This is a genomic window from Streptomyces sp. NPDC001415, assembly GCF_053597395.1.
The window spans coordinates 167,809-223,274 of the sequence record NZ_JBSFIE010000009.1; the positions used below are offsets into that span (position 1 = coordinate 167,809).

General features: G+C 71.6%; 54 protein-coding genes (2 of these 54 only partly in view). 19 read left to right on the forward strand and 35 right to left on the reverse strand.

All coding sequences use genetic code 11. The annotated features are described in order from the left end of the window. Both ACWC2B_RS15065 and ACWC2B_RS15070 read right to left on the reverse strand, forming a co-directional pair. On the reverse strand, positions 1 to 650 hold the beginning of the coding sequence (locus ACWC2B_RS15065) for an ATP-dependent helicase (protein WP_450716881.1). It extends 2,845 nt beyond the left edge of the window; the window shows 650 of its 3,495 coding nt (coding positions 1-650); the start codon lies at positions 648 to 650; its stop codon lies beyond the left edge, outside the window. 161 nt (positions 651 to 811) lie between these two features. Then, a complete protein-coding gene (locus ACWC2B_RS15070; protein WP_450716991.1) occupies positions 812 to 1,225 on the reverse strand; it encodes an MGMT family protein in 414 nt (137 codons plus the stop codon). A gap of 212 nt (positions 1,226 to 1,437) precedes the next feature. Between ACWC2B_RS15070 and ACWC2B_RS15075 the strand changes: the two genes are divergently transcribed. Continuing rightward, positions 1,438 to 4,449, forward strand: a complete 3,012-nt coding sequence (locus ACWC2B_RS15075; protein WP_450716882.1) for a lysylphosphatidylglycerol synthase domain-containing protein — start codon at positions 1,438 to 1,440, stop codon at positions 4,447 to 4,449. A gap of 202 nt (positions 4,450 to 4,651) precedes the next feature. Then, positions 4,652 to 6,238, forward strand: a complete 1,587-nt coding sequence (locus ACWC2B_RS15080; RefSeq protein WP_450716883.1) for an alpha/beta hydrolase — start codon at positions 4,652 to 4,654, stop codon at positions 6,236 to 6,238. Positions 6,239 to 6,397: 159 nt separating this feature from the next. Here ACWC2B_RS15080 and moeZ read toward each other — a convergent pair whose 3' ends face one another. From moeZ to ACWC2B_RS15140, 12 genes are all read right to left on the reverse strand, one after another. Next, a complete protein-coding gene (gene moeZ, locus ACWC2B_RS15085) occupies positions 6,398 to 7,576 on the reverse strand; it encodes an adenylyltransferase/sulfurtransferase MoeZ (protein ID WP_450716884.1) in 1,179 nt (392 codons plus the stop codon). A gap of 72 nt (positions 7,577 to 7,648) precedes the next feature. Further along, the gene (locus ACWC2B_RS15090; protein WP_450716885.1) at positions 7,649 to 8,425 is read right to left on the reverse strand and encodes a spherulation-specific family 4 protein; all 777 of its coding nucleotides are present in this window, start codon (positions 8,423 to 8,425) and stop codon (positions 7,649 to 7,651) included. Further along, the gene (locus ACWC2B_RS15095; RefSeq protein ID WP_450716886.1) at positions 8,413 to 9,378 is read right to left on the reverse strand and encodes an NAD-dependent epimerase/dehydratase family protein; all 966 of its coding nucleotides are present in this window, start codon (positions 9,376 to 9,378) and stop codon (positions 8,413 to 8,415) included. The genes ACWC2B_RS15090 and ACWC2B_RS15095 overlap by 13 nt, the downstream gene beginning before the upstream one ends. 145 nt (positions 9,379 to 9,523) lie before the next feature. Further along, positions 9,524 to 10,681 carry a hypothetical protein gene (locus ACWC2B_RS15100; RefSeq protein WP_450716887.1) on the reverse strand — a complete coding sequence of 386 codons (1,158 nt, stop codon included), beginning with the start codon at positions 10,679 to 10,681 and terminating at the stop codon, positions 9,524 to 9,526. Continuing rightward, complete coding sequence (locus ACWC2B_RS15105) at positions 10,678 to 12,456, reverse strand: DUF3492 domain-containing protein (protein ID WP_450716888.1); 1,779 nt, start codon at positions 12,454 to 12,456, stop codon at positions 10,678 to 10,680. Before ACWC2B_RS15105 ends, ACWC2B_RS15100 begins: the two co-directional genes overlap by 4 nt. Before the next feature lie 191 nt (positions 12,457 to 12,647). Further along, positions 12,648 to 14,441 carry a dipeptide ABC transporter ATP-binding protein gene (locus ACWC2B_RS15110; protein WP_450716889.1) on the reverse strand — a complete coding sequence of 598 codons (1,794 nt, stop codon included), beginning with the start codon at positions 14,439 to 14,441 and terminating at the stop codon, positions 12,648 to 12,650. Beyond that, positions 14,438 to 15,436 (reverse strand): ABC transporter permease, encoded by a 999-nt coding sequence (locus tag ACWC2B_RS15115; RefSeq protein ID WP_450716890.1) that lies wholly within the window; start codon positions 15,434 to 15,436, stop codon positions 14,438 to 14,440. The genes ACWC2B_RS15110 and ACWC2B_RS15115 overlap by 4 nt, the downstream gene beginning before the upstream one ends. Continuing rightward, entirely contained in the window at positions 15,433 to 16,425 is a 993-nt protein-coding gene (locus ACWC2B_RS15120) for an ABC transporter permease (protein WP_450716891.1), read from the reverse strand. The genes ACWC2B_RS15115 and ACWC2B_RS15120 overlap by 4 nt, the downstream gene beginning before the upstream one ends. A 2-nt stretch (positions 16,426 to 16,427) precedes the next feature. Continuing rightward, on the reverse strand, positions 16,428 to 18,158 hold the full coding sequence (locus ACWC2B_RS15125; RefSeq protein WP_450716892.1) for an ABC transporter substrate-binding protein: 1,731 nt from the start codon (positions 18,156 to 18,158) through the stop codon (positions 16,428 to 16,430). A gap of 167 nt (positions 18,159 to 18,325) precedes the next feature. Further along, on the reverse strand, positions 18,326 to 18,421 hold the full coding sequence (locus tag ACWC2B_RS15130) for an Ms4533A family Cys-rich leader peptide (RefSeq protein WP_317617795.1): 96 nt from the start codon (positions 18,419 to 18,421) through the stop codon (positions 18,326 to 18,328). An 88-nt stretch (positions 18,422 to 18,509) separates the two neighbouring features. Then, positions 18,510 to 19,757, reverse strand: coding sequence for a DUF3152 domain-containing protein (locus ACWC2B_RS15135; RefSeq protein ID WP_450716893.1), 1,248 nt, complete (start codon positions 19,755 to 19,757; stop codon positions 18,510 to 18,512). 8 nt (positions 19,758 to 19,765) lie between these two features. Then, positions 19,766 to 20,761, reverse strand: coding sequence for an alpha/beta fold hydrolase (locus ACWC2B_RS15140; RefSeq protein WP_450716894.1), 996 nt, complete (start codon positions 20,759 to 20,761; stop codon positions 19,766 to 19,768). Positions 20,762 to 20,896: 135 nt separating this feature from the next. On the opposite strand from ACWC2B_RS15140, the gene ACWC2B_RS15145 reads away from it, so the two are divergent. The 3 genes from ACWC2B_RS15145 (at position 20,897) to ACWC2B_RS15155 (ending at position 22,275) form a co-directional block, all read left to right on the forward strand. After that, the gene (locus ACWC2B_RS15145) at positions 20,897 to 21,118 is read left to right on the forward strand and encodes a hypothetical protein (RefSeq protein ID WP_450716895.1); all 222 of its coding nucleotides are present in this window, start codon (positions 20,897 to 20,899) and stop codon (positions 21,116 to 21,118) included. Positions 21,119 to 21,263: 145 nt separating this feature from the next. After that, complete coding sequence (locus ACWC2B_RS15150; RefSeq protein WP_450716896.1) at positions 21,264 to 21,905, forward strand: TetR/AcrR family transcriptional regulator; 642 nt, start codon at positions 21,264 to 21,266, stop codon at positions 21,903 to 21,905. Positions 21,906 to 22,047: 142 nt separating this feature from the next. Continuing rightward, positions 22,048 to 22,275, forward strand: coding sequence for a DUF3107 domain-containing protein (locus ACWC2B_RS15155; protein WP_450716897.1), 228 nt, complete (start codon positions 22,048 to 22,050; stop codon positions 22,273 to 22,275). Positions 22,276 to 22,384: 109 nt separating this feature from the next. Here the strand turns inward: ACWC2B_RS15155 and ACWC2B_RS15160 are convergent, their stop codons facing one another. Beyond that, entirely contained in the window at positions 22,385 to 23,536 is a 1,152-nt protein-coding gene (locus ACWC2B_RS15160) for an acyltransferase family protein (RefSeq protein WP_450716898.1), read from the reverse strand. A 270-nt stretch (positions 23,537 to 23,806) separates the two neighbouring features. On the opposite strand from ACWC2B_RS15160, the gene ACWC2B_RS15165 reads away from it, so the two are divergent. After that, on the forward strand, positions 23,807 to 24,070 hold the full coding sequence (locus ACWC2B_RS15165) for a hypothetical protein (RefSeq protein WP_450716899.1): 264 nt from the start codon (positions 23,807 to 23,809) through the stop codon (positions 24,068 to 24,070). A 43-nt stretch (positions 24,071 to 24,113) separates the two neighbouring features. Here the strand turns inward: ACWC2B_RS15165 and ACWC2B_RS15170 are convergent, their stop codons facing one another. Continuing rightward, positions 24,114 to 24,875: a ferritin-like fold-containing protein gene (locus ACWC2B_RS15170; protein ID WP_450716900.1), complete on the reverse strand. Its 762-nt coding sequence runs from the start codon at positions 24,873 to 24,875 to the stop codon at positions 24,114 to 24,116. A gap of 448 nt (positions 24,876 to 25,323) precedes the next feature. Here ACWC2B_RS15170 and ACWC2B_RS15175 point away from each other — a divergent pair, with 448 nt between their 5' ends. Continuing rightward, on the forward strand, positions 25,324 to 27,597 hold the full coding sequence (locus ACWC2B_RS15175) for a DEAD/DEAH box helicase (RefSeq protein ID WP_450716901.1): 2,274 nt from the start codon (positions 25,324 to 25,326) through the stop codon (positions 27,595 to 27,597). 97 nt (positions 27,598 to 27,694) lie between these two features. Beyond that, positions 27,695 to 28,570: an alpha/beta fold hydrolase gene (locus ACWC2B_RS15180; protein WP_450716902.1), complete on the forward strand. Its 876-nt coding sequence runs from the start codon at positions 27,695 to 27,697 to the stop codon at positions 28,568 to 28,570. Positions 28,571 to 28,741: 171 nt separating this feature from the next. Here ACWC2B_RS15180 and ACWC2B_RS15185 read toward each other — a convergent pair whose 3' ends face one another. Then, complete coding sequence (locus ACWC2B_RS15185; RefSeq protein ID WP_450716903.1) at positions 28,742 to 29,671, reverse strand: NYN domain-containing protein; 930 nt, start codon at positions 29,669 to 29,671, stop codon at positions 28,742 to 28,744. Positions 29,672 to 29,946: 275 nt separating this feature from the next. Here ACWC2B_RS15185 and ACWC2B_RS15190 point away from each other — a divergent pair, with 275 nt between their 5' ends. Further along, on the forward strand, positions 29,947 to 30,099 hold the full coding sequence (locus ACWC2B_RS15190) for a hypothetical protein (RefSeq protein WP_450716904.1): 153 nt from the start codon (positions 29,947 to 29,949) through the stop codon (positions 30,097 to 30,099). 368 nt (positions 30,100 to 30,467) lie between these two features. Here ACWC2B_RS15190 and ACWC2B_RS15195 read toward each other — a convergent pair whose 3' ends face one another. From ACWC2B_RS15195 to ACWC2B_RS15210, 4 genes are all read right to left on the reverse strand, one after another. Continuing rightward, a complete protein-coding gene (locus ACWC2B_RS15195) occupies positions 30,468 to 31,073 on the reverse strand; it encodes a MarC family protein (protein WP_450716905.1) in 606 nt (201 codons plus the stop codon). A 167-nt stretch (positions 31,074 to 31,240) separates the two neighbouring features. Further along, entirely contained in the window at positions 31,241 to 32,110 is an 870-nt protein-coding gene (locus ACWC2B_RS15200) for a PHP domain-containing protein (RefSeq protein WP_450716906.1), read from the reverse strand. Positions 32,111 to 32,260: 150 nt separating this feature from the next. Continuing rightward, positions 32,261 to 32,899 carry a DUF6758 family protein gene (locus ACWC2B_RS15205; RefSeq protein WP_450716907.1) on the reverse strand — a complete coding sequence of 213 codons (639 nt, stop codon included), beginning with the start codon at positions 32,897 to 32,899 and terminating at the stop codon, positions 32,261 to 32,263. A 181-nt stretch (positions 32,900 to 33,080) separates the two neighbouring features. Then, the gene (locus ACWC2B_RS15210; RefSeq protein WP_450716908.1) at positions 33,081 to 33,665 is read right to left on the reverse strand and encodes a suppressor of fused domain protein; all 585 of its coding nucleotides are present in this window, start codon (positions 33,663 to 33,665) and stop codon (positions 33,081 to 33,083) included. Between the two features lie 468 nt (positions 33,666 to 34,133). Here ACWC2B_RS15210 and ACWC2B_RS15215 point away from each other — a divergent pair, with 468 nt between their 5' ends. Continuing rightward, positions 34,134 to 35,258: a magnesium and cobalt transport protein CorA gene (locus ACWC2B_RS15215; RefSeq protein WP_450716909.1), complete on the forward strand. Its 1,125-nt coding sequence runs from the start codon at positions 34,134 to 34,136 to the stop codon at positions 35,256 to 35,258. 4 nt (positions 35,259 to 35,262) lie between these two features. Here the strand turns inward: ACWC2B_RS15215 and ACWC2B_RS15220 are convergent, their stop codons facing one another. Continuing rightward, positions 35,263 to 36,168, reverse strand: a complete 906-nt coding sequence (locus ACWC2B_RS15220; protein ID WP_450716910.1) for a DMT family transporter — start codon at positions 36,166 to 36,168, stop codon at positions 35,263 to 35,265. 68 nt (positions 36,169 to 36,236) lie between these two features. Here ACWC2B_RS15220 and ACWC2B_RS15225 point away from each other — a divergent pair, with 68 nt between their 5' ends. Beyond that, positions 36,237 to 36,746, forward strand: coding sequence for a hypothetical protein (locus ACWC2B_RS15225; RefSeq protein ID WP_450716911.1), 510 nt, complete (start codon positions 36,237 to 36,239; stop codon positions 36,744 to 36,746). A 19-nt stretch (positions 36,747 to 36,765) separates the two neighbouring features. On the opposite strand, the gene ACWC2B_RS15230 is transcribed toward ACWC2B_RS15225, so the two are convergent. Further along, the gene (locus ACWC2B_RS15230; protein WP_450716912.1) at positions 36,766 to 37,518 is read right to left on the reverse strand and encodes a hypothetical protein; all 753 of its coding nucleotides are present in this window, start codon (positions 37,516 to 37,518) and stop codon (positions 36,766 to 36,768) included. A gap of 194 nt (positions 37,519 to 37,712) precedes the next feature. Here ACWC2B_RS15230 and ACWC2B_RS15235 point away from each other — a divergent pair, with 194 nt between their 5' ends. The 3 genes from ACWC2B_RS15235 to ACWC2B_RS15245 are packed head-to-tail and all read left to right on the forward strand — an operon-like array spanning position 37,713 to position 40,730. Continuing rightward, on the forward strand, positions 37,713 to 38,990 hold the full coding sequence (locus tag ACWC2B_RS15235; protein ID WP_398876311.1) for a magnesium transporter MgtE N-terminal domain-containing protein: 1,278 nt from the start codon (positions 37,713 to 37,715) through the stop codon (positions 38,988 to 38,990). Beyond that, a complete protein-coding gene (locus ACWC2B_RS15240) occupies positions 38,977 to 39,552 on the forward strand; it encodes a DUF1003 domain-containing protein (protein WP_450716913.1) in 576 nt (191 codons plus the stop codon). The genes ACWC2B_RS15235 and ACWC2B_RS15240 overlap by 14 nt, the downstream gene beginning before the upstream one ends. 44 nt (positions 39,553 to 39,596) lie before the next feature. Next, on the forward strand, positions 39,597 to 40,730 hold the full coding sequence (locus ACWC2B_RS15245) for an Mrp/NBP35 family ATP-binding protein (protein WP_450716914.1): 1,134 nt from the start codon (positions 39,597 to 39,599) through the stop codon (positions 40,728 to 40,730). A 122-nt stretch (positions 40,731 to 40,852) separates the two neighbouring features. Here ACWC2B_RS15245 and ACWC2B_RS15250 read toward each other — a convergent pair whose 3' ends face one another. The 5 genes from ACWC2B_RS15250 to sigE form a co-directional block, all read right to left on the reverse strand. Further along, entirely contained in the window at positions 40,853 to 41,539 is a 687-nt protein-coding gene (locus ACWC2B_RS15250) for a hypothetical protein (RefSeq protein WP_450716992.1), read from the reverse strand. Between the two features lie 131 nt (positions 41,540 to 41,670). Then, positions 41,671 to 42,123, reverse strand: a complete 453-nt coding sequence (locus tag ACWC2B_RS15255; RefSeq protein WP_450716915.1) for a sec-independent translocase — start codon at positions 42,121 to 42,123, stop codon at positions 41,671 to 41,673. Between the two features lie 189 nt (positions 42,124 to 42,312). Next, positions 42,313 to 44,091 carry a S1C family serine protease gene (locus ACWC2B_RS15260; protein ID WP_450716916.1) on the reverse strand — a complete coding sequence of 593 codons (1,779 nt, stop codon included), beginning with the start codon at positions 44,089 to 44,091 and terminating at the stop codon, positions 42,313 to 42,315. 90 nt (positions 44,092 to 44,181) lie between these two features. Then, positions 44,182 to 45,165 (reverse strand): anti-sigma factor family protein, encoded by a 984-nt coding sequence (locus ACWC2B_RS15265; protein ID WP_450716917.1) that lies wholly within the window; start codon positions 45,163 to 45,165, stop codon positions 44,182 to 44,184. After that, positions 45,162 to 45,938: an RNA polymerase sigma factor SigE gene (gene sigE / locus ACWC2B_RS15270; RefSeq protein ID WP_382598511.1), complete on the reverse strand. Its 777-nt coding sequence runs from the start codon at positions 45,936 to 45,938 to the stop codon at positions 45,162 to 45,164. Before sigE ends, ACWC2B_RS15265 begins: the two co-directional genes overlap by 4 nt. Positions 45,939 to 46,104: 166 nt before the next feature. Between sigE and ACWC2B_RS15275 the strand changes: the two genes are divergently transcribed. Further along, positions 46,105 to 46,770: an O-methyltransferase gene (locus ACWC2B_RS15275; RefSeq protein WP_450716918.1), complete on the forward strand. Its 666-nt coding sequence runs from the start codon at positions 46,105 to 46,107 to the stop codon at positions 46,768 to 46,770. A gap of 138 nt (positions 46,771 to 46,908) precedes the next feature. Here the strand turns inward: ACWC2B_RS15275 and ACWC2B_RS15280 are convergent, their stop codons facing one another. Continuing rightward, positions 46,909 to 47,076 (reverse strand): DUF3117 domain-containing protein, encoded by a 168-nt coding sequence (locus ACWC2B_RS15280; protein WP_003966491.1) that lies wholly within the window; start codon positions 47,074 to 47,076, stop codon positions 46,909 to 46,911. A 320-nt stretch (positions 47,077 to 47,396) separates the two neighbouring features. On the opposite strand from ACWC2B_RS15280, the gene chcB reads away from it, so the two are divergent. Further along, positions 47,397 to 48,197 carry a 2-cyclohexenylcarbonyl CoA isomerase gene (gene chcB / locus ACWC2B_RS15285; protein ID WP_450716919.1) on the forward strand — a complete coding sequence of 267 codons (801 nt, stop codon included), beginning with the start codon at positions 47,397 to 47,399 and terminating at the stop codon, positions 48,195 to 48,197. A 23-nt stretch (positions 48,198 to 48,220) separates the two neighbouring features. On the opposite strand, the gene ACWC2B_RS15290 is transcribed toward chcB, so the two are convergent. Further along, positions 48,221 to 48,802, reverse strand: a complete 582-nt coding sequence (locus ACWC2B_RS15290) for a DNA-3-methyladenine glycosylase I (protein WP_450716920.1) — start codon at positions 48,800 to 48,802, stop codon at positions 48,221 to 48,223. Beyond that, positions 48,799 to 49,179, reverse strand: a complete 381-nt coding sequence (locus ACWC2B_RS15295; RefSeq protein ID WP_450716921.1) for a DivIVA domain-containing protein — start codon at positions 49,177 to 49,179, stop codon at positions 48,799 to 48,801. The genes ACWC2B_RS15290 and ACWC2B_RS15295 overlap by 4 nt, the downstream gene beginning before the upstream one ends. Positions 49,180 to 49,292: 113 nt before the next feature. Here ACWC2B_RS15295 and folP point away from each other — a divergent pair, with 113 nt between their 5' ends. Beyond that, on the forward strand, positions 49,293 to 50,177 hold the full coding sequence (gene folP, locus ACWC2B_RS15300; protein WP_450716922.1) for a dihydropteroate synthase: 885 nt from the start codon (positions 49,293 to 49,295) through the stop codon (positions 50,175 to 50,177). Positions 50,178 to 50,184: 7 nt separating this feature from the next. On the opposite strand, the gene ACWC2B_RS15305 is transcribed toward folP, so the two are convergent. Beyond that, positions 50,185 to 50,946, reverse strand: a complete 762-nt coding sequence (locus tag ACWC2B_RS15305) for an LOG family protein (RefSeq protein ID WP_450716923.1) — start codon at positions 50,944 to 50,946, stop codon at positions 50,185 to 50,187. 146 nt (positions 50,947 to 51,092) lie between these two features. Further along, positions 51,093 to 52,172, reverse strand: coding sequence for a succinyl-diaminopimelate desuccinylase (dapE, locus tag ACWC2B_RS15310; RefSeq protein ID WP_450716924.1), 1,080 nt, complete (start codon positions 52,170 to 52,172; stop codon positions 51,093 to 51,095). Between the two features lie 58 nt (positions 52,173 to 52,230). Between dapE and ACWC2B_RS15315 the strand changes: the two genes are divergently transcribed. Together ACWC2B_RS15315 and ACWC2B_RS15320 are read left to right on the forward strand one after the other, a co-directional pair. Continuing rightward, a complete protein-coding gene (locus tag ACWC2B_RS15315; protein ID WP_450716925.1) occupies positions 52,231 to 53,199 on the forward strand; it encodes a hypothetical protein in 969 nt (322 codons plus the stop codon). 301 nt (positions 53,200 to 53,500) lie between these two features. After that, positions 53,501 to 53,956, forward strand: a complete 456-nt coding sequence (locus ACWC2B_RS15320; RefSeq protein ID WP_450716926.1) for an ATP-binding protein — start codon at positions 53,501 to 53,503, stop codon at positions 53,954 to 53,956. A gap of 96 nt (positions 53,957 to 54,052) precedes the next feature. Here ACWC2B_RS15320 and dapC read toward each other — a convergent pair whose 3' ends face one another. Both dapC and fdxA read right to left on the reverse strand, forming a co-directional pair. Next, positions 54,053 to 55,150 carry a succinyldiaminopimelate transaminase gene (gene dapC, locus ACWC2B_RS15325; RefSeq protein ID WP_450716927.1) on the reverse strand — a complete coding sequence of 366 codons (1,098 nt, stop codon included), beginning with the start codon at positions 55,148 to 55,150 and terminating at the stop codon, positions 54,053 to 54,055. A 106-nt stretch (positions 55,151 to 55,256) separates the two neighbouring features. Further along, positions 55,257 to 55,466 carry the 3' portion of a ferredoxin gene (gene fdxA, locus ACWC2B_RS15330; RefSeq protein ID WP_018845645.1) on the reverse strand. The gene runs 111 nt beyond the window's last position, so the window shows 210 of its 321 coding nt (coding positions 112-321); its start codon lies beyond the right edge, outside the window; the stop codon is at positions 55,257 to 55,259.

Here is a 55,466-nt window from a genome sequence, read left to right on the forward strand (position 1 = left end):
TTCCAGTCCGGGCGGCCCGCCCGCTCGGCGAATCGGGCCAGGGCGTCGGGGCCGAGGCCCAGTTCGCGGCTGCGGGCGAGCACCGCGCGCACCTCGTCGGCGAAGCCGCGCGTGGTCAGGCAGGCCCGCAGCTCGTCGGGCCAGCTCACATGCGCGAGCCCGGTGCGCTGGAGGTCGATCTGCCCGGCCAGGAGGTCGCGTACGGCCACGTCCTGTTCGGGGCCGGACAGCAGGCGCAGGGGCTCGCGGAACAGCTCGGCGTCCTGGTGCGCGCGGACCAGCGCGTAACAGTACGAGTGGAACGTGGTGGCTTGCGGGCTCTTCGCTCCGGCGCCGAGGCGCAACGCCATCCGGTCGCGGAGCTCGACCGCGGCCTTGCGGCTGAAGGTGAGGACCAGGACGCGTTCGGGATCCGTGCCGGCCGCCACCTTGGCCGCGACCGCCTCGACCAGGGTGGTCGTCTTGCCGGTGCCGGGCCCCGCGAGCACCAGAAGCGGACCCGATCGGTGGTCAACCACCCTGCGCTGGGGTGCGTCAAGGAGAGGGGGATCCACCGGATCCGGCGGGGTACGCACCAGTCGGTACGCGCCGGGGGACCGCCGACGTACCTGCTGGTACGTCTGACGCCCGGTGGAAGAGGAGGAGCTCACGTGGATCGCCGGTCCTGGTGGGTGTGCTGGTCGTGATGGTGACTACGAGGCCTGCGCGCCCGGCGCAGACCCTCGACGGTACGCCGAACCGTGCCCGGCACGCAGCGGGTCATCCGTACGGTCCTCAGGCCGCCCCCGGCAACGCCGGATGGCGGAAGCTGTCAGGTATGAGCCGCCCCGCCGTCGAGCCCGTCGACCGCGCCGCCTGTGGTGCCGTCCCAGCGCGCCCGGCGCATGTCGAGGCGCGGCAGGTGGCCCTCGGCGGACCGGCCCGCCTCGCGCAGCGGGGTGGCCTCGTCGCGGTAGTGCCCGAGGGCGCGCAGCTCGTGCCCGGGCAGGAGCGCGCCGTCCGAGCGCACCACCCGCCACCAGGGCACCGCGCCGCCGTAGAGCGCCATGACCCGGCCGACCTGGCGCGGCCCGCCCTCACCGAGCCACTCCGCGACGTCCCCGTACGTCATCACCCGGCCCGGCGGGATGTGCTCGGCGACCTCAAGGACCCGCTCCGCGTATGCGGGGATCTCGGGCAGCACCTCGCCCGCCCGGTCCCGCTGCTCCTCGCTCATCCGCTCCATCCTGCCGTACGCCACCGACAGCCGCCCCGGGCCGGGTCGGATCCGGGCGCGGTCCGGGCGCGGAGCGGCAAAGGGGCGCAACTCACACAGCGCACGCCCGGCCAATGCACCCTGATGCCCCCCTGGGATCTCTGGACATGCCACCATCATGCGGGCGGTGAGCGGTGATACGAGACAGAGACAAGACGGACGAGGCAGCGAAGGAGCGGGGCGTGCAGCCACCCGAGGCGGCGGCGAGCAGCACCCCTGAAACGGGGCGGCAGCCCGACGCACCCGGAGCTCCCGAGCCGGCGGGCGAGGACGGGGCACCCGGCGCGGAGTCCCGCCCCGGAACCGGACCTGAAGGCTCCGCAAACCGGGCGGACGGCGAGCGCTCCGACTCCCAGGAAGGCTCCGCCAGCCGCGAAGACCCCGAGGATCAAGAGACCTCCGAAGGCTCCGCGGGCCACGAAGCCCAGCCGCGATCCGGCGGACCCGAAGGCTCAGCGGGCCAAGAAGACCCCAAGGGTCCCGCCGCCCCCGAAGGCGACCTGCGCCCCGAAGGCGGCAACGGCACGGAGGCCGACCGGTACGGCAAGGGCGGCGACGCCCTGTGCGACGACACCTCGGGCTCCATCGAGCGCGTCTCCGTGGACGAACCGCTGCTGCCCGCGCGCGTGCACCGTCCCTCGGATCTGCTCCGGCTGCTCACCGGTGTGCTCGCGATCGCCGTGGTCCTGGCCATGGCCGCGTTCGCGCACGGCACCACGTCCGGCCTGGAAGACGACATCACCAAGGGCACCACCGGCACCCCCGACGTCCTGATCCGCCTCGCCGGGCTCGCCTCCAGCATCGCCGTCCTGGTGCTGCCCGTCGCCTTCGCCATCGAGCGGCTGATCAAACGTGACGGGCTGCGCATCGCCGACGGGGTGCTCGCCGCGGTGCTCGCGCACGGCGTCGCCCTCGCCACCGATCTCTGGGTCGCCAAGTCCGCACCCGGATCGATCACCGAGGCGCTGACCCGGCAGACCCTCTCGGGCTCCATCACCGACCCCGTGCACGGCTATCTCGCCCCCGTCATCGCCTATATGACGGCCGTCGGAATGGCCCGCAGACCCAGGTGGCGGGTGGCACTGTGGGCGGTTCTGCTGCTCAACTCCTTCGCCGTACTGGTCGGCGGTCAGACCACCCCGTTCTCGATCATCGTGACGATCCTGATCGGCTGGACGGTCGCGTACGGCACGCTCTACGCGGTCGGCTCGCCCAATGTGCGGCCCACCGGGCAGACCCTGCTCGCGGGGCTCCGCCACGTCGGCTTCAACCCGGTGACCGCGCTGCGCGCCGAGGACGTACCGGACTCGATGGAGCAGGGCGAGCGCGGCCGGCGCTATCTGGTCACGCTGGAGGACGGCCCGCCCCTCGACGTCACGGTCGTCGACCGCGAGCAGCAGGCTCAGGGCTTCTTCTACCGGGTGTGGCGCCGTCTGACGCTGCGTTCCATCACCACCCGCCGCTCGATCCAGTCGCTCAGGCAGGCCCTGGAGCAGGAGGCGCTCCTCGCGTACGCGGCGATCGCGGCCGGGGCGAACGCGCCCAAGCTGATCGCCACCTCCGAGCTGGGCCCGGACGCCGTGATGCTGGTGTACGAGCACACCGGCGGTCGCTCCCTCGACTCCCTTGAGGACGAGGAGATCACCGACGACCTGCTGCGCGAGACGTGGCGGCAGGTCGAGGCGCTCCAGTCGCGGCGGATCGCGCACCGCAGACTCGCCGGCGACGCGATCCTGGTGGATCGTTCCGGCAGGGTGATCGTGACCGACCTGCGCGGCGGCGAGATCGCGGCCGGCGACATCGTGCTCCGGATGGACGTCGCCCAGCTCCTGACCACCCTGGGCCTGCGCGTCGGCGCCGAGCGCTCGGTCGCCTCCGCGCTCGACGTGCTGGGCCCGGACGCGGTCGCCGACAGCCTCCCGCTGCTCCAGCCCATCGCGCTGAGCCGCTCCACCCGCGCGACCCTGCGCAAGCTCGGCCGCGAGCAGGCGCAGCGCGAGCGCGAGGCGGTCCTCGAAGCCTCGGACGCGGCGAAGGAGGCGAAGGCCGCGGAGGCCGCCGCCGCCAAGGAGGCCGCGGCGCACCCCGAAGCGGTCACGGCGCCCGAGGACCGCAAGGCCGTCAAGGCCGGGAAGAAGGCCGAGAAGCTGGCCATCGACGAGGCTCTGGAGGAGGCGCACGAGGACGATCTGCTCACCCAGATCCGCCACCAGGTGCTGCTGATCCGCCCGCAGGCCCCGGTCGAGCCGGTACGCCTTGAGCGCATCAAGGTGAAGACGCTGATCAGTTTCGTGGCGGGGGCCTTCGCCGCGTACTTCCTCCTGGTGCAGCTCACCAACATCAAGTTCGGCGATCTGATCGCGAACGCCCAGTGGGGCTGGGTCGCGGCGGCCGTACTGTTCTCCGCGCTGTCCTACCCGGCCGCGGCGGCCAGCCTGCTCGGCTTCGTGCCCGAGCGGGTGCCGTTCTGGCGGGCGGTGATCGCGCAGGTCGCGGGCTCGTTCGTGAAGCTGGTGGCTCCCGCGGCGGTCGGCGGTGTAGCCCTCAACACGCGGTTCCTCCAGCGCGCGGGTGTACGGCCGGGGCTCGCGGTGGCGAGCGTCGGCGCATCGCAGCTGTTCGGACTCGCCTCGCACATCTCGCTGCTGCTGATCTTCGGCTATGTGACCGGCACCGAGCAGACCTCGGACCTGTCGCCGTCCCGGACGGTGATCGCGGGTCTGCTCACGGCGGCCGTCCTGATCCTGGTGGTCACCGCGGTCCCGTTCCTGCGCAAGTTCGTGGTCAGCCGGGTCCGCTCGCTGTTCGCCGGCGTGGTGCCGCGCATGCTGGACGTGCTCCAGCGCCCGCAGAAGCTGATCACCGGGATCGGCGGGATGCTGCTGCTGACCGGCGTGTTCGTGATGTGTCTTGACGCGTCGATCCGGGCGTTCGGTACGGGGAGCGAGCACACGCTGAGCTACGCCAGCGTCGCCGTGGTCTTCCTGACCGCCAACGCGCTCGGGTCCGCGGCGCCGACGCCGGGCGGTGTCGGCGCGGTCGAGCTGGCGCTGTCCACGGCGTTGACCATTGCCGGCATGACGGCCGAGACCGCCACTTCGGCGGTGCTGCTGTACCGGCTCCTGACGTTCTGGCTCCCGGTCCTGCCGGGCTGGCTGTGCTTCAACTACCTCACGCGGAAGGGGCAGTTGTAGGGGCCGGCCCCGCCCCTGGACAGCCGGCGCGGCCCGCGTCACCCACTGCGAGCGCGGCCTTCCCCCGTACGCGGTCCTTGACGTGGAGCGGGCGTTCCGGGCTGGGCGGACGGCCCGACGGACGATCAGAACCGGGCACGGCGACACCCCGATGGGCCGCCCCGCTCGCGCGCACCCCCTGTTCCCGCCGCAGGATGGGGGGATGGAACACCACCGTGCCCCGCACAAGCGGACCCGGGCCGCCGCGTTCAGCGCCGCCGCCGTACTGCTCGCCACCGTCGGCTGTTCCGGCGGGGCCAAGGACGACGACGGGCTCACCTCCGGCACCGCCGACGCGGCCCGGCTCGCCACCCAGAAGCTGGACTGGAAGGCGTGCTCGGCGCCCACCGCGGCGGAGGGCACCGGCTCCACGCCCTCCCCACTGCCCGGCGGCGGCCAGTGGAAGTGCGCCACCATGAAGGTGCCGCTGGACTACGCGAACCCCAAGGCCGGCACCCTCGACCTCGCCCTCATCCGCACCGAGGCCACCGACAGGGCCAAGCGCATCGGCTCGCTCGTCTTCAACTTCGGCGGCCCGGGCGGCTCCGGCGTGACCACCCTGCCCGCCGCGGCCGGTGACTACGAGGCCCTGCGCGGCCGCTACGACCTGGTCAGCTTCGACCCGCGCGGGGTCGGCGCCAGCGCCCCGGTGCGCTGCGAGAGCGACTCCCAGCTCGACGCCTACTTCGCCCAGGACGCCACCCCCGACGACGCCGCCAAGGAGAAGACGTACATCGAGGGCCTCAAGTCGTTCGCCACCGCCTGCCAGGACAACTCCGGCAAGGTCCTCCCCCACGTCGGCACCACCGAGGCCGCTCGCGACATGGACCTGCTGCGCCAGGTGCTCGGCGACCAGAAGCTGTACTACATGGGCATCTCGTACGGGACCGAGCTCGGCGGCGTCTACGCCCATCTGTTCCCCAAGAACGTGGGGCGGGCGGTCTTCGACGGCGTCGTCGATCCCACCAACGACGTCGAGCAGGGCGCGATCGGCCAGGCCAAGGGCTTCCAGCTCGCCCTCGACAACTTCGCGCAGGACTGTGTGAACCGCGGCGACAAGTGCCGCCTTCGCGGCGCGAACGTCAAGGAGGTCGAGGACGTCATCGTCAAGCTGCTCGCCCAGCTCGACCAGAAGCCCATCCCGGCCGGCAACAGCGGCCGCCGGCTCACCCAGACCCAGGCCACCAACGGCATCGCCCAGGCCCTGTACTCCAAGGAGTACTGGAGGCTCCTGGAGCAGGGTGTCGACGAGGCGGAGGGCGGCCAGGGCGCGCTGCTCCTCGCGCTGTCGGACGCCATGAACGGGCGCGGCAAGGACGGCACGTACAGCAACATCCAGGCCGCCAACGCGGCCATCAACTGTGCTGATTTCAAAGAGCGTTACTCACTGGACCAAACGAAGGCCAAGCTCCCCGAGTTCCAGCAGGCGTCCCCCGTCTTCGGCTCCTTCATGGCCTGGGGCCTCATGGGCTGCTCCGAGTGGCCGGTCGCCGGCCAGTGGACGACCCCCGACGTGAGCGCGCCGGGCTCCGCCCCGATCGTGGTCGTCGGCAACACCGGCGACCCGGCGACGCCGTACGCGGGCGCGAAGAACATGGTGGACAAGCTGGGCCCGGGGGTGGGCGTGGAACTCACGTACAAGGGCCAGGGGCATGGGGCGTACAACAGCGGCGACAAGTGCGTGCAGAGCGCGGTGAACGCTTACCTCTTGGACGGGAAGGTCCCCTCCGCGGGGGCGGTTTGCCAGTGACCCAGGGTCGCTTTGGGGTGCGCTTTCGACTGCGGACCCGTCGTGGCCGGTCGCACCCACGCGGCGGAGCCGCACATGTCACGGCCCCGCCCCCCCCTCAAGGCAATGGGGCCGGCCCGCACCTCGCGTGCGAACCGGCCCCATCGTGGACAGCACCCTTTAATAAATCGGCTTCTCCGGCTCGATCTGGTTGACCCAGCCGATCACACCGCCGCCCACGTGGACCGCGTCGGCGAACCCCGCCGACTTGAGGACCGCGAGGACCTCCGCCGAGCGGACGCCCGTCTTGCAGTGCAGGACGATGCGCTTGTCCTGGGGCAGCGACTCAAGGGCCGAGCCCATGAGGAACTCGTTCTTCGGGATCAGCTTGGCGCCCGGGATCGAGACGATCTCGTACTCGTTCGGCTCGCGGACGTCGATGATCTCGATCTTCTCGTCGGCGTCGATCCACTCCTTGAGCTGCTTGGGAGTGATCGTCGAGCCCATGGCCGCTTCCTGGGCCTCCTCGGACACGACGCCGCAGAAGGCCTCGTAGTCGATGAGCTCGGTGACCGTCGCGTTCGGACCGCAGACCGCGCAGTCGGGGTCCTTGCGGACCTTGACCTGGCGGTACTGCATCTCCAGGGCGTCGTAGATCATCAGGCGGCCGACCAGCGGCTCGCCGACACCCGTGAGGACCTTGATCGCCTCGGTGACCTGGATCGAGCCGATCGACGCGCAAAGGACGCCAAGCACGCCGCCCTCGGCGCAGCTCGGGACCATGCCCGGCGGCGGGGGCTCCGGGTAGAGGCAGCGGTAGCAGGGGCCGTGCTCGGACCAGAAGACCGAGGCCTGGCCGTCGAAGCGGTAGATCGAGCCCCAGACGTACGGCTTGTTCAGGAGCACGCACGCGTCGTTCACCAGGTAACGCGTCGCGAAGTTGTCCGTGCCGTCGACGATCAGGTCGTACTGGCTGAAGATCTCCATCACGTTCTCGGCTTCGAGCCGCTCTTCGTGGAGGATCACGTTCACGTACGGGTTGATGCCGAGCACGGAATCGCGCGCGGACTCCGCCTTGGAGCGGCCGATGTCGGCCTGGCTGTGGATGATCTGGCGCTGGAGGTTCGACTCGTCGACCTCGTCGAACTCCACGATGCCGAGCGTGCCGACACCGGCTGCGGCCAGGTACATCAGGGCCGGGGAGCCGAGACCGCCGGCGCCCACGGCGAGCACCTTCGCGTTCTTCAGCCGCTTCTGCCCGTCCATCCCGACGTCGGGGATGATCAGGTGGCGCGAATACCTGCGGACCTCGTCTACGGTGAGCTCAGCTGCTGGCTCGACCAGGGGTGGCAGCGACACGAGAACCTCAATTACGCAGTCGGTCGGTAAGTCAGTACGGTTGTTCTCTCCGTAACACTGCCACGCGCCCTCTCATTCCGAGATACCAGGTCCGATCCGCGAGACGATTTCGTCCCAGTAGCCGGGCAGTGTCTCGAATGGGTCGATATGGCCGTTTCCTTGCCGGGACCGGTCGGCGCGGTCCGTGAAGTAGATCGTGCCCGCGCCCTGCCAGCGGGCGATCCGCAGCGCCTCCTCCAGATGTGTTCTGGGCACCCCGTGCACCAGGTGACAGAAGCGCTCCGACGGGTAGTCGGCGGTCCATTCGGCCACCTGCGACCAGCGGTAGTCGGTCCACGGGCCGGTGTAGGTGATCAGCTGGTCGGCGGTCTCCGCATAGCCGGGGTACGGGTGCGTGCCGTGTCCGAAGACCAGGTGGGCGCCGTCGCACAGGGCCCGGAGCGTGTCGGTGGTGCGCCGCATTTCGGGAAGCGCGTCTCGCTCTGTGGGACAGCGGTCGAGCAGGAAGCCGTCGACCCGGTACCAGTCGAGGTAGCGGTGGGCCTCCGAGATCTGCTCGCCGAAGGGGCGGGTGCCGTACGCGGTGTCGAGGTGACCGAGCACTCGGATGCCCGCGTTGCGGAGTTTGCCGACGGCTTCGAGGCAGTGCGGGTCGGGCCGGCTGCCGGGGCCGCCGGGAGTTCCGCCGGACACATTGAGCACGGCCCAGTGCAACGGCGTTCCGGGGCGGGTGAGTTCGGCCCATTCGACCGGGGCGACGAGGGGGTGGGCGTAACCGGGGACGCCGAGGCCGAGCCGGCCGGCGCCGGTCGCCGCGCGCTGCCCGAGAAGCCGGGTCAGATTCGGCATGCCGCCTCCATCCAGATGTCCGCGAGGGATTCCTCCAGGTTGATCCGGGGCCGCCAGCCGAGCCGGTCGCGGGCGGTGCGTACGTCGGCCTGCTGCCAGCTTCCGCAGCCGTCGGGGTACGGAGCGGGCGTGGCGAGGTGTTCGAGCGCGGCATCGCCGGAGCGCGGGGAGCCGATGAGTCCGGGGCGCATGACGGGCGGGCCGTCGAGTTCGTGCAGGGTGCCCGCGTAGCCCGCGACCCGGGCGAGGACGGCGGCCGCGTCGCGGAGCTTCACCGAGCGTCCGGTGCCGATGTTGACCACGCCCTGGGCGGCGGAGAGCGAGGCGGCGTGTACGGCCCGCGCCACGTCGCGTACGTCCACGAAGTCCCGCTGCACGCCGAGCCCGCCGAGCTTCAGCTCGCCGTCGCCGGACTGCATGGCGCGCCGCATCGCCTCGGCGAGGCGGCCGAGCGGGGAGCCGGCGGGGGTGCCGGGGCCGACGGGCGAGAAGACACGCAGCACGATCGCGTCGAGTCCGGAGCCGAGGACGAGCTCGGTCGCGGCGAGCTTGGAGACGCCGTACGGTCCGCCGGGGCGCGGTACCGCGTCCTCGGCGGTGGAGGAGCCGGGCTGCGAGGGCCCGTACTCCGAGGCGCAGCCGATCTGCACGAGGCGGGCGCCGCAGCCGCTGCGCCGCAGGGCCTCGCAGACGGTGGCGACGGCCACGGTGTTGTGCCGGGTCAGCTCGCGGGCGCCGCCTCGGGTGGCTCCGGCGCAGTTGACGACGACGCCGGGGTGCACGGCGTCGAGGAAGCGGGTCAGGGCTCCCGGGCTGCCGGTGGCGAGGTCGAACCGTACGTCCGCGTCGTCGCCGCGCCCGAGGGCGGTGAGCTGTACGGCGGGGTCGGCGAGGAGGCGGTCGGCGACGAATCGGCCGAGGTATCCGTTGGCTCCGAGCAGCAGCACCCTCATCGCACGGTCCTTCCGTGCGGGCGGCGGGAGGCCGGTGGCAGGGCGGTCATGTGTCGTTCTCCTTCAATGCCAGGTCGCCTGCCCGGTAAGGGGGTTGGGCGATCGCGGCGCTTCGGTGGGGTGGGCGCGTAGGTCGTCGGGCGCCTCACTGGTCGTCACAGTGGGCCGAGGCGCGGGCCAGCACGGCGGCGGCTCGGGCGAGCAGAGCGAGGGCGGCGGCGCCGCACACCGCGGCGGGCAACGCCCCGACGCCCCAGGCCTGGACCAGGGACGCGACGGGGTGGCCGAGGGCGGCGCAGCCGGGCAGCCGCCCGGCGAACACCGAGCCGAGCCCGAGCAGTTCGGCGCCTGCCGCCGCGGCGAGCACCTTCGTGGTGGCGCCGGCGAAGCCGTGCGCGGCGAGCAGCCGGGCGAGCCAGAGCAACACCCCGAGCGCGGCACACGGGCCGAACGCGTCTGCTCCGTATGCGAGTTGACTTGCCATCAGGCACATGGCGAGGCCGACGGAGAACAGGGCCACGGTCACCAGGAGCAGCGGGCGGGAGCGTCCGGCGAACTCGGCGAGGCCCCGGCTTGAGGCGAGCTTGCCGCGTGCCTGTACGGAGAAGAGGTGCGCGCACCACATCGCGGGGGCGACGGCGAACGCCAGACCGGTGGCGGCCGCCGGGTCGAGCGGCCAGCCTCCGTCGGGGCCGCCGCGCACGGCCTCGGCGAGCAGCCCGTCACCGCCGATCGCGTACGCCATGAGCCACGCGGCGCAAAGGCGGGCGGCGGGCCGGTTGCGCGGGCCGGCGCGCAGGGGGCCGCGCCGCAGGGTCAGGGTGAGCGCCACCACGAAGGCGATCGTGCCGACCGCGCCGACCACCGGCCGAATCGCGCCCGGGGCGAGCTGGACACCCTCGACGGCGAGTACGGAGACGATGCCGGGCAGCAGCGCCCACAGCGCCCATCCGGTGGGCTGCGGGGTCAACTCCCGTGCGGGCGTCGTGGTTTCGGTGTCACGGGGCACTCGGGCGTACAGCTCTTCGGCGAGCGAGAAGACGTCGCGGTGGCGAAAGCGGGCGGCGGTGCGGTCGGTGACGCCGTGGGCCTCAAGGCCTGCCGCGATCTCCAGCGGGTCGACGGCACGCTCGCACAGTTCGCGGTGCCGGTGCATGAGGGCCTTGACGGGGTCGGCGGGGCCGCGCCGGCCGGTGGCGGTGCGGCCCACGCCGCTCTGGGCGGGCGTCGCCGAGGCGAGGGCGTCCTTGGAGCGGGCGCCCCAGGCGGTTCCGGTGGCCGGGACGGAGGGAAGGTCGGTCACGCGCCCGCCCCTCTCACTTCGGCGTCGAGACGCTGCCGCATCAGGGCCGCGATGGGGCTTTCTGCCCAACTATGGCCTGAGGGACCGGACTTGGCCGACGCAGGGGCGGCGGCCGGGGCCGCCCAACTCGGCCCAGTGGCACCCGAGTTGCTCGGCACGCGGGCTGCGGTCGGGGCCGCCCAGCGTCCCGGCACACGGGCTTCGGCGGGGTGCGCGAAGGGCTGTGGGGCGGCCAAGTCGTCCGCGGTCTCGCGGTGGACCGGGTTGTGCGACATGAGCTCCAGGTAAATGCCGTGAAATGCCGCGAGGTTCTGCTCGACGGTGAACAGTTCGAGCGCCCGGGCTCGGGCGGCGGCACCCAGGCGCGAGCGGCGTTCGGGGTCGCGGAGCAGCGCGACGCAGGCGTCGGCGAGCGCGCGCGGATTGCGCGGCGGCACCACCAGGCCCGTACCGCCGATGACTTCGACGACGGCGCCGGTGTCGGTGGAGACGGTGGCCCGGCCACAGAACATGGCCTCGACGAGGCTGATGGGGAAGCCCTCGACGACGCTGGACAGGACGACGACGCTTCCGGCCGCGTACGCGTCGGCGAGTTCGGGCGCCTCGGGGCCGCCGATCTCCTCGAAGGAGACGGGGTTGTCGCCGACGGCGTGGGCGTCGGCGGCCTCGTCGGGGAAGAGCTGGGCGGCGAGCGCCCGGCAGTGCGCGAGATATGTGACGGCGTCCGGGCCCTCCGCGGGTGCGGCGATCAGCCGCAGCCGCGCCTCGGGCTCGGCCTTGCGGACCTCGGCGAAGGCGTGCAGCAGGGCGATGAGGTCCTTGGCGGGCTCGATCCGCCCGACCCACACCAGCGTGTTGGGGTCACCGCCGTAGGCGCCTTCCCCCACGGCGTGGAAGCGCTCGGCGGACATGCCGGGATAGACGGTGCGCAGTTTGGCGCGGTCGGCTCCGCAGCGCTCCTGCCAGCGGCGGGCGTGGGTGTTGCCGGGGGTGATCAGTTCGGCCCGCGCGTACACCTCGGCGGCGAGGCGGCGCTGGAAGCCTGCCTGCAACGCCCTTACGGGGACGGAGAGTTGGGCGTTGGCGAGGTACTGGGCGCGGAGCTGGACTCCGTACTCGGTGACCAGGAGCGGGACCCCGCAGAAGCGTTTGGCCAGGAGCCCCGGCAGGGCGGCGCGACCGCCGGATGCGGCATGGCTGAGGTCGACCGCGCCGAGCGCGTCGTCGCCGTACCAGTCGAGGGAGAGGGGGCGCAGGGCGCGTTCCAGGAGGCTCGCGAAGGCGAGGTGGTCGGGCACCCTGGCGGCCTGGACGGCGCGGTTGGCGCCGGGGGCGCGGCAGGCGGCTTCCAGAATGCGGACGGCCGTCTCGGAACGCAGCTCGCCACCGAGCCCGCCGTGCTCGCGGGCGAGGGAGGCGAGCCCGTAGAACCCCTCGGCGAAGCCCTCGCCGTCGGCGCGTTCGGTGCAGATCGAGGCGGCCAGGCGCCCGAAGTGGGCGGCGAACTCCCGGCGTTCGCGCCGCCCGTAGCCGCGCTCGGCACGCCTGCGGCCGGTGTGGCAGGTTTCGGGCGCGGTCCAGAGCGGCGCGGTGCGCACCTGGCGCACCTGCGGAGGCAGCGGAAGAAATCCCCGGTCCTCCTGGTACTTGCTCCGGCTGAGCGCGAATATGTCGAACTCGTGCCGCGCGAGCCCGCGCACGAGCCGGTCGCACCACAGCCTGAACTCACCGGTCGTGTACGGATAACCGCCATCCGTGAGCAGTCCGATCCGCATGTGCGCACCCCCGATCTCCCTTGTGGGCGGCCGCCGTTGACAACGGCGACTCGCAGCGGGACGAACGTAAGCGGTTATGCCAGTGGCGCGACGGACGGTTGTCCATCGCGCCACCGGAAGGGGTGAATGCACGTAACTTTCCCGACCCGATGGCGTTCGGTCGCGCTACGGGTCGAACCGGTCACACAGGGCTACGCCACGGCCATCTCCTCGCGGGCCGTCTCCCTCAGCTCACGGCGGGCCGCGCGGCGGGCGGCGGCGAGGGCGGGATCCAGCGAGGGCACGGCGGCGAGCAGCTGCCGGGTGTACGGGTCCTCGGGCGCGCCGTACACGTCATCGACCGCGCCCTCCTCCACGATCCGCCCCTGCCGCACGACGGCGACCCGGTCGCTGACCTGCCGCACCACGGCGAGGTCGTGCGCGACGAAGACGAGCGCGAGCCCGAGTTCGCGCTGCAACTCCGCGAGCAGGGCGGTGACTTGAGCCTGCGTCGTCACGTCCAGAGCCGATACGGGTTCATCGCACACGATCAGTGACGGCTCGGCGGCCAGCGCGCGGGCGATCCCGACGCGCTGGCGCTGGCCGCCGCTGAACTCGTGCGGGTAGCTGTCGTACCGGTCCGGGTCGAGCCCCACCTTCAGGAGCAGCTCGCCGACCCTGGCCCGGATGCGGCTGTCGTCGCGCTCCCCTCTCGCCCTCAGGGGGTCGGCGACGGACTCTCCGATGGACCGGCGGGGGTTGAGGGAGGAGACGGGGTCCTGGAAGACCATCTGGACGGAGCCGGTGCGCGTGACGTGCCCGGCGCTGGGTTCGAGCAGGCCCACGAGCATGCGGCCGAGGGTGGTCTTCCCGCTTCCGCTCTCGCCGACGATGCCGAGGGTTTCACCGCGGCGAACCTTGAGGCTGACGCCGTCTATGGCAGTGAAGGCGGTTCGGCCGCGGCCGAAGGTCTTGCGGAGCTGGGCGGCTTCGAGCACGACGTCGCCCTCGGCGGTGGTTTCCCCCGCCCCGCCCCTTCCCGAGACCCGCCGGGGGGACGAGTCCGCGGACCGTGCGGGGCCCGGCTCCGCATCCCCGGCCCGTGGGGGTCCCCCCTGGACGAAGTCCTCGGGGGAGATTGAGGACGAGCGCCCTTCAGGCGCGAACGGGGTCTGGGGCGGAGCCCCAGCAGCACCCACCGGGCCGCGTCCGGGGAGGATTCGCGGGACCGCCGACAGCAGCGCACGCGTATACGGCTCGCGCGGAGCCCCCAGCACCGCCCCCACCGGACCCCGCTCCACCTCCCTCCCCGCCCGCATCACCAGCACCTCGTCCACGCTCTCCGCCGCGACCCCCACGTCGTGGGTGACCAACAGCAGCCCCAGGCCCGTCTCGCGGCGCAGGTCGTGCAGCAGGTCCAGGATCTGCGCCTGGACGGTCACGTCGAGCGCCGTCGTCGGCTCGTCGGCGATCAGCAGGCGCGGCTCGCACGCCAGGGCCATCGCGATGAGGGCCCGCTGCCGCATCCCCCCGCTGAACTCGTGCGGCCGGGAACGGGACTTGCGGGCCGCGTCCGGGATGCCCACCCGGTCCAGGACGGAGACCGCGCGGGCCCGGGCGGCCCGGCGGGAGCCGCCCTTGTGCACCCGGTACACCTCCGCGATCTGGTCGCCGATCGTGTAGTACGGGTCGAGCGAGGACAGCGGGTCCTGGAAGACCATCGCCGCCAACCCCCCGCGCAGGGAACGGAGTTCGGCGTCGGAGGCCGACACGACGTCCACCCCGGCCACCCGGATCGAGCCTGTGACCCGCGCCCCCGTGCCCCGGTGCAGGCCGAGCAGCGCGTACGCCGACGCGCTCTTGCCGGAGCCGGACTCGCCGACCACGCCCAGCGCCGCGCCGGGCCGAACCGCAAAGGAGAGGCCATCGACGGCTCGTACCTCGCCGAAGGAGATGTGCAGGTCGGCGACCTCGACCAGAGGCGCCTCGTCAGGAACCAGCGTCATGAAAGGACCACCCGTCGATCCGCCATCGCGTACAGGACGTCCGCGACCGCATTGGCAAGCACCACGAAGAATCCGGTGGTCAGGACCACGCCGACCACCACCGGCAGGTCGACCGTGCGCACCGACTGCACGAGCTGCTGCCCGATGCCCGGGATGCCGAAGAGCGTCTCGGTGAGTACCGCGCTGCCGAACATGGTCCCCGCGTCTAGGGCGCTGAGCGCGATGACCGGGGCGACCGCGCCGCGCAGCGCATGGCGCCCGACGATGGCCCGCTCGGTCAGCCCGTACGCCCGGAACGTCCGCACATGGTCCTCGGCGAGCGTCTCCAGCATCGAACTCCGTGTCAGACGCGCGTACTTGGCCGATTCGATCAGGGCGAGGGAGAACCAGGGGAGCAACAGCCCCCAGAACCACTGTTCCGGGTTGTCCGTGAACGGCACGTACTGCGGGAACGGCAGCCATTGCAGGGTCGAGCACAGGATGATGATCAGCAGCAGGCCGATGACGAACACCGGCGTGGACGTGCCCGCCAGGGTCAGCCAGGTCAGCAGCCGCTCGGTCGTTCCGCCGCGCTTCCACGCGGAGAGCACCCCGGTGCCGACGCCGATGAGGAGCCACAGCGCGAACGCGCCGACGACCAGCGAGCCCGTGACCGGGAGCTTGCCGAGGATGAGGTCGGTGACCTGCTCGTCGGTGCGGTAGGACTGGCCGAGGCAGGGCGCCGAGCAGTGCACCACTCCCGTGCCGGACGAGAAGTCGCGGCCGGCGAAGATGCCCTGGATGAAGTGGCCGTACTGGAGGTACAGCGGGTCGCCGAGCCCCAACTTGTCGTGGACCAGGGCGACTTGCTGCGGGGAGCAGCGTTCACCGCAGACGATCTGGGCGACGTTGCCGGGAGCCACGTAGAAGACGGCGTACACGATGACGGACAGGGCGAGGAGCACGAACACGGCTCCGGCGATCCGCCTCAGCAGAAAGCCTGTGAAGCCGGTCAACTTGCCTTCTCCTTAAGGGAGTTGCGGGACTTGCGCGTGCCCACCCTCAGCCTTGACGCCGCTCTCGGGTCCAGAGCCGTGCGCACTCCCTCGCCGATCACCGTCAGCGCGAGGACCGTGACGAAGAGCAGGCCGGCCGGCAGGAGCAGATAGGTCGGGGCCGCCTGGTACCAGGTGTTGGCGTCGGTCAGCATCTGGCCCCAGGACGGGGTGGGCGGCTTGATGCCCACGCCGAGGAAGGACAGCGCCGCCTCGGCCACCACGTTGGAGGGGACGAGCAGCACCGCGTACGTGATGACGGGCGCGGCAAGGGCGGGCAGCAGTTCGCGGCGGGCGATCGCCCAGGTGCCCCAGCCGCTGAGCCGCGCCGCCGAGACGTGGTCGAGCGTCTTGAGCGAGAGGGCGCCCGCCCGCACGATCTTCGACGTACCGAACCAGCCGAGCCCGGCGATGATCAGCGTGATCAGGACCGGCCGCGGGATCGAGGCGGGGGCCACGGCGAGCAGGCCGAGGGTGATGACGAGCATCGGCAGCGCGGCCGCGACGTCGGTGACGCGGCTGACGATCTGGTCGGCCCAGCGGCCGCCGAGCGCGGCGAAGAGGCCGAGGGCGACGCCGAGCGCGACCTGGATGAGGGTGGCGACGAAGGCGACGCCGAGCGAGACGCGGGCGCCGTACACGATCCGGGCGAACAGGTCGCGGCCGGTCTGCGGTTCGACGCCGAGCCAGTGCTCGCCGCTGATCCCGCCGAACGAGCCGATGGGGACGCCGCCGCTGGCGGAGTCGACGAGGGTGGGGTGGTAGGCGTTGGGGTCCTGGCCCTCCAGCGCGGTGAGCACCGGGGCCGCGAGCGCGACCAGGACGAGCAGGGCGAAGACGGCCGCCGCGGCGGTGACCGCGCGCTGGGCGCGCAGCCGCCGCCAGAAGAGACGAGCGCCGGGGGCGGGCGCGACGGCGCCCGCCCCGGTGGTCAACAGGGCTTCGGACATGGCTACTTGACCGCTACCTGCGAGATGTCGAGCACGCCGGTCCAGTCGCTGATGACGACGTTCTTGACGTCCTTGCCGACGAGCCGCTTGTAGACGGGGTGGAACAGCGGCACCACCACGGCCTGCTCGCCGATCTTCTTGTCGAGCGCGCCCCAGCGCGGCGCGGCCGCGGTCAGGTCGGTGAGCTTGTTGATCTCGTCGATCTCGCCGTTGACGGAGGCGTCGTTCAGGAAGCCGGTGTTGAAGTTGGCGCCGTTCTGGACGATCTGGCGGCCGTCGAAGATCGGCGCGAGGAACGGGCCGCCGGACGGCCAGTCGGCGCCCCAGCCGCGCAGGAAGAAGCCGGGCTCCTTCTTCGCGCTGGCGACGGTGTCGTTGTAGTCGTTGCCTTCCAGGCCCTGGAGCTTGACGGTGACGCCCGCCTTCTTCAGGGCGTCCTGGAGGGCGGTGGCGACCTCGGGTCCCTTGGGGCCGCCCTTGGCGTTGGAGTGGGTGAGCGTGACGGTGAGCCCGTCGGGGTAGCCCGCCTCCTTCAGGAGCTCCTTGGCCTTGGCCGCGTTGCCGGACGCCCCCGCCGGGAAGGCGTCGTACGGGGTGTACCCGAAGGCCTTCTGGTTCGGCAGGAAGGTGGTCGCGGGCTCGGCGAGCGAGGAGCCGCCCACGGCGTTGACGGCCGAGGTGCGGTCGACGGCGTACGCGACGGCCTGGCGGACCTTGGGGTTGTCGAACGGCTTCACGTTCGGGTTGAACGCGATGTAGTTGGTGTAGCCGAAGTGCCCGGTGCCGACGCGCGCGGCGAGCTGCTTGTCACTGCCGACCTTGGCGAGTTCGGCCGGGCCCAGGTTGGTGTCGGTGGTGACGGCGGCCGCGTCCGGGCCCTGCGAGGCGGAGAGCCGCTGGTTGATGACGGCCTGGTCGAGCCCGGAGCGCACGTCGATGGTGTCGGGGTAGGCCTTGCGCTCGGTGTCGGTCGCCTCGGACCAGTGGGGGTTGCGCTCCAGGACCAGGTGCTCGCCGTCGTTCTCGTTCTTGACGACCTTGTACGGGCCCGAGGAGACGGGGTGCTCCTCGTACTTGGTGCCGTTGTCCTTGGCCTTGGGGACCGGCGCGAACTGGGTCTGGGTGGCGAGGAAGGGGAATTCGCCCTCGGGCTTGTTCAGGTGGAACACGATGGTCTTGGCGTCGGGCGTCTCGATCGAGGCGAGGCCCTTGCCGCCGTCCTTGTAGGGGCCCTGGTACTGGGCGCCGCCGACCAGCCAGTCCCTCAAGTACGGTGCGCCGCCGGAGAGTTCGGCCGCGAAGGAGCGCTCGATGCCGTACTTGATGTCGGCGGTGGTGATCGGGCTGCCGTCCTCGTACTTCAGCCCGTCCTTGAGCGTGTACGTCCACACGGTGGCGTCCGCGTTGGGCTTGCCCGTGTCGGTCGCGAGGTCGGGCACCACCTTCGTGCCCTCGGCGCCGTTCTCGCGGTTGCGGGTGGTCAGGGTGCGGAAGACGAGCGAGGGGACGTTGCCGCCGCCGGAGGTGTAGAGCCGCGCGGGGTCGAAGTCGGTCTGCGCCTCGTTGTTGAGGACGCTGAGCGCGCCGCCCTTGTGGGGCGTGCCGGACGCGCCGGACCCGGCGTTCCCCGCGCCGCTGCCCTCGGGGCCGCAGGCGACGGCGCCCACGGCGAGAACCACGGCTATCGCTGCCGCTCTGGCGACATTCCCCGACGAAATGGACGTGTGACGCATCGGAAGTAGACCTCTCGGTAACTGCTGGGCAGGGCGGGAAATACGGGCGCCCACAGCACCGAAAGGGAAAAGGGGTGGCTGCGCCCGCATGCGGAACCGTGCGAAAAGCACGGAAATGCCCGGGCGCAAAAAGGGAAAAGGGAAAGTCGAACGCGCTCGGGACGGCGTCAGCTACAGAGAATGTCGGCCACGCTGTGCCCGGTCACGCCGATGAGCGCCAGCTCGATGGCGGCGCGTTCGGGGGTGGCGTGACGGTGCGACATGCCGAGAAATATGGACGACCCGCTGTTCACTGTCAATCGAGAACGAGACAGTCGTCCCACATCGTGGACATGCCGTACCGCGGCCGGATCAACCCTGGGGATACACCCAGGGGTTGGGCAGGCACTTGATCCCGTCGATGTCCAGGGACTTGGTCTGCTGCTGCATCACCGGGGCGAGCGCGCCGGGCGTGCGGCAGCTCACATGGTTGTGCCCGAGCCGGTGGCCGACCTCGTGGTTGATCAGCATCTGCCGATAGGTGAGCATCGCCTTGCCCCAGCCGAACGTCTCCGAGCCCTGCGCCCAGCGGAACGCGTTGATCATCACGCGGTCGGTGGCGGCCGAGTCGCAGGAGACGTTGTCCTCGTTGGTGTCGAGCCCGGACTTGGCGCACCAGGCACCGGTGGTCCCGGGGCTCGCCAGCGTGACCACGAAGTCCGGCTGGCCCGACGAGATCCGCTCGAAGGTCATCGCGCCGCCGTGGCCCCAGCTGCGGTCGTCGTTCAGGGTCTTCTGCACGGCCTCGGCGAACAGGGCGCCGTCCAGGCCGAGCCCCTGCTCGACGTCCACGCGGTAGCGGTACTTGCGTCCCTTGCCGGGCGCCGCGTCGAACCCGGGCACGGCGTCGAACTTGCCCGACGCGGTGAGCTTGGGGTCCAGCGGGAACTGCTGGGCCATCTTCTGGTCGTACGTCTGGACCGCGGGCGCCGCCTGGGGGGTGGCCCGACCGCTGCCCCGGGAGGCCGAACCCCCGTCCGCGTCACGGCCGTTGTCGCTCGCGGACTGGCCGGCGACGTCGTGCTTGTCGCCGTCGGATGTGACCTGTCCGGCGACGACGACCGCGAGCACGGTGGTCACCGCGGCGGCCGCGATCCCGGTGAACGTCCGCCCCTTGGACCCCTTGGACTCCTTGGTCCGGGTCTCCGGCTCCGGCTCGGGCGCCGACGGTGCGAGGTCGGCGGTGCGGTTCGTCCCGGTGTCGGTGGGCGCGGGCCCGTCGAAGGCCTCGGTGTAGGAGCGGCGCGGGCCCGGGATGCGGGCAGCGGCGCCGTAAGGATTCTGCTGGGCGGTGCGTGGCCTGCCGTGCCAGTCGCCGTAGCGGACCGAGGTCCCGACGGGGCCGTCCTCGGGGTGCTGCGGATGTCCGCCGCGCACCTGCGGGGTGCCGAAGGCGGGGGTGCCGCCGCCGTGGTGCGGGGCGGGGCCTTCGTCGCCCGGGGCCTGGCGTCTGCGCCGGCCGCTGCCGGAGGCGACGGCCGGCTCGGCCTGCGGGGCGGGGGGCGCTTCGGGTGCCTGCGCCGCGCCGTTGGAGCCCTTGGGTCGGCTATGTCGTCCCACGCCCGGGATCAGCTCCTGTTGTCTCGGTCGGCGCCGCCGTGTCGGTCGGTGCTCGTCTCGTCGAGCAGCTCCCGTACGGCCTGGGCGACCGTCTCGGGGTACTCCATCATCGCCACGTGCCCGGCGTCGGGCAGTGTAAGGAGCCGCGAGTCGCGGAAGGCGGTCGCGGCCCGGCGGGCCATCCGGTACGAGACCAGCTGGTCGCGCTGTCCGTACACGAGCAGCGTCGGCGCGAGCACCCGCTCCGCCTGCCGCCACAGCCCATGCTGGCCGCCCAGCGTGTACGCGTCCACGATGCCACGCGCCGAACGGGTCATCGCGTCCCAGAAATACGGGAGTTGGAGGCGTCGCTCCATCTCCTGGACGGCGGCCTCGAACCCCTCGGGGCTCACCCGTCCGGGGTCGCCGTAGCAGAGCGCCATCACCCCCCGGGTGCGGTCCTCCGCGCTCCACTCCCTGGTCAGCTTCGCGAACAGGGAGGCCACGCCGGGCAGCGCGACCAGCGCGGTCGGCCAGGCGCTGCGCTGCACGCGGATCTCCGGCAGCGCGGGCGAGATGAGGGTGAGAGTGCGCACCAGGTCGGGGCGTACGGCCGCGACGCGGGTCGAGACGGCGCCGCCCAGCGAGTTGCCGATGAGGTGGACCGGGCCGCGGCCGGCCGAGTCGAGCAGGCGGATCACGGCGCGGGCGTGGCCGGTGACCGAGTAGTTGCCGTCGTCCGGCGGCGGGGAGTCCCCGAAGCCGGGCAGGTCGAGCGCCTCACCGTCCAGCCGGTCGGCGAGCAGCGGCATCAACGACGACCAGTTCTGCGAGGAACCGCCGAGCCCGTGGACGTACAGCGCGGGTTCGAGGCCGGTGCCGGTGCCGGGGTACGACCGCATGGTCAGGGTGAGGCCGGGCAGGCTCACGGAGCGCAGTTCCTCGCCCTCCGAGACCCTGACCGCGCCCACCCGTGGTGCCAGGGAGGCGGCGGCGAGGGTTTCCGGCAGCTCGGTCGAAGACATGCGGCAATGTTACGAGACGATCACACCGTGGTTCATGTGTTCGCCGTCACAGGCCGTATAGCGGCTTGGCCGGGGAACTCCTAGGCTCATAAGGAAGCCCCCGAATCACTCGAAGTGGACGAAAAGGGAGCAGTCATGTCCGTCGATCCCAGCGATCCGGAAACCTTCCATGAAGAAGCCGACGACCCCGCGGAACTGTCCGAGGAGACGAACGAGGCGGACGCGGCCGAACAGCACACGGACGTACGACAGGACCACGACGACCCGCTGACCCGCGTCCACCCGGACACCGCCAACGAGGCCGACGCCGTCGAACAGACGCGGGTGGTCGCCCTCGACGAGGACGACTACCGATGATTTGTTCGGTTTCCCGCGGGTATCTCCGGCTACCCAGCGCGTCCGGTCCGTGAAATTCTGCGTTCGCACCGCGCACAGCCGGGTTACCCAAAAGTACGATGGCGGCGCGCGTACATCGCGCACCAGAACAACTTTGGGAGGCGGCGTGACAGCCATCGAGCAGACCGAGGCGGCGCGCCCGCGAGGCACGCGCCTGCCGCGCCGGGCCCGCCGCAATCAGCTCCTGGGCGCGGCCCAGGAAGTCTTCGTCGCACAGGGTTACCACGCGGCCGCGATGGACGACATCGCGGAGCGGGCGGGCGTCTCCAAGCCGGTCCTCTACCAGCACTTCCCCGGCAAGCTGGAGCTCTACCTGGCCCTGCTGGACCAGCACTGCGAGTCACTCCTGCACGCGGTCCGCACCGCGCTGGCGTCGACCTCGGACAACAAGCTCCGGGTCGCGGCGACCATGGACGCCTACTTCGCGTACGTCGAGGACGAGGGCGGGGCGTTCCGGCTCGTCTTCGAGTCGGACCTGACCAACGAGCCCGCGGTGCGCGAGCGCGTGGACCGGGTCAGCCTCCAGTGCGCCGAGGCCATCTCGGACGTCATCGCCGAGGACACGGGCCTCTCCAAGGACGAGTCGATGCTGCTCGCCGTGGGGCTGGGCGGGGTCTCCCAGGTGGTGGCCCGCTACTGGCTCTCCAGCGAGTCGACCATCCCCCGCGACAAGGCGGTCCAGTTGCTGACCTCGCTCGCCTGGCGCGGCATCGCGGGCTTCCCGCTGCACGGCACCGAGGGCCACTGAGCGGCAGGCCGCGCGGTCATTCCTGAATTCTGTTCGCTCCTGGCGTTCAGCGACCGGCCATTTCCGGTCGCCTCCCCGGGCTAATGTGTGCAGCGTACGGCGCGGCTGACCGCGCACCGCACGAGGTCGGAGGGACATAGCCGTGGAGGTCAAGATCGGCGTGCAGCACGCACCCCGGGAGATCGTTCTGGAGAGCGGGCAGTCCGCCGAAGAGGTCGAGAGCGCGGTATCCGACGCCCTCGCCGGCAAGGCGCAGCTGCTCAGCCTCACGGACGACAAGGGCCGCAAGGTCCTGGTACCGGCCGACAAGATCGCATACGTGGAAATCGGCGAGCCGGCGGTCCGCCGCGTGGGCTTCGGCGCGCTGTAGTACACAAGGACACCGAAGAAGGGGTGCCACCAGTGATCACTGGTGGCACCCCTTCTTCGTGTTTCCCCAGGGCTTCTTTCCCGAGGGCTTGCTTTCCCGAGGAGCCCGCTCAGTGGACTCCCGCGCTGTGCAGCGGCCGCTCTTCCGGAGCAGCCGGGAGCGAAGGCCGCCACCGGGCCTTCCGACGGGCGGGCGTGTTGAGGCGTACGTCCTCGATGCCGCGCTTCATGGAGGCGCGGATCCACTGGCCGGCGGGGCGTTCGACGTAGCGGTGGATGAGCCAGGCCGTGGCCATCATCAGCGCGACCACCGAGACCACCAGAACCGGGGCGGGGAGCCGGTCGCGGAAGTGGTGGATGAGGGTCATGCCGATGAACATGTGGATCAAGTACAGCGGATACGTGATCGCCCCGGCAGTGCAGAGCCACCTCCACTGCACCCGGTCGAAGACACCGAGGGCGATCGCGCCGACCATCGCGAACCCGGCGATGATGATCAGCCGGACCGGCCAGCTCGGCAGGTGCTCGGCCGCGACGTGACCGAGATTGCTGGCCATGCGGTAGTCGATGTACCGCTGCGCGAGCAGCAGTTGGAACAGGACGATGCCCCACAGCAGGGCGTTGGAGCCGAAGCGGCGCATCAAGTAGAAGGCGATGCCCGCGATGAAGAACGGCGCGTACTGCGGCATCGCGAACGCCGCGAGCGCCGGGAAGCCGAGACTCGGCGCGAGGGCCGCCGCCACGGTCCACACCCCGCAGAAGATGAGCAGATTGCGGTAGGTCACCCCGCACAGCACGACGATCGCCATCAGGACGTAGAACTTGAGCTCCACGAAGAGCGTCCAGTACACGTCGTCGACGTTCCTGGTGTTGTTGCCCGCCTGGAGCATGGTCAGGTTGACGATGACGTCGTCCCAACCGCGTATCGACGTGACCTCCGGCCACTTCTTCACCACCAGCGCGGTGAGCGGCACGGCGACCCAGTAGGCCGGAAACAGCCGCGAGATCCGCGACACCGCGAAGTCACCCAGACCGCGCCCCCACACGCTCATACAGATCACGAACCCGCTGACCAGGAAGAAGACCTCGACACCCAGCCAGCCGAACTCGGCGAACCTGTGCAGCGTGGGAAAAACGGTCACCGGGTTGTGGCCCCAGGATCTGCTCAGCGCGAGGTAGTGGTAGCAGACCACCATCAGAGCGGCGACGAGCCGGAGCCCGTCCAGCGCTGCGAGTCTGGGAACCGGCCGACGCTGGCTCATGGTGTGACCTCCGTGCCGCCGAACGGCACCCGAGAGAACGAAGGAGCCCCGGCGCCAGCGCGGAGTCACCTGTGCGGAACCTACGTGCGGCTTCTGCTCGCACGGCATCGGTTGACACCAGGTGTGACCGTAAGCACATAAGAATCGTGTCCGGCCGAGGACACGCCTGCGTTGCTTCCTCCCAGTGAGGGGAGGGTTGCGTTCCGCGAGGCCCGGGTAGGACGGCTGTGACCGGATCCGCCCTGGCCGTACCCCTGGGAGGCGACGCACATGCTGCTTGAAGCCCTTGGCTCCGTACTGCTGGGCTTCGCCCTCGCGTGGGCCGCCGCGGCCCGGCTGTCCCACCGGCTGCCCGAGCGTCGCACCGTTCTGGCCGTCGGCCCGCTCGCCGGGCTCTTCGGAGCCTTCCTCACGCACTCGGCGATCGGCCCGGGCCACGGAGTGACCACCGTGCTCGGCGCCACCTTCGTGGCGTCCGTCCTGCTCTCGCTGCTGCTGCGGCCGACGCGCCGCCTGCGCCGGTCTGCGGCGTAGGCGGCGGTTTCGTACCTGCTTCTCCGGGTCGGGTTCTTCTGGGTCAGGCCGCGAGACCCAGCGCCGCCATGCGCTTGGTGTGGGCCTTGGTGATCCGGGTGAACATCTCGCCGACCGCCGCGAGGTCGAAGCCCGCGGCCACGCCGTCGACCCCGCCGACCAGCATCGTCGAGAGCGCGTCGCGCTCGGCGACCACGCGCTGGGCCTGCGAAAGCGCCTCGCCCATCAGACGGCGCGCCCACAGCGCGAGCCGGCCGCCGACGCGCGGGTCCGCCTCGATCGCCGCCCGCACCTTCTCCACGGCGAAGTTGCCGTGCCCGGTGTCGTCGAGGACCGACAGGACCAGGGAGCGGGTGTCGGAGTCCAGGTGATTGGCGACCTCGCGGTAGAAGTCACTCGCGATCGAGTCGCCCACGTACGCCTTGACCAGGCCCTCCAGCCAGTCCGACGGGGCGGTCTGGTGGTGGAAGTCGTCGAGCGCCTTGGCGAACGGCTCCATCGCGGCCGTCGGCTCGGCGTCGATCTGCGCGAGCTGGTCCCGCAGCCGCTCGAAGTGGTGGAACTCCGCGGAAGCCATCTTGGCCAGCTCCGCCTTGTCCGCCAGGGACGGCGCCAGCTTCGCGTCGTCGGCGAGCCGCTCGAAGGCCGCGAGCTCTCCGTAGGCGAGGGCGCCGAGGAGGTCCACGACCGCGGCGCGGTACTGGGGAACCTCGGAGGCCGTCGCCCAGTCCTGGGCGGCGATCCCGGTGCGCTCGGGCTCCGGGGTGGTTTCTTCGGCTGCAGTGGCGTTGTCAGACGTCTCCATAAACCGCACAATAGCCCGCCGGGGACAGGCTGTAAGGGCCTCCTTGCTCACACCCGTCGCACCGGTCCCGCGAATTCTCCCAACACACATGCGCGAATCCGGGGTACAGTGGTATTGCGCCTGCCGAGTATGTCGACGGGCTGCACGAATGAGGATGCCCGGTCGGTTGCTCCGGTCGGCTCCGACCCGACAGCCCTCCGCCGGGCACGTTTCAGTACGTGCCACAGAAGAGGGATCCCTCAGCGGCACGAGCGCTTGAGCGACGGCAGTGGTCCCGCGCCACCCGGCAACACGATCGAATCTGATCCCCGCCGGACGAAATGGGCACGGTACGACCCGCCGCGTTCGCCTCCGTACCGCACCTCACAGAAGAGGCAGCACCCTGACTACGTTCCGAGAGCTCGGGATCCTTCCCGAGACCGCCGAAGCCCTTGAAGCCGTCGGCATCGTGTCCCCCTTCCCCATCCAGGAGCTGACGCTCCCCGTCGCGCTCTCCGGCACCGACATCATCGGGCAGGCCAAGACCGGCACCGGCAAGACGCTCGGCTTCGGTCTGCCGATCCTTGAGCGGGTCACCGTCCCCGCCGACGTCGAGGCGGGCCGGGCCACGCCCGAGCGGCTCACCAACACCCCGCAGGCCCTCGTGGTCGTACCGACGCGCGAGCTGTGCCAGCAGGTCACCAACGACCTCCTCACCGCGGGCAAGGTCCGCAACGTGCGTGTGCTCGCCATCTACGGCGGCCGCGCGTACGAGCCCCAGGTCGAGGCGCTCAAGAAGGGCGTCGACGTGATCGTCGGCACCCCGGGCCGCCTGCTCGACCTCGCCGGGCAGAAGAAGCTCGACCTCTCGCACGTCAAGACTCTCGTCCTCGACGAGGCCGACGAGATGCTCGACCTCGGCTTCCTGCCCGACGTCGAGAAGATCATCCAGCTGCTTCCGCCGAAGCGCCAGACGATGCTGTTCTCCGCGACCATGCCGGGCGCCGTCATCGGCCTCGCCCGCCGCTACATGTCGCAGCCCACGCACATCCGCGCCACCTCGCCGGACGACGAGGGCACGACCGTCGCCAACACCGAGCAGTTCGTCTACCGCGCCCACTCCATGGACAAGCCGGAGATGGTCGCGCGCATCCTGCAGGCCGAGGGCCGCGGACTCGCGATGATCTTCTGCCGTACGAAGCGGACCGCCGCGGACATCGCCGAGCAGCTCGCCAAGCGCGGTTTCGCCTCCGGCGCGGTCCACGGCGACCTCGGCCAGGGCGCCCGTGAGCAGGCGCTTCGCGCCTTCCGCAACGGCAAGGTCGACGTGCTCGTCTGCACCGACGTCGCCGCGCGCGGCATCGACGTCGAGGGCGTCACGCACGTCATCAACTACCAGTCGCCGGAGGAGGAGAAGACCTACCTCCACCGCATCGGCCGCACCGGCCGCGCCGGCAACAAGGGCATCGCGATCACGCTGGTCGACTGGGACGACATCCCGCGCTGGCAGCTGATCAACAAGGCGCTCGACCTGAAGTTCCCCGACCCGGTCGAGACGTACTCCACGTCTCCGCACCTGTTCGAGGAGCTGAAGATCCCGGCGGGCACGAAGGGCGTGCTGCCCCGGGGCGAGCGCACCCGCGCGGGCCTCGCGGCCGAAGAGGTCGAGGACCTCGGCGAGACCGGTGGGCGCGGGCGCAAGTCCGCCGCCGCGGCTCCCGTCGTCACCGAGGAGCGCCCGGCCCGTACGCCGCGCACGCCGCGTCAGCGTCGCCGCACCCGCGGCGGCTCGCAGCCGGACGGCGCCGAGACCACGGCCGCGCCGGTCGCGGCCCCGGTCTCCGAGGCCGTCGCGGCCACCGAGACCACGGCCGAGCCGCGTACGCCGCGCCGTCGTCGCCGTACCCGTGTGGGTGCGCCGTCGGCCGTGCCGCAGGCCGCTGCCGCGCCGGTGATCGAGACGGCTCCGGCCGCGCCGGTCGCCGAGCCCGCCGTCGTCAAGGCCGAGCCGCGCCGTCGGTCCGCGCCGGTTGCCGCCGTGCCCGTCGTCGAGCCGGTCGTGGCCAAGGCGCGCCGCCGCCCGGTGCGCAAGACCGCGCCGGCCACCGAGGTCGGTTTCGTGACGCCGGAGTCGGCCGCGCTGGAGCTGGCCAGGGCGGCGAAGGCCAGGACCACCGCCGCTATCACCGAGGTCGCCGCGGCTCCGGCTGCCGTCGCGGTGGAGGAAGCGCCGGTCAAGCCGCGTCGTACGCGGGCCAAGAAGGCCGCGGAAGCCGTCGTCGAGACCGTTGAGGCCGTCGTCGAGACCGAGGCCCCGGTCAAGCCGCGCCGCACCCGCGCCAAGAAGGTCGCGGAGGCCGTTGTCGACCCGGTTGAGGCCGTCGTCGAGACCGAAGCCCCGGTCAAGCCGCGCCGCACGCGCAAGAAGGCCGCCGAGGCCGTCGTCGAGACCGTAGAGGCTGTCGAGGCCGAGGCCCCGGCGAAGCCCCGCCGCACCCGCGCCAAGAAGGTCGCCGAAGCCGCCCCCGAGGCGGCCGAGGCTCCGGCCGCGCCGCGTCGGACCCGGGCCAAGAAGGTCGCGGAGGTCGCCCCCGAGGCGGCCGTCGAGGCCGAGGCCCCGGTCAAGCCGCGCCGCACGCGCAAGAAGGCCGCCGAGGCCGTCGTCGAGACCGTAGAGGCCGAGGCGCCGGCGAAGCCGCGCCGCACCCGCGCGAAGAAGGCCGCGGTCGCGCCCGAGGCGTGACCCGCACCCCCTGAAACGGCCCGGTCCCCCCTGTGCGGGGGTGCCGGGCCGTTCGCGTTCCAGCGGATGGGCCGCGGGGCGGGGATACGCTCTACTCATGAGTAAGCCGCGTTCCCTCGACCTTCCGGCGCGTACGCGTGCCTACCGACTGGCCACCCCCCGCCAGGAGTTCGCCGTCCTCGACTCGCGGCCCGAAGGTGCCGTGCGCGGGACCGTGCTGTTCGTGCCCGGGTACACCGGGAGCAAGGAGGACTTCCTCGGGCTCCTCGACCCGCTCGCGGACGCCGGGTACCGGGCCGTGGCGGTCGACGGGCGCGGGCAGTTCGAGAGCCCGGGGCCGCGATACGCATCCGGGTACACCCCGCGCGCCCTCGGCGGCGACGTACTCGCTCAGGTCGCGGCGCTCGGCGACGGCCCCGTGCACCTGGTCGGGCACTCCTTCGGCGGCTTCGTGGCCCGCTCGGCGGCTCGCATCGACCCGTCCGCGTTCCTCTCCCTGACGCTGCTGTCGTCCGGGCCCGGCCGGGTCGGCCCCGAGCAGCGCACCAAGATCCGAATGCTCCAGGCGGCGCTGTCGGTCCTCCCGCCGTCGTGGGTGTGGGCGGCGACGCAGTGGCTGGACGGCCGGGACCCGGCGTACGTTCCGGACCCGCCGGAGATCGTGGCGTTCCTGGAACGCCGCTGGTTCAGCACGCGGCCCGCCCAACTCATCGCCACGGGGCGGCAGTTGAGGGTGGAACCGGACCGCACGGAGGGCCTCGCCGCACTGCCCCTGCCTCTCCATGTGGCGTACGGCTCCGGTGAAACGGTGTGGGCGGTGAGCGAGCTGGCCCACCTGGCTCGCAGTGTGAACGCCCGCCACACGGTGATCCTGGGCGCGGACCACTCCCCCAACGTCTCCCATCCGGAGGAGCTGTCGGCGGCCCTGACGGAGTTCTGGGCGAGCGTGGCTCCGACTCCCGCGTCGTTGTGATCCAGGGGCTGGGCTGGTCAGCGCCCTGAAGGGGCGCGGGGAACTGCGCGAGCAACCAAGCACAGCCCGAGGCCGAAAGCGGGGTTAGGGGCGCGGGGAACTGCGCAACCGGCCCGCGACGGCCCGCAGTCAAAGAACCCGCACCCCCGCGGGAGCGAACCCGCGGAACGCCTAGTACTGCGACTGAAGGTGCTGCCAAAACCCGTCCCGCAGCGACCGTCGCAAATCCGCATGCCCCCTCAGCGAGTACTGCAACAGCCGCTCCGCCTCGATGAGGAGGTCCTGGTCCACCGGGCCGGGCAGGTAGGGGTGGCCGGGCAGGAGATCGGCCAGGGCCGCCCGGCCCCGCTCGGAGAGCCAGGTCGCGGCGATCCGCGCCCCCACGAACCGCACGTCCTCCCGGGAGGGCGCCGGCCCCTCCTGTTCGTACATCGTGACCGGCCGCCGAGTGACGTACGGCTTGCAGAAGTCGAGGTCGAAGGTGCGCTGGCTGTCGACCTCCCAGAGCAGCGGCTCCGCCTGGTTGCGTCCCTCGGCGGCCTCGATACCCCAGAGGTGGACGCGCGCGCCGTAGCCCTGCGCGGCCTCGACGGCCGAGACCAGGTCCTCGTCACCGCCGACGAGGGCCGCGTCGCTGATGGCGCGGTGCCGGGCGAGGGATTCCAGATCCGTCCGGATCAGTGAATCGACGCCCTTCTGCTGGTTGTTGGCGTTGAGGTTGCCGAGCCGGACCTTGACGTCGGGGAGCTCGGCGATCGACTGCTGTTCGGGGGTGTGGATGCGGCGGCGGGCGCCGTCGTACCAGTAGACGCGCAGCAGCCGGCTGTCCGCGAAGATCGTGCGCGCCTTGTCGATGAAGGCCTCGATGAGGCCCTCGGCGTCGAGGTCGAAGGAGCGGCGGTCCTCGGTGCCGGTGACGAGGAGGCCGGCGGCCGCGTAGACATAGCCCGCGTCGACGAAGATCGCGTGCGTGGAGGGCGTCTTCGCGACCTCGGCGAGCATGCGCTGAAGCAGCTCGTTGGTGGCGTCGAGCTTGCGGTCCAGCTGGGCGACGAGGTCGTCGGGCGCCTGGGCCGGCTGTGATTCCTGGGAGTCGTCCATACGTATTCCATTGTCGAGGTCGTGACGCACGGGGCACAACCGGGCACATCCGGTCGCCATCAGGGCCTGATCCTTAGCAACTCGAAAAATTTCCTTAGCGTAGGGAATGTTTGCTGGAGGCAACCCGTTGAACAGGACGGAACGCGTTGCACCGTAGCCACGCAATCCACTCTTAACGGGCGGGCAACCGCCTTGACGCCTCGCGGGAGCAGGCTGTTCGCAGCCCCCCGCACCAGAAGTTCTCCTAGCAGGAGGATCAGACGAAGGGAGAAGCCATGCGCTTCGAAATCATGCGCCTGGACGACGTCGACGGTACCGCCGTTGACAGCACCGTCGTGGACGCCGCCTCCGTCAACCGGATTGTGCAGCAGGCCGCCGCAATGGGTCAGCGCATCTACATCCGCCCGGCCGTAGCCGTGGTCTCGTAACGCGTTAGAGGTAGTGCTCCCGCGAGCCGATCGAACGGCCGCGGGTGACGTACGTAAAGCGCCCCCGTACAGACGCGTACGGGGGCGCTTTGGCGTGTGCGGGGTCTCAGAGCCGGTGGCTGAGAGCCTGTGTCTAAACCCCGTCCGGATCAGGCCGGGGCGTCTGGTGCGTGCGATCGCAAGGCGCCGGAAGGCCCTCGATGGGGGTACCCCCTGGTCTTCAAGACCTTGGGGGAGGAGCTACTAGGGCGTTTCGGCAACGCGGCATGGGGGTCCCCCCTGGCCCTTAAGGCCTTGGGGGAGTGCGTGCCAGGCGCCACGGGCCCGGGCGGGGTTTAGACACAGGCTCTGAGTCCGGACACGGGCTCTCAGTTGGCGTGGATGACCTGGGTGACGCCGTTGATGATCTGCTGCACCGCGAGGGCCGAGAGCATCATGCCCGCGAGCCGGGTGACCAGGACGACGCCGCCGTCCTTGATGACGCGGATGATCAACAGTGAGTACCGCATGGTCACGTAGAGGACGACGTGGATCGCGATGATCGCCGCCCAGACCGAGACCTGCCCGGACACCGAGTCGTGGTTCTGGACGGCCAGGATCACCTGGACGATCGCGCCGGGCCCGGCGAGCAGCGGCATGCCGAGCGGCACGAGCGCGACGTTGACGTCCTTGGTCTGCTTGGGCTCGTCGGTCTTGCCGGTGAGCAGGTCGAGCGCGATGAGGAGCAGCAGCAGACCGCCCGCGATCATCAGCGCCGGGACGTCGATGTGCAGGTAGGTCAGGATCTGGTGGCCCACGAGGCCGAAGAGCGTGATCACTCCGAGCGCGACGGCGGCGGCCTGCCAGGCCATCCTGCGCTGGACCTTGGCGGCCCGGCCGGCGGTCAGCGCGAGGAAGATCGGCGTGATCCCGGGGGGATCCATGATGACGAACAGGGTGAGGAAGAGGGAGCCGAAGACGGCAGCGTCGAACACGGTGAGCCTTGCGAGGTGAGGGGCGTACAGAAGAGGGCCGGTGCGCTGCTGCGCAGGTCAGCCGGGCCCGGCTCCTTGGGCCCCGCGCGGATGTGCCGGGCGGGGTTCGGGGAGCGGGGATGCGGGGCGGCGGCCCCGGAGTCGGGAGGGGAGCGCTCTCCCTGCGGTCAGGCGCTTCCGCCCGCACCCGGCACGGGGAAGGCCCCCGTGGCGCGGCGGGTGATCTCGCCGTAGATCTCGGGGTCGGTCGTACACTCCCCGAGCCGTACGGACTTGCGGCTGCCGTGGTAGTCGCTGGAGCCGGTGGTGAGCAGGCCCAGCTCGCGGGCGAGGCCGCGCAGCCGCTCCCGGGTGGGGGCGTCGTGGTCGGTGTGGTCGACCTCGATGCCGTCGAGTCCGGCGGCGGCCAGTTGGGCTATCGCCGACTCGGGCACGACCCGGCCGCGCTTGAGGGCGAGCGGGTGGGCGAAGACGGTGACGCCGCCCGCGGCCTTGACCAGGCGGATCGCGTCGAACGGGTCGAGCTCGTGCTTGCCGACGTAGGCGCGGCCACCGTCCGCGAGCCAGTCCGGCACGAAGGCGTCGGAGACGGAGTCGACGACACCGAGTTCGACCAGCGCCTCGGCGACATGGGGGCGGCCGACCGAGCCGTCGCCCGCGATCCGCGCGACCTGTTCCCAGGTGACGGGCACGCCGAGGTCCTGGAGCTTGGCGACCATGCCCTGGGCGCGCGGCACCCGGTCGTCCCGCACGAGTTCGCGCTCTCGGGAGAGCTCGGGCTCCTCGGGGTCGAAGAGGTAGGCCAGCATGTGCAGGCCGACGCCGTCGATGCGGCAGGAGAGTTCCGCGCCGGTGACGAGGGTGAGGTCCCGGTCGAGGTCCGGGAGCGCGGCGATGGCCTGCGCATACCCCCGGGTGGTGTCGTGGTCGGTGAGCGCGACGACGTCGAGTCCGGCGGCGGCCGCGTTGCGGACCAGCTCGGCGGGGGTGTCCGTACCGTCCGAGGCCGTGGAGTGGGTGTGCAGATCGATGCGCACGACGCGTACTCCAGGGCATAAGGGGCGGATCAGGGGACAGTCAAGGATAACCGCCCGTCCGCTCTTCCCTGTCCGTCCTTGATCGGGCCGGGGGCAGGGCTGTCGGCGCTTCCCTGCCCGCCCGCGAACGGGCCCGCGTGACGGCCCCGGTCAGGAAAGGATGCGCGGGGTGAGGGCCCCGCACGGCACCAGTTCCGTTTCGGCGCCCGCGTCGCGCAGATCGGTCAGGACCAGCTCGTCGTACATGAGGAGCCCGGACTGCTCCGGCCACACGATCGCCCACAGCCACAGGCCGCGCGCCTCGCCCGCGAAGACCGCGCGGTCGTCCGGGGTGCGGGTGACGTGCCACAGCGGGGTGGGCCGGCCGGCCGCGAGGACCTTGGTGTGGGCGGGCTTGTCGACGCTCATGAACGGGCCGGGGTCGGGCCCGTCGATGCCCGCGTACCGCGCACCGAGCCCCACGCCCAGCTCCTCGGCGACCAGGATCAGCTCACCGATGCCGCCGAGCGGGCCCGGGCCGGAGCAGGCGACGGCGGTCGCGCGGCCCCCACTGCGGTCGTCGCCGGCGTACCCGACGCCCGTGAACAGCCAGCCGACGGGCAGCGGCCAGGGCATCCACACCGGGACCTGCGCCCGGCGCACGACGACCTCCAGGGCCTCGACGCTGGGTGGAACCACGGGCTGCAGCGGAAAGACGGGGCCGTGCACATCGCACTGCCAGGTGTCGGCAAAGAGACCGGGCGCCCTGACCCGGCCTCCGCACTTCGGGCAACTGGGTTCGCCCCTCATAAGGCCCCACGGTCCTCCCCGGCCGTCGCCCCGTCAAGGACGATCACCCGTCCGGAGTGCGGTCGCCTGTCGGCGCGGGCGCTGTTCAGCCCGTCGCGGGCACCGGGGCGCCCATACGCGCGTGCCGGAGGACAGGCGCGCCGGGACCGCGCGTCCCGGACGAGATCCGCCGGACAGGCCCCTAGTCCAGGGGCACGGACTTCCGCAGCGGGTCACGCAGGTCCGTGCCGTGGGAGAGCCAGCGCTCCTCCAGCTCCTTGGCGCCGCGGACCCGCTTCCACGCGGCCTCGTTCGTGGTCATGGGGAGCAGGGGCAGGAAGCGCACCGGCTCCATCGGGGCGTCGAGTTCCAGGTCCTCGACCAGGCCGCCGGCCTCGGCGACCAGGACGGAGCTGAACGGTGCGCCCGGCCACAGCGGTTCGCCGACGTCGAGCGAGGCGCCCGGGGCCACCACGAGGCCCTCGACCTGCGGGGATGCGGCGAGCACGGCGAGCGGGCGGAGCACCTTGTCGGTGTCGGCGAGCCCGGCGCGTACGGAGAGGACCAGCTCGGCCCGCGGGCCCTTCACCGGGTCGGCGAGCGCCGAGGTGGGGTCGGCCATCGGCTGGGCGGACATGCCGAGCGTGGCGTACCGGACGATGTCGCCCTCGGTGAACCGCAGCACCTCGATGCGGTCCGTACCGAGGAAGGTGACCGCCGCGCGCGCGTCCGGCTCGCCCAGCGCCGTGCGCAGCCGGGCCTCGACCAGAGCAAGAACATCAACCATGGGGCGAGCATAGAAGGCGTATGCAAGCGGCAAAGACGGGGCTTGACGCAACAGTGGGCTGATAGTCTTGGCCGCTGTTCAGGACAGCAGGAAGTCCCCCACGGGGGACCGGCTGGAGGAGGTGGGGCTGCGATGGATCGAAGTCGGCCTGGCAGTACCAACCGCTCTTCCACGCGCCTGCGTTGTTCCCGGTGAGCTGAGACCCTCCTTACCCGGCTTCCGGGTCCGGAAACACCTGAGCCTCCTGGCGTTTCGCCCAACGGAAGAGCACATCGCCTCGCCTTGTCCGTTTCAGTAGCGAACGCCGTCACCGCGTGCCCCTGTGGTGCCGCCCGCTTTGCGAACGTGTGCGATTGATGCCTTTCGGGGTCGATTCGATCCCTTGGTCTTCTTCATCGCGGTACGTCCCCATTCCGGGCAGTTCCAAGCGTCATGCCCCACGACGGCCCTCCGTGAAGGAGTCCTGCCATGTCGATGATCCGTGACCTGCGTGCCGTGGTCCGCCCCGCGCTGCGCAAGACCAGCACCCCCTACAGCGGCTACGACAACACCCGCGACCCGTCGGCGAGCAGCGCCGTCGTCGACTGCGCGGTCTACCGCGACGGGCAGCGCGTCCAGTCCGTCGAGGACACGTCCTGCCTGACACCCCGTGAGGCGATGCGGCGGGTGCGCGAGGGCGGGGGCTTCGCGTGGATCGGGCTGCACGAGCCGACCGAGGCCGAATTCGCCGGTATCGCGGCCGAGTTCGGGCTGCACCCGCTGGCCGTGGAGGACGCGGTCCACGCGCACCAGCGGCCGAAGCTGGAGCGCTACGACGACACCCTGTTCACCGTCTTCAAGACGATCCACTACGTGGAACACGCCGAGCTCACCGCGACCAGCGAGGTCGTGGAGACCGGCGAGGTGATGTGCTTCACCGGGCGGGACTTCGTCATCACCGTCCGGCACGGCGGCCAGGGCTCGCTGCGCGCCCTGCGCAAGCGCCTCCAGGACGACCCGGAGCTCCTCGCCAAGGGTCCCTCGGCCGTTCTGCACGCCATCGCCGACCAGGTGGTCGACGGCTACCTCGCGGTCGTGGACGCGGTGCAGGACGACATCGACGAGGTCGAGATCGAGGTGTTCTCGGCCCCGGCGAAGGGCAGCCCGCGCGGCGTGGACGCCGGCCGGATCTACCAACTCAAGCGCGAGGTACTGGAGTTCAAGCGGGCGGTCTCGCCGCTCCTGCGCCCCATGCAGCTGCTGAGCGAACGCCCGATGCGGCTCGTGGACCCCGACATCCAGAAGTACTTCCGCGACGTCGCCGACCACCTCGCCCGGGTGCAGGAGCAGGTCATCGGCTTCGACGAGCTGCTCAACTCGATCCTCCAGGCCAACCTCGCGCAGGCCTCCGTCGCTCAGAACGAGGACATGCGCAAGATCACGGCCTGGGCGGCGATCATCGCCGTACCGACGATGGTGTGCGGCGTGTACGGCATGAACTTCGACAACATGCCGGAGCTGCACTGGAAGTACGGCTACCCGATCTCGATGGGCCTGGTGGCCGTGGCCTGCTTCGCGATCCACCGCAGCCTGAAGCGCAACGGCTGGCTGTAGGCCCTCAGTTGGCCCGGTTCGCCCGTACGACGAGGGCGAGCCCGGCCAGGATCACGAGCAGCGCCGGGTAGGCGAGGGCCGGGGGCTGCTGGCCGAGCCAGAGGGCCGCGATGAGGGCGGCGCCGGGGGTTTCGAGCAGGATCGCCGTAGAGGTGACGGACGGGCCGAGGCTCGCCACCACGCGGTTGAGCAGCGAGTGCCCGAGCAACTGGGCGGCGACCGTGAGCACCGCGAGCTTCAGCCAGGTCCCGCCGTCGTACGAGGTGAGGTCGGCCCCGCTGACGAGGGTCGCCGCCAGGAGCCCGGCGGCGGCCGTGGCGTAACAGAGGTAGGTGTACGGGACGGTGTCGACGCTCTTGCGGACCTCGGCGCCGAGCAGCACATAGCCGGCCGCCGCGATGCCGCCGCCGAGCGCGAGCGCGTCACCGGCCAGCGCGCGCGGCGACAGGCTGAGGTCGACCCCGGTGAGCAGGACCACTCCGACGCATGCGGCGAGGGTGCCGGCCCACACCAGGGCGGGCGGGCGGTGGCCGCGCAGGCGCAGCGCGATGGTCGTCCATATCGGGGTGGTGGTGCACAGCGCGGTCGACGAGGCGACGGACGTCATGCTCAGGCTCGGCAGCCACAGCCCGAAGTGCAGCGCCAGCAGGGCGCCCGCGCCGACGGTGAGCCCCACCTCGCGCCGTGTCAACGCGCGCAGCCGGGCACGGTACTTGAACCACGCCACCGGGGTCAGCGCGCCGACCGCGAGCGCGTTGCGCCAGAAGGCGATGGCGAGCGCGGGCGCGGCGGTGGCGGCGATCAGGGGCGCGGACAGCGAGACACTGGCGATCGCGACGGCGAGCAGCACGACGTCGATGCGGGGGACGCCGGCGGCGACCTGCGGTGCGGGGGCGGTGGCGGTGGTCACGGCGAAAGCGTAAGGGGCATGACCGGATTACGGAACTGACTAATCCCCGGGGCCTCTACTGTGGTGGCATGACGCAGACGTTGCTCGACCAGGCCCTTGTCGAGGAGGCCACGAAGAAGTCCGGGCTCATCTGGGTGCGCGGCACCGGGGTGGCCGAGCGGGCCCTGTGGCACGTGTGGCTCGACGGTTCGGCGTACGTGGTCGGCGGAGGGCCGGGCGAGCAGCCGCTGGAGGGCCTGACCGATGGCGGCACGGCGGCGGTGACGGTCCGCTCGAAGGACAAGGGGGGCCGGCTCGTGGCGTGGACCGCGCAGGTCTCCGAGATCCCCGCGGGTACGGATGCCTGGGAGACGGCGGTGGCCGAGCTGAAGGGCAAGCGCCTGAACGCCCCGGACGGCGAGGCCATGCCGGCCCGCTGGGCAGCCCAGTGCCGCCTCCTCCGCCTGACCCCGACGGGCCCCCTGGGTGCGGCCCCGGAGGGCTCCTTGGCCGCGTCGCCGGTGACGACCCCGGCGACGACGCGGCAGGCGGTGCCGGCGGCCCTGCCGGGCCTGCTGTTCAAGCGGAAGCGGCGCTGAGCCCCCGAGCGGCCCCGGGTCACGTCTTGGGCAACTGCTTGCCGTAATCCACCGTGTCCCCCTTCGCCGGCGCGGCCAGCGCGAAGTCCTTGTTCCAGTCGGCCAGTTCGAGGACACCCGCCCCGCCCGCCCGCTCGAAACGCAGGGGGTAGGGCGTGCCCTGGAGGGAGACGTCCAGGGTGCCGCCCTCGCCGTCCTTGCCGGCCGCGATCCGTACCGTACGGACGTCGCCGACCTCGGACCGGTCACCCTTGGACAGCGAACCCTGAAGCCCGACCATCCCCTTGAGCAGCACCGACTTCTCGGTGAACCCGCGCAGTTGCTGGTACGCGGGGTCCCCCGACGGCACCTTGACGTACTTGTCGTCGAGCTTGCCCGCAGCCGAAGCCGCGCCCCCCGACTCGCTGTGCGACCAGAACCCCGCGTCGGCCTTGAGGAACAGGTCGTCCCCCACCCGCAGCAGTCCGAACGTGCTCTTCTGCGAAGTGACCGTGCCCGTCCCCCCGCTGCTCTTCAGCTTCATGTCGATCTTGTACGAACCGCCCTTGCTGACCAGCGTCCCCGAGAGGCGCACCGCGTCCGCGCCGTCCGCCGCCGTCCGCGCCTTGTTCTCGATCTCGGTCGCGGACAGCTTGCCGACGCCGTTGGTCCCCTCGTCCGGATCCGTACCGCAGGCGGTGAGCGCCGCGGCGAGCCCCGCACACAGCGCGAGGGGCAGGGCGGCCCGGCGGGCCCGGACCCGTACCCGTACGGACAAGGGGGATGAGGTCACCTGCGCACTGCCTCTCGCATGGATGTGGGGGTCGGCAGACCGCACCCTACCCGCAGTGCCTACGCTGCTCGGCAGAGCGCCGTACGGGCGACCCGCAAGGGCGTACCGCGGCGCCACCGGCTAGCCTGAAACCCTTGTCCCGCCAGCGATCGCGGTGGTGCGGAGCAACCCTGAACGGTTAAGGAGGCGCTCGTATGGCGGCAGGCGCCCCCCGGGTCTTCGTGTCACACCTCTCCGGCGTCGCCGTCTTCGATCCCAACGGCGACCAGGTCGGCCGGGTGCGCGACCTCGTGGCGATGCTGCGGGTCGGCCGCAGGCCTCCCCGGCTGCTCGGCATCGTCGTCGAAGTGGCGGGCCGCAGGCTGATCTTCCTGCCCATGACCCGGGTCTCCGGCGTGGAATCGGGCCAGGTCATCACCACCGGCGTCGTGAACCTGCGCCGCTTCGAGCAGCGCCCGACCGAGCGCCTGGTCCTCGGCGAACTCCTGGACCGCCGGGTCACGCTCGTCGAAACCGGCGAGCAGGTGACCGTCCTCGACGTCGCGATCCAGCAGCTGCCGGCTCGCCGCGACTGGGAGATCGACAAGGTCTTCGTACGCCGGGGCAAGTCGGGCGCGCTGCGCCGCAAGGGGGAGACGCTGACCGTCGAGTGGTCGGCCGTCACCGGCTTCTCCCTTGAGGAGCACGGCCAGGGCGCCGAGAACCTCGTCGCCACCTTCGAGCAGCTGCGCCCCGCCGACCTCGCCAACGTCATGCACCACCTGTCGCCCAAGCGCCGCGCCGAGGTGGCCGCGGCCCTCGACGACGACCGGCTCGCGGACGTCCTGGAGGAGCTGCCCGACGACGACCAGGTGGAGATCCTCGGCAAGCTGAAGGACGAGCGGGCCGCCGACGTCCTGGAGGCCATGGACCCGGACGACGCCGCCGACCTGCTCTCCGAGCTGCCCGAGGAGGACAAGGAGCGCCTCCTCACGCTGATGCAGCCCGACGACGCGGCCGATGTCCGCCGGCTCCTGTCGTACGAGGAGCGCACCGCGGGCGGTCTGATGACGACCGAGCCGATCGTGCTGCGCCCCGACGCCACCGTCGCCGACGCCCTGGCCCGGGTACGCCAGCAGGACCTCTCCCCCGCGCTCGCGGCGCAGGTGTACGTGTGCCGGCCGCCGGACGAGACGCCGACCGGCAAGTACCTGGGTACCGTGCACTTCCAGCGGCTGCTGCGCGAGCCGCCGTTCGCGCTGGTCAGCTCCGTGGTGGACAGCGATCTGAAGCCGCTGCCACCGAACGCCTCGCTACCCTCGGTGACCAGCTTCCTCGCCGCGTACAACATGGTGGCGGCCCCCGTGGTGGACGCGAGCGGCTCGCTGCTCGGCGCCGTGACCGTCGACGACGTGCTCGACCACCTGCTGCCGGAGGACTGGCGCGAGACGGAGTTCCACGGGCCGGAGGGGGTACCGGATGGGCGGCACTGACCGGACGGAGGAGCGCACCCGTGCGAGCGGCGCGAGCGCCCTGCCGCGCGGCAGGGCACGCCTCGACCAGCCGCGCACTCCGCGGATGCGGCTGCTTCCGGAGTACGACCCCGAGGCGTTCGGCCGGTTCAGCGAGCGGATCGCCCGCTTCCTGGGCACCGGGCGGTTCATCGTCTGGATGACCCTGGTCATCATCCTCTGGGTCGCCTGGAACGTCTTCGCGCCGAGCGACCTGCGCTTCGACAACTACCCGTTCATCTTCCTGACCCTCGCCCTGTCGCTCCAGGCCTCGTACGCGGCCCCGCTGATCCTGCTCGCGCAGAACCGGCAGGACGACCGCGACCGGGTCACCCACGAGCAGGACCGCAAGCAGAACGAGCGGTCCATCGCGGACACCGAGTACCTCACCCGTGAAATCGCCGCCCTCAGAATGGGCCTCGGCGAGGTGGCGACCCGCGACTGGATCCGCTCCGAACTCCAGGACCTGGTCAAGGAGATGGAGGAGCGCAGGAACGTATTCCCGCCGGAGCGGGCGTACGGACGTGACGAAGGCGACCGCTGACAGGGCTTTCCGTACTGTGCGGTAAGCGCCGTACCATCGGCTGTATGGCTACGGAAGACGCGGTGCTTGAGGCACTGGCGACGGTGAACGACCCCGAGATCCACCGACCGATCACTGAGCTCGGCATGGTCAAATCGGTGGAGATCGGTGCGGACGGGGCGGTTGCCGTCACGGTGTACCTGACCGTCTCCGGCTGCCCGATGCGCGAGACCATCACCAAGAACGTGACGGAGGCGGTCGAGCGGGTCGAGGGCGTCACCCGCGTCGACGTGACGCTCGACGTGATGAGCGACGAGCAGCGCAAGGAGCTCGCCTCCGCGCTGCGCGGCGGCACCGCCGAGCGCGAGGTGCCGTTCGCCCAGCCCGGCTCGCTGACCCGCGTCTACGCGGTCGCCTCCGGCAAGGGCGGCGTCGGCAAGTCCTCGGTGACGGTCAACCTGGCGGCCGCGATGGCGGCGGACGGCCTGAAGGTCGGTGTCGTGGACGCCGACATCTACGGCCACTCCGTGCCCCGCATGCTGGGCGCCGACGGCAAGCCCACCCAGGTCGAGAACATGATCATGCCGCCGTCCGCGAACGGCGTGAAGGTCATCTCCATCGGCATGTTCACGCCGGGCAACGCGCCGGTCGTGTGGCGCGGCCCGATGCTGCACCGCGCGCTCCAGCAGTTCCTCGCGGACGTGTACTGGGGCGACCTGGACGTCCTGCTGCTCGACCTGCCGCCGGGCACCGGTGACATCGCGATCTCGGTGGCCCAGCTGGTCCCCAACGCCGAGATCCTCGTGGTGACGACCCCGCAGCAGGCCGCGGCCGAGGTCGCCGAGCGGGCCGGCTCCATCGCCGTGCAGACCCACCAGAAGATCGTCGGCGTGGTCGAGAACATGGCCGGGCTGCCGTGTCCGCACTGCGACGAGATGGTCGACGTGTTCGGCACCGGCGGTGGCCAGAAGGTCGCCGACGGCCTCACCAAGACGACCGGCGCCAACGTGCCGGTGCTCGGCTCCATCCCGATCGACGTCCGCCTGCGCGAGGGCGGCGACGACGGCCGCCCGGTCGTCCTGTCCAACCCGGACTCCCCCGCGGGCGCCGCCCTGCGCGCCATCGCGGGCAAGCTGGGCGGCCGCGCCCGCGGCCTGTCGGGCATGTCGCTGGGGATCACCCCGCGCAACAAGTTCTAAGACGCGTACGCAGCAGCCGTAAGGGGTGCCCCGCTATTGCGGGCGCCCCTTACGCATGCGGTCGGCGGCCCACGCGTGCGGGCATCGCCGCGGGCGCACGCCCTGGACGGCCGCGAGCCCGCTCACCCTCCGTACGAGCCGATGTCCACGATGACCGAGAACGCGAGCCCGTACGCGCTCAGCCCGCGGCCGTACGCCCCGATGTGCACCCCGCTGCGCGCCGAGCCGGCGAGCACCCAGCCGAACTCGGACTCGCGGTAGTAGAACTCGGTCGGCACGCCGTCGACGGGGAGCGAGAGCGTCGACCAGTCGTCGCCCTCCAGATCGTCGGCGAGCTCCCAGGCCGTCTCGGTCTGCTGGTCCAGCCACTCGCCTCGCCGTACGTGGTCCATCTGGGCGGGCCAGGTGAAGGAGGCCAGTCCCGAACCGGCCAGCCAGGCGGCCGAGGAGACCGAGGTGGCCTCCAGGACGCCGCCGTCACTGCTGAGGCGCACCGGATTCGCCGGAATGGTCACCACCGCCGCGAACCGCTCCCGTTCGGCCGTGGCCGCGTCCGGAGCGTCCGGTCGTATCGACGGCTCGTCGCCGTGTCCGACCGAACCGTGCTGGACCATGCCGTCGGCGGCCACCGCCACCTGCATCAGCCAGCGCGGCCCGGTGAACGCCTCGTCGAGTCCGTACCAGGGGAAGGGCGCGCGCAGATAGCCGTCGAGCGTACGCCAGGCCGCCGACACTCCCTCCGATGTGGAACGGGTGCCCTCGGTCGCCCCTTGAGCTGACTGCCCCGCTGCCCGGCTTGTCGTCTCCATCTGCCCGGCCGCCTCCTCGATCAGTAGCGTCCGGAGCGGCCCGCCCCCACGGGCGTCCTTGCTGCCGGACAGATGGAGGATAGCCACCCCGCCGCGGCTCGCCGGGAAAGCCCAAGTCGGATTGGCGTGTATCAGGTGGCGTCCGCGTCGAACGGGGGGCGCTCGCCCGGGTCGAGCTTCTCGCGCTTCTTCAGCAGGTCGGGGGTGCCGCCCGCACCATTCACCGAGCCGTTGGCGGCCGTGGTGGCGGTGGCCGATTCACGGCCGTGCACCGCGTCCGCGACCTCTTCCATGTCCTTGCGGAGGTCGAAGCTGTTGCGGATCTCCTTGAGCCCCAGGTCGTCGTTGTCCATGAGCTGCTTGCGGACGAACGTCTTGGGGTTGAGGTCCTCGAACTCGAAGTCCTTGAACTCCGGACCCAGCTCGGCCCGGATGTCCTGCTTGGCGCTCTCGGAGAAGCTGCGCACCTTGCGGATGACGTTCGAGACGTCCTGGATCAGCTTGGGCAGCTTGTCCGGACCGAAGATGAGCACGGCGAGGACCACGAGTGTGACCAACTCCATGGGCCCGATGTCGTTGAACACCCGATGCTCCTCGTGTTCTCAGTGCTCGCGATCTCGGCGCTTGAGACACAGGCTCTCAGCTCCGCGTCCGGTCATGGACCGCTCCACGGTACCCGGCCGAACTGTCGCCGCGGTACCCGCGGGGTGACCTTTGGCCATCGGTACGGGACCGGTGGGGCGCCCGGCCCGCGGGCGCCCCGAAAGCCGGGGTCAGGACGAGGAGCCGAGCGTCAGGGTGAGCTCCTGCGCCTTGCCGTCCCGCTGGACCGTGAGCTTGAGCTGATCGCCGGGGCGGTGCGCGCGGATCTTCACTATCAACTCCTCGCCGCTGTGCACCCGCTGGCCGTCGACCTTGGTGATCACGTCCTGCGACTTGATGCCCGCCTTGGCGCCGGGCCCGTCGGTGGCGACGGCCGGCTTGCCGTCCCCCGTCTTGTCGCCGACGCGGGCGCCGTCGCCGGTGAACTTCATGTCGAGCGTGACGCCGATCACCGGGTGCGTGGCCTTGCCCGTGTTGATCAGCTCCTCGGCGACCCGCTTGGCCTGGTTGACCGGTATGGCGAAGCCGAGCCCGATCGATCCCGCCTGGCCGCCGCTGCCCTCCGTGCTGCCGCTCCCGGCCGACCTGATCGCGCTGTTGATGCCGATGACGCGGGCCTTGGAGTCGACGAGCGGGCCGCCGGAATTGCCCGGGTTTATGGGGGCATCGGTCTGGAGCGCGTCGACATAGCTGACGTCGCTGCCGTCGCCGCTCTCGCCCCCGGCCGTGATCGGGCGCTCCTTGGCGCTGATGATCCCGGACGTCACCGTGTTGGACAGGTCGAAGGGCGCCCCGATGGCCACCACCGGGTCGCCGACCAGGACGTTGTCGGAGTTGCCGAGCGGCAGGGGCTTCATGCCCGATACGCCGTCGACCTTGACGACCGCGAGGTCGTACCCGGAGTCGCGGCCGACCACCCGGGCGGGCGCGCTCTCGCCCCCGCTGAAGGTCACCGAGATCTTCCCCGAGTCACCGGCGGGCTGGACGACGTGGTTGTTGGTCAGGATGTGCCCGGCGTCGTCGAGCACGAAGCCGGTGCCGGTGCCGGACTCGGTGGCGCCGGTGACATGGATGGTGACCACGCTGGGCAGGGCGCTGGCCGCGATCCCGGCGACGCTGTCCGGCGCCCGGCCCTGCGGCTCCTTGCCGGACTGCGGCAGCTTGACGCTGGTGATGCCGCCGTTGCGCTCGACGTACGCGCCCACGCCACCGCCGATGCCGCCGGCGACCAGGGCGAGCAGCACGGCCCCGACGAGCAGGGCCCCGCGCCGCCGCTTCCTGGGCTCGGGCTGCCCGACCTGGCTGAGCGGCTCCCCGGGCGCCCCCCAGGGGTCGTACTGCAGCCACTGCGAGGCGGGCGGCACGGGAGGAGCCGGAGGCGCGGCGTACGAGGCCTGCGGTGCGGGCGCCTGCTCCACGGGGGCTTGAGGTGCGGCCGCCTGCTGTACGGACACCGGGGCCGGCGGGGCTGCCGGTGCCTGAGGGGCGGCGTAAGCGGACTGCTGAGGCAGCGGGGTGCCCCCCGCCGGCGTCGGCACCGGCCGCTGCACGGGCGGCGCGGGCGCCCACGGCCCGGGCCCACCGTAGGGCGGCGTGCCATAGGGATCGGGCGCGTGCAGGGGCTGACGGGGCGCGGGGGGCCCGGACTGAGGCTGGGGCTCGGGCTCGGGCTCGGGCTCGGGCTCTGACGGAGGCTCGGTGGCCGGGTCGGCGATGAATCCGGTGGCGGGCGCGGCCTGGGTCGGCGGGGCCGCCGTCGGGTTCGCGGGGTGCGTCTCGGCCGCTGGTGCGGGCTGAGCCGCCTCGCCCGCGGCCACCGGCGGAGCCAAGTCGTAAGTCTCGGCCGGGACTTCGGGGGCCACCGCCGGGGCTTCGGTTTCGCGGGGGCGGCCTGCCTGCGGTCGGCTCCACCACTTCGGCTTCGGCCCGGTGGGCTTCTGCTCGTTCATGCTCTCCCCGCAACTGGCTTTCCTGCGTGCTCCGACGAGCACCCCTCCCCCGGATTCAACCAGGTTGCCGGGGGCGAGGGCAGGGCGCGGTCAGCGCCGGGCGGTGAGCGGGAGCCCGGAGGCGATCGGAGCCGCCAGGTGGGACGGTGCCGCCGGGGTCACGGACGGCGTCAGGGCGAGCACTCCGGCCGTGAGGTCCGTCGTGGTGAGCGGGAGCGTCGCCACAGCCGGCCGTATCAACGGGGGCAGCGACGAGCCGTTCAGCCGGGCCGCCGGGAACGCGCCGCCCAGCGGCTGGACGGGCCCGTTCTGTGCGGGCATGCCGCTCAGGCTGCGCGCGGCCGGGGCCGGAGCCGGGGGTTGTGCGGGCATGGCCGACAACACACTGGCCGCGGCGCCTCCGCGGCGGCGGTCCTCGGCCGAACTGCCGCTCGGCGCCGGGGTGTTGGAGCGCATCGGGACGACATTGCTGCCGCCGCCCGCGGCACGGGCACCGGACGTCGAACTCAGCGGCAGGGTGCCACCGAGCGCGATCGCCGCCAGGGACACGGCACTCGCGGCGGCGAACACGAATCTGCGGCCCCGCCACACCGAGCCCGACCGGTCCTGCTCGGACCTGCCCACCTCGTGGATGCGGAAGCCGCCGCTCACCCCGTCGGGCAGAACCGCCGCATGGGAGCCGACCGGGACGTAGCCGAAGCCGCCCGAGCGGGGAACGCGCGGGTCCCCGGGGCCGTCCGCGGTGGGGGTCAGCACCCCGAACCCTCCGAAGAACCCGTCGGCCTGGCGCCCCCCGCCGAACGGTGAGCCGTCGTCGTCACCCCCGGATCCGGTGGGCCCGCCGGGCAGGCCCTGGAGCCGGGCGAGGAAGCCCTCCGAGGGCGGCGGCGGGGCCGCCTGGGCGAAGACGTTCTTCAGGTTGCGCTGGGCGTCGGCCTCCGCCTTGCACTTCGGGCAGGTCGCCAGGTGGGACAGGACGCGCTCGCGGGCATCGTGGTTCAGCTCGCCGTCGACCAGGGCCGCGAGCCGGTCCCCGAGGTGCTGTTCCGCCGGGGTGGGACTCGTACCACTCACGCCATCCCCTCTCCGGCCACCCCGAGAGCTCCCGGCGCCACCCCCGCCAGCGCGCGCTGCTGCTCGGCGCGGGCTTCGGGCGAACGGTGCTGGAGGGCCTTGCGCAGGTGGGAGCGGCCGCGGTGGATCCGGCTGCGGACGGTGCCGAGCTTCACTCCGAGGGTGGCCGCGATCTCCTCGTACGAGAGGCCCTCGATGTCGCACAGGACGACGGCCGCACGGAACTCGGGTGCGAGCGTGTCGAGGGCCTGCTGGACGTCGGCGTCGAAGTGGGCGTCGTTGAAGACCTGTTGGGGGTTGGGCTCGCGGCTGGGCAGCCGCTCCGCCGCGTCGTCACCGAGCGCGTCGAAACGGATGCGTTGACGGCGGCGGACCATGTCGAGGAAGAGGTTGGTGGTGATGCGGTGCAGCCAGCCCTCGAACGTGCCCGGCGTGTACGTCGACAGGGAGCGGAAGACGCGGACGAAGACCTCTTGCGTGAGGTCCTCCGCATCGTGCTGGTTTCCCGTCAGGCGGTAGGCGAGGCGGTACACCCGGCCGCTGTGCGTGCTGACAATCTCCTCCCATGTAGGGGGAGTCCACGCCTGGGAATCCGCGTCGGCGAAGGTCGCGGTAGTTGCGGAGCTGGTAGCGCGGGAACGGTCAGCAATGTTGGTCACGGATTTCGGCTCACCCGCCGACCTGAGAAAGCGCCGCAGCACTCCTCCCCGATCCACAGGCGCAGCCGCACCTCCCCTGTCGGCTCTGGTGGTGTCCAGTGGAGCCCCTACCATAGCCACCTCGCCCGTTAGCTCCGGATAAGAATCTTTACGTGCATTTGGGACCGGCTTCCGGCCCTCTTCCCCGAACTTGTCCATGCGCTCCCCCCGCGGTTCCCCCTGTCCTCCTTAACGCGCGGTCCCATCTGCGGGTTCCCGACCGCAGCGGATACAGTCACCGTTGCGCCAACCAAGGGGACAGGAGAGGGCCATTACCGCCAACCGGCAGACGAGCTGGGCGTTCGCGGACGCCTTTGTCGCCGAGGACGACGCGCTGCGCTGGGCCCGCGACCGGGCCCGGGAGGCAGGCCTGCGTTCGGTGTCCCCGGGGACAGGCGCCGCACTGCGGCTGCTCGCTGCCACGGCGGACGCGAAGGCGGTCGCGGAGATCGGCACCGGAACCGGCGTCTCCGGCATCTACCTTCTGCAGGGCCTGCGGCCGGACGGCGTGCTGACCACCGTCGACCCGGAGCCGGACCGCCAGCAGTTCGCCAAGCAGGCGTTCCGCGCGGCCGGTTTCGCGGGCAACCGGGCCCGGTTCATCCCCGGGCGCGCGCTGGACGTACTGCCCCGGCTCGCGGACGGAGGGTACGACCTGGTGTTCTGCGACGGCGACCCCATGGAGTCCCTGGACGTCCTCGCTGAATCGTTGCGCCTGCTGCGACCGGGCGGAATCGTCTGCTTCGAGGGCGTCTTCGCCGACGGCCGCACCGTCGACTCGGGGGCCCAGCCGGCCGAGGTGCTGCGGCTGCGCGAACTGCTGCGTACGGTGCGCGAGAGCACGGAGCTCGTCGCCTCGCTGCTGCCGGTCGGCGACGGGCTGCTCTGCGCGGTACGCCGCGGCTGACCCGCCGCCCGCGAACCTCCGCAGGACTTTCAGAGCCTGGGCCCGAGCGGCCCCCACACACAACACCGCCCCGGCTCGGCACGTACTCACGTACATACCGGACCGGGGCGGTGAAGAGTCTGGGTCGAACCCGCTAACTCAGCCGACGACCTTCTTGAGGGCATCGCCGAGTGCATCGGCCTCGTCCGGAGTCAGCTCGACGACAAGCCGACCGCCGCCTTCGAGCGGAACGCGCATGACAATGCCCCGCCCCTCCTTGGTCACCTCGAGCGGGCCGTCGCCCGTCCGCGGCTTCATGGCCGCCATGCTCGTTCCCCTTCCTGAAACCAGCTCATCGTCAGCCGACGGCCCCCGGGATTGGGCACGCGTCACGGCATCGAACACATTGCTTCCAGGTCATTATCCCGCATCGCAGGACCCGATGACCAACATCGGTCCGCATCGCTTGGGCAACGCGCTCTATCAAAACCACTCAATTCGGCGATCCGCCTGCGATACTTCGCCGCCGCCGGTTCCCCCCAGTGCCCCGATTGTTTGACGCAGGTCACATGCCCACCGCTCGCGATCTCCGCCATGCTGAGCGGATACGACACCTGAGAAGCATCCGCGACGGAGGGGATCCCACCATGGCCGACACCGTGCTGTACGAGGTGAGCGACGGGCTCGCGACGATCACGATCAACCGGCCCGAGGCCATGAACGCCATGAACACGGAGGCGAAGGTCGCGCTCCGCGAGGCGGTGCGGGCCGCGGCCTCGGACCCGGCGGTACGGGCCGTACTGCTCACCGCGACCGGCCGGGCGTTCTGTGTCGGCCAGGACCTCAAGGAGCACGTGGCTTCGCTGACGGCGGACCGCGAGGCGGGCACCGGCCAGACGATGAGCACCGTGCGGGAGCACTACAACCCGATCCTGAAGGCGCTCACCGAGATGCCGAAGCCCGTTGTGGCCGGCGTCAACGGGGTGGCGGCGGGCGCCGGGCTCGGGTTCGCGCTGGCCGCGGACTACCGGGTGGTCGCGGACACGTCGTCGTTCAACACCTCGTTCGCCGGGGTGGCCCTGACCGCCGACTCGGGCGTCTCGTGGACGTTGCCGCGCCTGATCGGCCAGTCCCGCGCGGCCGACCTGCTGCTGTTCCCGCGCTCGATCTCCGCGTCCGAGGCGTACGAGATCGGCCTGGTCAACAAGGTCGTACCGGCCGCCGAGCTGGCCGCCGAGGCCCTCGCCGTGGCCCGCGCGCTGGCCGAGGGGCCGACCGTGGCGTACGGCGCGCTCAAGGAGTCGCTGGCCTACGGCGCGGGCCACACCCTGGCCGAGGCGTTGGAGAAGGAGGACGAGCTCCAGACGAAGGCGGGCGCCTCCGAGGACCACGCCATCGCGGTGGCCGCGTTCCTCGCCAAGGAGAAGCCGAAGTACGTCGGCCGCTGAGAGCCTGGCGGTCCGGGGCGGTGTCAGGCGCCGCCCCGTGCCACGCAGTCCGCGAGGTGGTCGTCGACCAGGCCGCAGGCCTGCATCAGGGCGTACGCCGTGGTCGGGCCGATGAAGCGCAGGCCGCGCTTCTTCAGGGCCTTGGACAAGGCCGTCGACTCGTCGGTGACGGCCGGGACGTCGGACAGCGTGCGGGGCGCCGGGCGGGTCGCCGGGTCCGGCGCGTACGACCAGATGAGGGAGTCGAGCTCGCCGGGTGACCAGGTCGCCAGGGCCCGCGCGTTGGCGACCGTCGCCCCGATCTTGAGGCGGTTGCGGATGATGCCCGTGTCGCCGAGCAGCCGCTCCTCGTCGGCGTCGGTGAACTCGGCCACCTTCGCGATCCTGAAGTCGGCGAAGGCCTGCCGGAAGCCCTCGCGGCGGCGCAGAATCGTGATCCAGGACAGGCCCGACTGGAAGGCCTCCAGGCAGAGCCGCTCGTACAGCGCGTCGTCGCCGTGCACCGGCCGGCCCCACTCGGTGTCGTGGTACGCCACGTAGTCCTCGGTGGAAAGGCCCCAGGGGCAGCGGAGCCGGCCGTCGGGACCGGGGATCGCGCCGCTCATCGCCGGGGCTCCTCGTCGGACGGCTCGGTCGCGGCGTCTTGTGCCGCGGGGCCCTGGCCGCCGGCCACGAGCCGCTTCCGGCTGTGTTCGAGCGTGGTCTGGAGCTCGGCGATCCGGGCGTCCCGCTCGGCGAGCTCCGCGCCCAGTCTGCTCAGCACGTCGTCGACATCGGCCATCCGGTATCCCCGCAGCACCACCGGGATGCGCAGCGCCTCCACGTCGGCCCGGGTCACGGGGCGGTGCTCGGGCAGCGGGTCCACCAGGTGCTCCGGCTCGGCGTCGGGCAGCACCGCGCCGTCGTCGCCACCTCCGCCCACCACGGCGAGGGTCACGGCGGCGACCACGACGACCATCGCGATCAGCAAGAACCAGAACACGAGCGAGCCTCTTCCCGACGCCGGAAACTGTTCGGGTCCGATCGTGCCATGCGGCACTGACAGTTAGGGTCGCAGGCGGACAACGGCCCGGACCACAGCAAAGGACACAGGGGATGCACAGCGGAACGGACCGCGGCACGCTGCGGCTGGGACGACGCGAGTTCGCCGCGTACGAACCGGTGATCATGGCCATCGTGAACCGGACCCCCGACTCCTTCTACGACCAGGGTGCGACCTTCCACGACGAGCCCGCGCTGGCCCGCGTGGAGCAGGCGGTGGCCGAGGGCGCGGCCATCATCGACATCGGCGGGGTGAAGGCGGGCCCCGGCGACGAGGTCACGCCCGAGGAGGAGGCGCGGCGCACGGTCGGCTTCGTGGCCGAGGTGCGCAGACGGTTCCCCGACGTGGTCATCAGCGTGGACACCTGGCGGCACGACGTGGGCGCGGCGGTCTGCGAGGCCGGCGCGGACGTCCTGAACGATGCCTGGGGCGGCGTCGACCCGAAGCTCGCCGAGGTCGCGGCGCGCTACGGGGCGGGCCTGGTGTGCACCCACGCGGGCGGTGTGGAGCCGCGTACCCGGCCGCACCGGATCGCGTACGACGACGTGGTGGCGGACATCCTGCGGGTCACCGTGGGCCTCGCGGAGCGGGCCGTGGAGCTGGGCGTGCGGCCCGACGGGATCATGATCGACCCCGGTCACGACTTCGGGAAGAACACCCGGCACAGCCTGGAGGCGACGCGGCGGCTCCAGGAGATGACCGACACCGGGTGGCCGGTCCTGGTCTCGCTGTCCAACAAGGACTTCGTGGGCGAGACGCTGGACCGGCCGGTGAAGGAGCGGGTGATCGGGACGCTGGCGACGACGGCGGTGTCCGCGTGGCTGGGTGCGCGGGTGTACCGCGTCCACGAGGTGGCGGAGACCCGGCAGGTCCTGGACATGGTGGCCTCGATCGCCGGCCACCGCCCCCCGGCGGTGGCCCGCCGGGGACTCGCCTAGAGCGCGCCTATCGTCCTGTCTCCTTGGTCACCAGGGCGACGGCCTCGTCCACGTCGTCCGTGACGTGGAACAGCAGGAGGTCGCCCGCAGAGGCCTTGCCCTGGCCGACCACGGTGTCGCGCAGCCAGTCCACGAGCCCGCCCCAGTACTCCGTGCCGAACAGCACGATCGGGAAGCGGGTGACCTTGCGGGTCTGGACCAGGGTCAGGGCCTCGAACAGCTCGTCCAGGGTGCCGAGTCCGCCCGGCAGCACGACGAAGCCCTGGGCGTACTTGACGAACATGGTCTTGCGCACGAAGAAGTAGCGGAAGTTGACCCCGATGTCGACGTGCGGGTTGAGCCCCTGCTCGAAGGGAAGCTCGATGCCGAGGCCGACGGAGATGCCGTTCCCCTCCCTGGCGCCCCGGTTCGCGGCCTCCATCGCACCGGGGCCGCCGCCGGTGATCACGGCGAAGCCGGCGTCGACCAGGGCCCGCCCGATCCGCACGCCCGCCTCGTACTCGGGAGAGCCGGCCGGGGTGCGGGCCGAGCCGAACACGCTGATGGCGCTGGGCAGTTCGGCGAGCGCACCGAAGCCTTCGACGAACTCCGACTGGATGCGCATGACCCGCCAGGGGTCGGTGTGCACCCACTGGGAGTCGCCCTCGGAGTCCAGGAGGCGCTGGTCGGTGGTGCCGGCCTGCACCTGATCGCGGCGGCGCAGCACTGGTCCGAGCCTCTGCTCCAGCCGCTGCTCCGCCGGAAACGGGCTTCCCTCGGGGTTGGCCATGCCGTGCTCCCTCCGCTGACGATGTTGCGCGTGCTCAGCCAGGGTAGGTCGGCGAACGTTACGAATGGCGAAATTCAGGCAGGCCACGCCCCTTGCGGGGGCCTGAACGGTGCGGGGCTCGGGGCGCGGCGCGATGCCGGGCGCGCTCAGTCGGTCAGCCAGGCGTACAGCCGCCGCTCGCATTGGGTGATCCGGTCGACGACGACGTGTTCGTTGCGCTTGTGGGCCAGGAGCGCGTCGCCCGGCCCGTAGTTGACGGCGGGCACGCCGAGGTCGCCGAAGCGCGAGACGTCGGTCCAGCCGAACTTGGGCCGTGCGGTGCCGCCGACCGCCGCCATGAAGGCGGCCGCCGCCGGGTGCGAGAGCCCGGGCAGCGCGGCCCCCGAGTGGTCGTCGACGACGAACTCGGCGATGTCGCAGTCCGCGAAGACCTCACGGACGTGGGCGATGGCCTGCTCACCCGTGATGTCGGGCGCGTACCGGTAGTTGACGACGACCGTGCACTCGTCCGGGATCACGTTGCCGGCCACGCCCCCCTCGATGCGTACCGCGTTGAGGCCCTCGTGGTACTCCAGGCCGTCGATCACCGGGCGGCGCGGCTCGTAGGCGGCCAGCTTCGCGAGGATGGGCGCGGCCGTGTGGATGGCGTTGGAGCCCATCCAGCTGCGCGCGGAGTGGGCGCGCTCGCCCCGGGTCTTCAGCAGGACCCGCAGCGTGCCCTGGCAGCCGCCCTCGACCTCGGTGTCGGAGGGTTCGAGCAGCACCGCGAAGTCGCCCTCCAGCCACTCCGGGTGCGCCTCGGCGACCTTGCCGAGGCCGTTGAGGTGGGCCGCGACCTCTTCGTTGTCGTAGAACACGAAGGTCAGGTCCCGGTTGGGCGCGGTCACCGTCTGCGCGATCCGCAGCTGCACGGCCACGCCCGACTTCATGTCGCTCGTCCCGCAGCCCCACAGCACGCCTTCCTCGTCGAGGCGCGAGGGCACGTTGTCGGCGATGGGCACGGTGTCGATGTGCCCGGCCAGGATGATCCGCTCGGCCCGGCCCAGGTTCGTGCGCGCCACGATGTTGTTGCCGTGCCGGTCGACGGTGAGGTGCGCCAGCTTGCGCAGCTCGCGCTCGATGGCGTCGGCGAGGGGCTTCTCCTCGCCGCTCACGGAGGCGAAGTCGACGAGCTGGGCGGTCAGCGAGGGCGCGTCCGCGGTGAGATCCAGGGTGGTGTGGGCCATGCGCCCGACCCTAACTCCACCGCTGAGCGCCTCTTCGCGCTCCAGTACGGTGGGCACCGTGTCCGAGCCCAACAACCTCCCGCGCCCCTCCCGACGCGGCCGCCTCCTGCGTGTCGGAGCGGCCCTCGTGGTGCTGCTCGCGATCGCCGGATATCTGGTGGTGCAGTACGTGAGCGGGGGTCCGGGCGCGCCCAGATGCGTGGCAGGGACGGGCGGCGGGCAGGGCTCCACGTTCAAGATGAGCCCCGAGCAGGCCGAGAACGCGGCGACGATCACGGCCGTGGGCATCTCGCACGGGATGCCGGAGCGGGCCGTGACCATCGCGCTGGCGACCGCGCTCCAGGAGTCGGGCCTGCGCAATCTGAACCACGGCGACCGGGACTCGCTCGGCCTGTTCCAGCAGCGGCCCTCGCAGGGCTGGGGCACCGCCGAGCAGATCATGGACCCGGTCTACTCGGCCGGGAAGTTCTACAAGCACCTCGCCGAGGTCCCGGGCTACTCGCGGCTCCCGCTGACCGTGGCCGCCCAGAAGGTTCAACGCAGCGCCTACCCGCAGGCGTACGCGAAGCACGAGCCGGACGCGGCGGTCCTGACGGCCGCGCTGACCGGCCGCGAGTCCGCGTCGCTGACCTGCACGGTCGCCAAGAACGTGCGGCCGGGTGACCCGGCGCAGGTGCGCGACGGCCTGACGAAGGCGTTCGGCGAGGGCACGGTTCCGGACGGCCGGACGGCCGGCGCGGGCGGCGATGTCACCGTGCCGGTGCGCGTCCCCGAGGGCACGGCCGCGGCGGGCACCGACCGGGAGCAGCGCGGCTGGGCGCTGGCGCACTGGGCGGTCGCCCGGGCCTCCTCGCTGCACATCGCCCGGGTCTCCTACGCGGGCCGCGTCTGGAGCGCTGACGACTCCGCCGACGGCTGGTCCAAGGCCCCCGCCGGCACCGCGGCCCCCACCTCCACCGGGCAGGGTTCCGCCGCCGGTTCGTCGGCCGACGGTACGCAAGAGGTACGAATCACCCTCGCGCCGTAACCGGCCGTCCGTTCGGCGATGCACTCGTCCGGAGGGCCCGTTCACTCCCGCCACGACCTTTCGCACCCGCGTCCGGACATCGATCCGAAGAATCGTCAATCCCCCTAAGAACAAAGGGATCTGACGGTCGATCAGGATCCTGGGCGGTGATTCATTTGCCCGTTTTTATCCAGAGTAGATAATGCGACGCATTACGAACTCTTTACCCTGGGTCACCGCAACCTCTCCTCCCCTCACGGCGGTTGTCACAGCGTCCGAACGCCGGACAGCGACACATTTCCAATCCGTCTGAAGGAGCATCATGTCCCTCCCCCTGACCCGTCGGATCGCCCGCGCCGCGCTGCTCATCGCGGCAGGTGCAGCGCCCGTGGTCGGTGCGGCCGGCTCCGCAAGCGCCGTGGAACTTCCCCAGGCCGCGCCGAACCTCGGCGGCCTGACCCAGATGGACCCCAGCTCGGTCAGCAACACCGTCGACGGGGTGACCCAGAAGGCCACCGGCCTGGCCGGCGACACCGGCGCCGCCACCATCAAGAAGGCCGTGCCGATGGCGGGCAAGACGGTCGGACAGGCGGGCAAGGTGGCGACCCCGGCCGCGCAGAAGGCAGCCGGTGACGCGGCGGGCAGCGCGGGCGACATCCTCGGCTCGGCCGCCCAGACCGCCACCCAGGGCGGCCTGCCGACCCCCCAGGGCCTGCCCACCGCGGGCGTGCCGAGCACCGACCAGCTCCCCTTGAAGGGCCTGCCGATCGGCGGCTGACCCGCAGGCCGGGTGATGCGAAGGGGCCCGGGGAGTGCGAACTCCCCGGGCCCCTTCGCGTACGACCGCGGTCCCCGTACTACTGCCTACTGCGTACTACTGCCCGAGCCGCTTCACGGCCGCCTCGACGCGCTCGTCGGTCGCCGTGAACGCGACCCGCACGAAACGCTCGCCCGCCTCGCCGTAGAAGTCGCCGGGCGCCACCAGGATGCCGAGCTCGGCGAGGTGGGCCACCGTCTCCCAGCAGCCCTCGTCCCGGGTCGCCCACAGGTACAGGCTGGCCTCGCTGTGCTCGATGCGGAAGCCGTGCTTGACCAGCGCCTCCCGCAGCGCCGCCCGCCGCGCCGCGTACCGCTCCCGCTGCTCCTGTACGTGGCTGTCGTCACCCAGGGCCGCGACGGTGGCCGCCTGCACGGGCGCGGCGGTCATCATGCCGCCGTGCTTGCGGATCTGGAGCAGCTCGCCGAGCACGTCCGCGTCACCGGCGATGAACGCGGCCCGGTAGCCGGCCAGGTTGGAGCGCTTGGACAGCGAGTGGACGGCCACGATGCCCTCGTAGCCGCCGCCGCACACGTCCGGGTGCAGTACCGAGACGGGCTCGGCCTCCCAGCCGAGCTCCAGGTAGCACTCGTCCGAGAAGATCAGCACGCCGTGCTCGCGGGCCCACGCCACGATGCGCACGAGCTCGTCCTTGGCGAGGACCCGGCCGGTCGGGTTGGACGGCGAGTTGAGCCAGAGCAGCTTGAGGCCTGTGGGGTCGAGGTCAGTGGGGTCGTCGTAGACGACGGGCTCCGCGCCGCACAGGCGCGCGCCGACCTCGTACGTCGGGTACGCGAGCCGCGGGTAGGCGACCCGGTCCCCGGCTCCGAGCCCGAGCTGGGTCGGCAGCCAGGCCACCAGCTCCTTGGAGCCCATCACGGGCAGGATGTTGGTGTGCTCGACCGAGCGGGCGCCGAGGCGCTTCTCCAGCCACCCCTTGATCGCGTCCCGCAGCGCGGGCGTGCCCCACACCGTCGGATAGCCCGGCGAGTTCGCGGCCCCCGTCAAGGCCTGCTGGACAAGCTCGGGGACCGGGTCGACGGGCGTGCCGACGGAGAGGTCCACGATGCCGTCCGGGTGGGCCGTGGCCGTCGCCTTGTACGGCTCCAGCTTGTCCCAGGGGAAGGCGGGAAGGCGCGAGGAGACTGCGCTCACGAAAGGGGCTCACTTTCTCGTACGTACGGTGCTGTGCGACGGCCGTGCCGGGAAACACCGCGGCCCCGTACGGCAGCTGAGCCGTACGGGGACCGGGGAAGCGCGATCAGCCGTTCTGCGGCGGCAGCGCTGCGATGAAGGGGTGGTCCCGCTCGATCAGGCCGAGCTTGGAGGCGCCACCGGGCGAGCCGAGCTCGTCGAAGAACTCGACGTTCGCCTTGTAGTAGTCCTTCCACTCGTCCGGGGTGTCGTCCTCGTAGAAGATCGCCTCGACCGGGCAAACCGGCTCGCAGGCGCCACAGTCGACGCACTCATC

Bases quoted from the DNA above. Each gene is read 5' to 3' on its own strand.
- ACWC2B_RS15160 (WP_450716898.1), bottom strand. From the start codon at position 23,536: ATGAGCCAGCGTCGGCCGGTTCCCAGACTCGCAGCGCTGGACGGGCTC.
- ACWC2B_RS15250 (WP_450716992.1), bottom strand. From the start codon at position 41,539: ATGGAGACGACAAGCCGGGCAGCGGGGCAGTCAGCTCAAGGGGCGACC.
- ACWC2B_RS15240 (WP_450716913.1), top strand. From the start codon at position 38,977: ATGGGCGGCACTGACCGGACGGAGGAGCGCACCCGTGCGAGCGGCGCG.
- ACWC2B_RS15165 (WP_450716899.1), top strand. From the start codon at position 23,807: ATGCTGCTTGAAGCCCTTGGCTCCGTACTGCTGGGCTTCGCCCTCGCG.
- ACWC2B_RS15245 (WP_450716914.1), top strand. From the start codon at position 39,597: ATGGCTACGGAAGACGCGGTGCTTGAGGCACTGGCGACGGTGAACGAC.
- ACWC2B_RS15210 (WP_450716908.1), bottom strand. From the start codon at position 33,665: ATGGTTGATGTTCTTGCTCTGGTCGAGGCCCGGCTGCGCACGGCGCTG.
- ACWC2B_RS15080 (WP_450716883.1), top strand. From the start codon at position 4,652: ATGGAACACCACCGTGCCCCGCACAAGCGGACCCGGGCCGCCGCGTTC.
- folP (WP_450716922.1), top strand. From the start codon at position 49,293: ATGCACAGCGGAACGGACCGCGGCACGCTGCGGCTGGGACGACGCGAG.
- ACWC2B_RS15235 (WP_398876311.1), top strand. From the start codon at position 37,713: ATGGCGGCAGGCGCCCCCCGGGTCTTCGTGTCACACCTCTCCGGCGTC.
- ACWC2B_RS15140 (WP_450716894.1), bottom strand. From the start codon at position 20,761: ATGTCTTCGACCGAGCTGCCGGAAACCCTCGCCGCCGCCTCCCTGGCA.
- ACWC2B_RS15170 (WP_450716900.1), bottom strand. From the start codon at position 24,875: ATGGAGACGTCTGACAACGCCACTGCAGCCGAAGAAACCACCCCGGAG.
- ACWC2B_RS15205 (WP_450716907.1), bottom strand. From the start codon at position 32,899: ATGAGGGGCGAACCCAGTTGCCCGAAGTGCGGAGGCCGGGTCAGGGCG.
- ACWC2B_RS15225 (WP_450716911.1), top strand. From the start codon at position 36,237: ATGACGCAGACGTTGCTCGACCAGGCCCTTGTCGAGGAGGCCACGAAG.
- ACWC2B_RS15260 (WP_450716916.1), bottom strand. From the start codon at position 44,091: ATGAACGAGCAGAAGCCCACCGGGCCGAAGCCGAAGTGGTGGAGCCGA.
- ACWC2B_RS15280 (WP_003966491.1), bottom strand. From the start codon at position 47,076: ATGGCGGCCATGAAGCCGCGGACGGGCGACGGCCCGCTCGAGGTGACC.
- ACWC2B_RS15070 (WP_450716991.1), bottom strand. From the start codon at position 1,225: ATGGAGCGGATGAGCGAGGAGCAGCGGGACCGGGCGGGCGAGGTGCTG.
- ACWC2B_RS15145 (WP_450716895.1), top strand. From the start codon at position 20,897: ATGTCCGTCGATCCCAGCGATCCGGAAACCTTCCATGAAGAAGCCGAC.
- ACWC2B_RS15110 (WP_450716889.1), bottom strand. From the start codon at position 14,441: ATGACGCTGGTTCCTGACGAGGCGCCTCTGGTCGAGGTCGCCGACCTG.
- sigE (WP_382598511.1), bottom strand. From the start codon at position 45,938: ATGGTAGGGGCTCCACTGGACACCACCAGAGCCGACAGGGGAGGTGCG.
- ACWC2B_RS15320 (WP_450716926.1), top strand. From the start codon at position 53,501: ATGTCCCTCCCCCTGACCCGTCGGATCGCCCGCGCCGCGCTGCTCATC.
- ACWC2B_RS15190 (WP_450716904.1), top strand. From the start codon at position 29,947: ATGCGCTTCGAAATCATGCGCCTGGACGACGTCGACGGTACCGCCGTT.
- ACWC2B_RS15130 (WP_317617795.1), bottom strand. From the start codon at position 18,421: ATGTCGCACCGTCACGCCACCCCCGAACGCGCCGCCATCGAGCTGGCG.
- ACWC2B_RS15105 (WP_450716888.1), bottom strand. From the start codon at position 12,456: ATGCGGATCGGACTGCTCACGGATGGCGGTTATCCGTACACGACCGGT.
- dapE (WP_450716924.1), bottom strand. From the start codon at position 52,172: ATGGCCCACACCACCCTGGATCTCACCGCGGACGCGCCCTCGCTGACC.
- ACWC2B_RS15215 (WP_450716909.1), top strand. From the start codon at position 34,134: ATGTCGATGATCCGTGACCTGCGTGCCGTGGTCCGCCCCGCGCTGCGC.
- ACWC2B_RS15185 (WP_450716903.1), bottom strand. From the start codon at position 29,671: ATGGACGACTCCCAGGAATCACAGCCGGCCCAGGCGCCCGACGACCTC.
- chcB (WP_450716919.1), top strand. From the start codon at position 47,397: ATGGCCGACACCGTGCTGTACGAGGTGAGCGACGGGCTCGCGACGATC.
- ACWC2B_RS15180 (WP_450716902.1), top strand. From the start codon at position 27,695: ATGAGTAAGCCGCGTTCCCTCGACCTTCCGGCGCGTACGCGTGCCTAC.
- ACWC2B_RS15305 (WP_450716923.1), bottom strand. From the start codon at position 50,946: ATGGCCAACCCCGAGGGAAGCCCGTTTCCGGCGGAGCAGCGGCTGGAG.
- ACWC2B_RS15125 (WP_450716892.1), bottom strand. From the start codon at position 18,158: ATGCGTCACACGTCCATTTCGTCGGGGAATGTCGCCAGAGCGGCAGCG.
- ACWC2B_RS15095 (WP_450716886.1), bottom strand. From the start codon at position 9,378: ATGAGGGTGCTGCTGCTCGGAGCCAACGGATACCTCGGCCGATTCGTC.
- ACWC2B_RS15290 (WP_450716920.1), bottom strand. From the start codon at position 48,802: ATGAGCGGCGCGATCCCCGGTCCCGACGGCCGGCTCCGCTGCCCCTGG.
- ACWC2B_RS15120 (WP_450716891.1), bottom strand. From the start codon at position 16,425: ATGTCCGAAGCCCTGTTGACCACCGGGGCGGGCGCCGTCGCGCCCGCC.
- ACWC2B_RS15090 (WP_450716885.1), bottom strand. From the start codon at position 8,425: ATGCCGAATCTGACCCGGCTTCTCGGGCAGCGCGCGGCGACCGGCGCC.